Here is a 57,671-nt window from a genome sequence, read left to right as displayed (position 1 = left end):
ACCACATCCATTATTATAATGGCCCTCTTTATTGTTGCCGGCGTCCTGAATCCAAAGGAAGGTTTTTCGGGATTCAATCATCCGGCCACCATAACCCTGGGGTGCATGTTCGTGGTAAGTGCGGGGGTCTTCAATTCGGGCATCTTGGGAGGTCTTAGCGATAGGATCATAAAACTGGCCAAAATACATTACAGTATTGCCTTGATCACCTTTTGTCTTATTGCGGGCATGTTTTCCGCCTTTGTGAACGATTCCGCGGTGGTGGCGCTACTTTTGCCAATTGCACTGACGGTTTGTAGGGAGACGAAGATATCTCCGGGCATGTTGTTGATTCCCATATCCTTTTCGGCACTTTTTGGGGGCACCTGTACCTTGATAGGCACCTCCACCAATATTTTGGTGAGCAGTTATGCCGAAGAATATGGATTGGAGGGTTTTGGAATGTTCGAGTTTAGCCTGGCCGCCCTTTGCTTGGCGACAATTGGCTTTGCCTATATATTTTTTGTGGCACCGCTGCTCTTGCCAAAGGCGAAAAAAGAGTTGAACGTACTTACGAAAGAAGCAGAAAAGTATATTACCGAACTGTTGGTGGAAAAGGATTGCCCCGATAGCGACAAGCCTTTGCACCTGTCCAAACTGGTCAACGACCATAATGTGCAGATCTTAAGCATTTCCAGGGATAGGTTTAACAGGAAAAGCATTGGCCCCGAAACGTTTATTTTGGAAGGGGACGTAATGAAAGTCCTCGTTCCGCCGAAGACATTGAACGCCATCCGGGACTTAAAAGGCTACAGGGTGACCGGTGACAAACAGTTTAACGAATCAGAACTGGAGAAAAATGTTTATGAGGTTATCGTTCCTTTTGGCTCAAGGCTTACGGAGGGCTCCCTGCGCTCCCTTAATTTTAGGAGGCAATACAATGGATCGGTTTTGGCCATACGGCAGCGAGGGGAGATTTTGTACGAAAAACTGGCCGACGTAAAGTTGACAGAGGGCGATATGCTGTTGATTTTGGGCACTGAAGCCGATGTTGATGTGCTGGTCGAGCAGGGCTTGGTGGTGGCCCTGTCCGAGTATAAGCACCAAAAGGTCAATTATAGAAAAGCGGTTCCCGCTATTGTTATAGCTGTAGGTGTGGTACTGGCGGCCTCGCTCAATCTCACCTCCATTTTGATAAGCAGTATGGTCGGCGCTCTGTTGTTGGTGGCCACATCCACCTTAAAACCGAAAGAGGCATACGAGGCAGTGGAATGGAAGGTCATCTTTATGATGGCAGGCGTACTTTCCATGGGAACGGCCCTTGAAAAGACTGGTGGGGCCGAAAAAATCGCCCTTTTTATAGAGCAGACCTTGGGAAATTATCATGCCCAAGTGACCCTAAGTATATTGTATCTGGTTACTTTTTTGAGCACCAATGTGCTTTCAAGCAAGGCCACGGCCGCTTTGATGACACCGATAGTCATCAGTTTGGCCTCCGCGATGGGGATAAGCGAAAGGCCGTTTTTGGTGGCGGTGATGTTTGCCTGCTCCCTGACCTTTATGACCCCGGTAAGCTATCCGACGAACACCATGGTCTATGCGCCCGGGAATTATAAATTCAATGATTTTCTAAAGGTCGGGACCCCGCTCAATATCATTATCTGGATAGCGGCCACTTTTGTGATACCGTACTTTTTCCCTTTTAATCCGGGAAGCTAAACCGGTTAATCGTTCAGTTTTAGAACGGCCATAAAAGCTTGTTGAGGAATTTCTACGTTGCCCACTTGGCGCATACGTTTTTTACCCTTTTTCTGCTTCTCCAACAATTTACGCTTACGGGAAATATCACCGCCATAACATTTGGCGGTAACATCTTTTCGCAACGCCTTAATGGTTTCCCTGGAAATGATCTTGGAACCGATTGCCGCTTGAATGGGGATATCGAATTGTTGCCTAGGGATGAGCTCCTTTAATTTCTCGCACATTTTTTTACCGATGGTATGTGCATTGTCAAAATGGACCAATGCGGATAAAGCATCCACGGGTTGGGCGTTCAAAAGAATATCTACCCGAACCAGTTTGGACACTCGCATGCCTATGGGCGAATAATCAAAAGAAGCATAACCTTTTGAAACGGTCTTTAAGCGGTCATAAAAATCAAAAACGATCTCGGCCAAGGGCATGTCAAAAATAAGCTCTACCCTTTCCGTGGTCAAATAGGTCTGGTTAACGATCTGTCCCCGTTTCTCTATACATAGGGACATTACGTTCCCAACAAAATCCGACTTCGTGATAATGGTCGCCTTGATATACGGTTCCTCAACCCGATCAACGGTCGATGGGTCGGGAAGGTCGGACGGGTTGTTTACGATAACGGCTGTTTCCCTGTCCTTTGTGGTATAGGCGTGGTAGCTCACGTTGGGCACCGTTGTAATGACGGTCATGTCAAATTCGCGCTCCAAACGCTCTTGGATGATCTCCATGTGCAACATGCCCAAGAACCCGCAGCGGAAACCAAAGCCCAATGCGGCACTGCTTTCAGGGGTGAAGACAAGGGAAGCATCGTTAAGCTGAAGCTTCTCCATGGAGGAGCGCAGATCTTCAAAATCTTCGGTGTCAACTGGGTAGATTCCGGCGAAAACCATGGGTTTTACATCCTCGAAGCCACCGATCGGATTTTTCGTAGGGTTGGCCGAATCGGTAATGGTATCACCGACCTTTACCTCACGGGCATCTTTGATACCGGTGATCAAGTACCCCACATCCCCGGTTGAGATCTTCTGTTTGGGATGTTGCGTAAGTTTCAAGGTTCCGATTTCATCGGCCTCGTACGACCTACCGGTCGCTACAAATTTTATTTTCTGTCCTTTGGTGATTTCACCGTTGACCACCCTAAAATAGGTCTCAACGCCCCTAAATGGATTGTATACGGAATCAAAGACCAATGCCTGCAAAGACTCATCACGGTTGCCTTTTGGAGGGGGAATGCGATCGATGATCGCGGTCAAAATCTCTTGTATGCCTATCCCGGTCTTGGCACTGGCCGGAATTACCTCTTCCGGCTTGCAGCCCAAGAGGTCCACGATATCGTCGGTAACCTCTTCCGGGTTGGCACTTGGAAGGTCGACCTTGTTGAGCACGGGAATGATCTCCAAATCGTTTTCCAGCGCCAAATAAAGGTTGGATATGGTCTGCGCCTGGATACTTTGTGCCGCATCAACTACCAAAAGTGCACCTTCACAGGCAGCAATGGAACGGGAAACTTCATAAGAGAAGTCCACATGACCGGGAGTGTCGATCAAATTGAGCACATATTTTTCCCCATTGTGCATATAGTCCATCTGAATGGCATGGCTCTTTATGGTGATGCCGCGTTCGCGTTCCAAGTCCATATTGTCCAGCAACTGGTCCTGTTTTTCGCGTTCGGTCACCGATCCTGTAAAATCCAACAAACGGTCTGCCAAGGTACTTTTACCGTGGTCTATGTGCGCAATGATGCAAAAATTCCTGATCTTCTCCATATCAACAATAACATACCCTAAAAAAGGGATATAATCAACTGCAAATATAATTGTTTTAAATACCTGTAAACGGTTTTTTCCCAATAAGAAAATTCCTTCGTATTTCGCTCAGAAATAATTTCTTAGATTTGATGCTCAACCCTAACCCCTAATGAAGAACCTCACCTCTATTGTTTTATTGGTGTCCTTTACAATTTGTGGCGCGTACGGCCAAACCTTTACCATTACCGGAAAGGTTGTCGACGAACAAAATCAAGTGGTTCCTTATGCGAACATTCTTTTGCTCGAAGCTGCTGATTCGACGTTTGTTCAAGGGAGTTCTGCCGATGAGGAAGGGTTTTTTAAACTAACCGGGGTAGAGGCCAATCTCTATTTGTTGCAGGCGAGCTATGTGGGAAGTGGCTCTGAGCCAAGGGCGCTGGACATTACAAAAGACGTTTCGTTAGGGGCCTTGATCATACCCATGGAAAGCAACGAGTTGGACGAAGTGGTCGTAACTGCTCAACGCCCAAAGCTTCAAAGATTACCGGACAGACTGGTCTTTACGGTTGAAAATACGGTCGTTTCGCAAGGAACTTCGTGGGATATACTTAAAAATACGCCAGGGGTCATCGTCAATCAAGATAATTTAATGATCCGCGGTCAGAATGCCACGGTGTACCTGAACGATAGAAAAGTACAGCTCTCAGGTCAAGAGGTACAAGATCTGTTACAAGGGCTTTCGGGCACCAACATAAAATCAGTGGAGGTGATTGCCAATCCTCCTGCAAGATATGATGCTGAAGGAGGCCCTATTTTGAATATCGTTACCAGTAAGAACATTGTGCCCGGTTATAAGGGGAGCGTCAACGGAACCTTTACGCAGGCCGTTTTTCCAAAATACAGTATAGGAACAAGCCATTATTACAAAACGGACAAGCTGAACTTGTTTGCCAACTATACCATCAATCCAAAAAAGGAAATCAACAAGACCAAAAAGGGCATCAATTTTATTGATGGTTCCGATGAAGTTTTCTCGATTTGGGACACGGATTATAACCAGACAGATAGGTCACAGTCGCAAAATGCCAGCTTTATTTTGGATTATGATTTTGATGACCGGAACAGCCTGAATGTCACCTCCAACCTGCTTTTCAATCTAGACCAAGAACAGGAGACCTTGCTCAACAACGAAATGCGGAACGGCCAGGCACAATTGGATTCAACATTTACCACGGAGAACAATGCCAATATGGACAATACCAACTTGGCATTCGACCTAACCTATGTGCACAAGCTGAAAAAAGAAGGAGCACAGATCAGGGCCAATGGGCACTATACCTATTTTAAAGGTGAAATGTTCCAGCAACTGAACTCCAATTATTTTGATGCAGAGGGTACTTTTTTGAGGGATTTTGGGTTTGACACCGATTCGGATCAAGAAATCAAAATTTTTACGGGACAACTGGATTATTTTACCCCTGTGGGAAATGCATCCATCGAATCCGGGGCCAAGATGTCATCGATTACCTCAGAAAACACGATGAACTTTTTCAACTTTAATGGAAGTAGCAACACTGTCGATGCATCACAATCGGACCGATATATTTATGATGAAGACGTTTATGCTGCCTATTTGAGCTTTGTAAAAAACTGGGAGAAATGGTCCATGAAACTGGGTATTCGTGGAGAACTCACCAAGGCCGAAGGAAACTCCATTACCTTGGGAGAGACCAACACCCAAGATTTTTTCGAACCGTTTCCTTCCGTGTATGTGCTCTATTCACCATCGGATAAGCATAGCTTTTCTTTTGATTATGGACGAAATATTGACAGGCCCAAGTACAATGACCTGAACCCCTTCCGTTTTTTTTATAATGAAAATGATTTTGAAGAGGGAAATCCCGGATTGCGACCAAGCTTCAGCAACAATTTCAACGTCAACTATACGCTCAACAGCGAATACTTCTTTGATGTGTACTATCGGGACAACGGTAGGAACATTGCCTATTTGGTGTTTCAGGATAATGAGAATCAAACCTTGGTGGAGCTTAAGCAGAACGTATTGGAGAGTAAGTCGTATGGGTTGGACTTTACGGTGAGCAAATCCATTTTGCCCCCCTGGTTCCTGTATGCCTATACTTCCCTGTTCCACGAAGAGGAGACCTATTTGGCCGAGGAAAGTGGAAACGTCCCTTTCACCAACGAAGTAAATGGGGTTTACGCCTATTTTGGCAATTATCTGACGCTCTCCAAGGACGGGACCTTTACGGGCGAAGTGGCGGCGACCTATGTTTCACAATTCCTATATGGTTCGTATGTGTCGGACGAGCAGTTCAATTTGACTATTGGGCTCCGCAAGACCTTGTTTGATAATAAGATTACCTTATCGCTTGCCGCCGAGGATATTTTGGAGCAATACGTGCCCACGTATCGTTCGCAGTATCTCAACCAGGACAATTTTTACCGAAGACGCCCCGAAACGCAGTTTATCCGCTTTGGCTTTACCTATAATTTCGGCAATTTCAGGTTGGACGACAATCAACGCGGAATCGATAAAAACGAGCGCGATCGACTTCAATCGCAGAACTAGCTTTCTGGTTCTATGCTATTTTGTACTTTTGCAGTCCAAAAACCTGTAGGATTTGCCAAAAATTGGAAACATAGAACTCCCTGATTTCCCGCTTCTTCTAGCTCCGATGGAAGATGTAAGCGACCCTCCTTTTCGTAAACTGTGCAAGGAGCAGGGCGCCGATGTGGTGTATACCGAATTTATTTCTTCCGAAGGGTTGATCAGGGATGCCGCCAAAAGTGTCATCAAACTGGACATTTATGAAAAAGAACGCCCTGTGGGCATCCAGATTTTTGGTGCCGAACTGGACTCCATGCTTCAGGCGGTGGATATTGTTGAAAAATCCAACCCGGACATTATCGACATCAATTTTGGCTGTCCCGTAAAAAAGGTGGTCTGCAAAAATGCAGGTGCAGGTATTTTACGCGACATTCCTTTGATGGTGAAGCTGACCGAAGAAATCGTGAAGCGCACCAAATTACCAGTGACCGTAAAGACCCGTTTGGGCTGGGACAACAACTCCATCAAAATTGTTGAGGTAGCCGAGCGTCTTCAAGATGTTGGTATCGAGGCCATCTCCATCCATGGTCGTACCCGTGTGCAGATGTACAAGGGCGAGGCCGATTGGAAGCCCATTGCCGAGGTGAAGAACAACCAACGCATGCACATTCCTGTATTCGGCAACGGTGATGTGGACACCCCCGAAGCAGCGGTTAAAATGCGCGACGAATACGGGCTGGACGGAGCCATGATCGGTAGGGCAAGCATTGGTTACCCTTGGTTTTTTAAGGAAGTGAAGCACTACTTTAAAACAGGCGGGCACTTGGCACCTCCTACTATGCAAGAACGCGTGGATGCGGCCCGCAGGCACCTACAAATGGCCATTGATTGGAAGGGCGAGAAACTGGGCGTTTTTGAAACCAGAAGACACTATACCAACTATTTTAAGGGCATTCCTCACTTTAAGGAGTACCGAATGAAAATGGTGACCAGCGACGATGCTGCGGATGTTTTTGCCGCGTTTGATGAGGTTGAGGAAAAATTCGGGGATTTTCAGTTCGCTTAAGCTGAAATCAATTTTTCGGTGATACGGCTGCTCGCAATTTTGGAAGAGATAACCCCCAAAACCACAATGGTTCCGATTACAATCAACAAGTTGATGACATTGAACTCGACGGGATAGGCCAACGAAGGCGTAATCTTCAACCATCCGAAGGCTAATTGCGACCCGATCAATAAACTTCCTAGGGCAACGCCTATCAACCCGCCAAAAGAAGTGACCAACAACCCTTGTATAAAATAGATGCGGCGCAGTTCCTTAATGGTCGTGCCCAAACTGAACAAGGTTTTGGAATTTTGTTGTTTATCCAAAATCATCATAATAATGGCTCCCACAACATTAAAAAGGGCAATGATGAGCACTAAGGTAAAAATCAAATAGGTCGCTAAATTTTCGGTGTTCAGCATCCGGTAGAGCGATGTATTTTGCTCCCTGCGCGTTAGAACCGATGCTTTTTCGCCCAAAACGGCATTTATGGAATTTCGGACCTCATCCGGAGAGGCATTATCCATCAATTTAAAATTGATACCGGAGACTTCGGTGCTATCTTTCTGCAACAGCTCTTGCACCAAAGCAAGACGGGCAAAAACGTATTTTTTGTCCAAAGATTCCTCCACGGCATACACCCCGCTCACCACCAAGGAAAGGTCGTCATAGGGCTTGGAATTGAACCCTTGTTGGGAAAGGGAACCCTCGCCGGGTTTGGGAACCAAAACTTCCATCGCGGTCCTATTGTTCATGGGCACGCCCAATAGGTTGTAGATACCAATCCCAATAACACCATTGTTAACATCCGACCCCCAATTTCCGAATATAAGGGTGCTGTCCACTCCGGTAACGGCGCGATAGTTTTCATCTACACCTTTTATGTAGGCAATGGTGCTTTTTTCTTTATAGGTAAGGTAGGCCCGCTCTTCCAGCTCCTTGGAAAAATTGGCCAGACCCTCAATTTCTTCAAGGGCCGATTCGTCCTCCGCAGAAATGCTAAAATGCTTGCCCGTGGTGGGGGAAGCTTTCAGATCGGGATCAAAGGTATTGGAAAAGGAAAGGCTGAACGTCTTTAGACCGGCAAAAGCGGAAAGCACGATAAAAAGGGCCGCGGAACCAATCACAATCACCAAAAAAGTAATGAAATTGATGATATTTACCGCATTTTGGCTGCTTTTGGACCGTAGGTAGCGTTTTGCGATATACAGCGGAAAGTTCAAAACTAGGATTTCTTACGTTTGTCGAGCAAGTCCCTGTTCTCGATAGGGTTTTCCTCTCTTTTTAATGATTTTTCAATCCCTTCGATGTATTCAAGGGAATCGTCCAGATAAAAATTGAGTTCGGGCACACGCCTTAGTTGATGCTTGGTACGTTGGGCCAATTCGTAACGGATGGCCACTTGGCTTTCTTTGATGCCCTCCAACAGTTCTTTGGCACCCTTGTTCGGAAAAATGCTCACGTACACTTTGGCCAAGGATAGGTCAACGGTTACGGAAACCTTGGACACGGAGATCAAGGTTCCCTTGAGGCCACCATCGGTAGCGGCCCGTTGTAAAATATCGGCCAGGTCCTTTTGAATGATTCCTGCTATCTTTTTCTGTCTTTGTGTTTCCTCCATACTGCAAAAATAAGCGAATAAATGACTATCCTCACGCTATTAACCATTTACACTCCGTAATTTTGGAAAAAGGTGAAGATTTTAACGCTTATTACATCTTGTATGGATAAAATTGAACACATCGGAATTGCGGTTAAAGACTTGGAGGCATCCAATGCTTTGTTTGAAAAGTTGTTGGGCGTACCCCACTATAAAACGGAGGAAGTGGCCTCGGAAGGGGTAAGGACCTCCTTTTTTAAATCGGGCCCCAATAAGATTGAATTGCTGGAGGCGACCAAGCCCGATAGTCCCATTGCCAAATATTTGGATAAAAAAGGAGAGGGCATCCATCATATTGCTTTTTCCGTAGAGGATATTGTCACAGAAATAGAACGGTTGAAGGCAGAAGGCTTTGTGGTTTTGAATGAAACGCCCAAAAAAGGGGCGGACAACAAACTGGTGGCATTTTTGCATCCAAAGGGCACGAATGGCGTTCTGGTGGAGCTTTGCCAAGAAATAAAAGAAAGCTAGGGGCGTTAAAACCTTGCGCTAAAGAAAAATAAACACTAATATTGCATCCGCAAATTGCGGGTCCTATAGCTCAGTTGGTTAGAGCACCTGACTCATAATCAGGTGGTCCCTGGTTCGAGCCCAGGTGGGACCACGTCAACAAAGATAAACCTTTCAAGCAATTGGAAGGTTTTTCTTTTTTATACGGGTACAACATAGGTACAACATTTCAAAAAGGGGTATTTTAATCCTTGGAGCTTACCCCTGTTCATAGGATGGAGAACAATGATTTAAAGCGTTTTTGCAATAAAACGGTTAGATTAAAAAACCTTAATTATATAGCACTATCTCAATTATGTACTTTTAAGCTATCTAATACAAATTAATCTTTAAATGGCCAATATTACATATTTAGTCGGTGCAGGAGCAAGTCACGGAGCTTTACCTGTAGTTGGAGAAATGTCAGAAAAAATAATAGAAGCTAGAGAATTATTAAGAAATCATGTAAGTAATTCAAATGATCAGCCACTTGCACTTGCTGGGAAACAAACGCAATACACTGTTCATACTGCAAGTGCTAAATTGATGGATGATTTTGATTGGTTAAGTAAATGCGCTATGAATCATGCGAGCATTGATACATATGCTAAAAAGTTATATTTGGCCGGCCACCAACAAGATTTAAGAAGGTTAAAATTGGCTTTATGCGCCTACTTCACCCTTGCTCAGGCAGGAAAAAAAATAGATGTTAGGTATGACACTTTTTTCGCCTCAATAATTAAAATGTCTCAAATAATGCCTGAGAACATTAAAATAGTTACTTGGAATTATGATACTCAATTTGAAATGGCGTCCTGTGACTATAACCAAGAATTTAAAGATATAGCCACAAATGCAATAAAATTACAAGTTAGAGTAAAGGGATTACGAAAAACTAGTGCTAACGGATTTATCATTAGTAAATTAAATGGCGTAGCTGCTTTTCACCAATTAGGGGATAATCAAAACAATTATTTAGCAAACCCGCTTGAGAATCTAAATGATGAGTTTTATAGAGTTTTGCTGACAAATTATATTAACATAAGCTTCAATACTGAATATATTCCATCAATATCATTTGCATGGGAGAGAGATTCTTTTGATCGAGAACCAATTGTTGACTACACGACAAAAAGGATTGCAGACACTGAAATATTAGTGATTATAGGTTATTCATTTCCTTTTTTTAATAGAGAAGTTGATAGAACGCTTTTTGATTCAATGATCAACCTCAAAAAGATATATTATCAAGATATCAATGCTATTAAGCTTATTGATCGATTGCAAGCAGTACAACAACGAATTGACGCAAAACAGATAATTCCTATATCTGAAACGGGTCAATTCTTTTTACCATATGAATTATAAAAGAAAAATTCTATTTCAATCTCCTTAATCTAGGACTAACGGATATATGCTAGACATTTCCCCAAAATTGTATGGGGTATTGCAATTGTAGATTCCCTGCCCACCTTTAAAAGATGTGTTATAGAGGCTCATAAAGATGGACATTTCAAATACCTTCATTTTATCATTATCTTGAAGTATGGAAAAATTGGGCAACATCTTGGCCATCTGGATTCATAGACAAAGAATGCTGTCTATAAAAATGGAATCCAAGGCCAAATATCTTTCCCTGAATGGTCTTTCCATTTTAATCGTCCTTATAAGTTTTATACCCCTAACTCTTCTTTTTTTCATTAGCGGAAAGAATTATACTTGGTTACAGATATTGGCTTACTATATTTTTCAATTACTACTATTATTAATAGTTCTTGTATTTGTAATTGGCTGGTTTAAGGCCAAAGAAATGGCCAATTCTGATTTAGAGGGTTTCTCATTTGTAAGACTATCGTTTAAGAAGATAGACAAGGAATATTTTGGATTTGATGACTCTGATATGGAAAATCTAGAGCTTTTGACAAACCTTTTGCCTTCCAAAGAAAAGATAGTCATTAGGGAAGTCCCAAAGAACAAGCTATCGGGTAATCTTAGGTTTCTTTTTTCGTTTTTGGACCATATTATTGAAAATGGTATTCAAGGGCTCGGAAAGGAATCGAGAGACTCACTTTCTATTTTAGTTCAAAAAAGATTTTCCTTCGATGGTTCCGAAATCAACCTAAATACGTTCGCATCAAGTTACTCCAAATGGTCACAGAAGACCAAAGAAGGGAACTATGATGATACTCGAAAAACTATAGCCAAAGCACTGGGCCTTTCCAATTAATTATAGATTTTTTGCCCAAATCCCGAAAACAAAAGGCAATTAAAGCGCAATCTTCATTTCTCTATTTTTCACTTGCATCAGGTGATATATGTTTGTCCCGTACAAAAAAGTAAGCGGCCGTTTACATATTCTCTAATTCCAATTATCAATAATTATGGAAGAGCAACAGAATGTGTTGACATTACTCAAGGAAATCAAATTTATCCTTGGCCATCAAAAGAAGGTCATGAATGTGGAAGATCTCGCAGCTTATACGGGACTTTCAAAAAGCAAGATTTATAAGCTTACTTCGTTGAAGCTTATCCCTATGAGCAACAACAAACATATTCGTCAAATATTTTTTGACAAGGATACCATTGACAAATGGTTGATGGGCGATTCAAATCTATCCGATGAATTTCTAGAAAAGAAGTTCAATCAACAGCTTCAAAGAAACAAAAACCTCTGAATCTATTGAGGCTCTTTACTGCAATGAAAAGTATTTCGGTTTTCACGCTTGCGTGAAAAAAGGAATAGCAAGAGGGTGATGCGCAAATTGCGCCATCACGGTTGTTTTTGGGTATTCAACAAGTTGAAAACCAGTTGATTGATTGAATTTTGGAATTCTGTTCAAAATCAGGGGCTACAGTAGACTTTTCCCAAATCTACAGTAAACCCTTTGGGAAGCCCTGTAAACACTGGAAATTTTTGACGAAAAAATTGACGCAATTTCACTAAAAAACAAAATCGCACCTATGGAAAAGCAATCAACAAACGGCAGAACAAAGAAAGGAACAGGTGCTTATTCCAATATCACCGTGAAGAAAGAAACGGCCACACGCTTTCGCAGCTATTCCAAAAAGTTCGGCAAATCGCATAGTGAGGTTTTGGATGGAATGGTACAATACTTCAAGGAGAACAACCTTGACCCTTTTGGAGAGGGAACAAAGATCATCCTTGATGGTATCAAAAAATTGGAGCGTCAGATGATGAAAAAATTCGAGAGGCTCATCGCCATTATCAAGGACATGGAAAAGACCAGTATCCGGCCCACGTATGAAATGGTACTGATACTTTTTGAGGCATACGTAAAGGATGGGAAGAGGCCGAGACGAGAACCCGTCCAGATACAGGAAGAGCGAAAAGACTTCTTAAAGCCTAGAAACACCGTTCCAAAAGTGGAGCATGACAGAATATTGCTAGAATTCAAAGAATATAAAAAGCATTGCAATGAAATCCTCATCAATGTGGAAAATGTGGAGCCTATGATGGGAAAGCCATATCTGAAAATCAATATGGGCATTGGGGATTTTGAAGGCCTGAAACATCAATTAAAATAAAAGCCATGTACCTAACCATCTCAGCACAGAAAATAGGCAGTACCTACAACTCCAGTGTCGGGAACTATGTGGACTATCTGGAAAAGGAAAACGAGGACAGATTGCCCGAACTTAGGGAGGAATTCTTTGACCAAGAGAATGACAGCGTAAACCCTCAAACGGTCATCGATGAAATAGATGCCAATACGGCCAAACTGAGGCAGAAAGACCCGAAATTCTACTCCATAGTGGTCAGTCCCAACAAAAGGGAACTTAAGGCCATTGGCAGTGATCCTAACATGCTAAGGGAATATACTAGGAAACTTATGGAGGACTATGCCAAGAGTTTCCATCGCAACCAAGAGGTCAAGGCAGAGAACCTGAAATACTACGCTAAGATAGAGCACGAACGCACCTACAGGGGCTTTGATAGACAAGTGCAGGAGAATGCGCCCTACCGTGGTGAAATAGCAAGGCTCAGGAACGAGATACGGAAAGTGGAACGGGGCGAATCCATTGGGAATGTCAATGAGCTTGAGAAGAGTATTGTAGAACAAACAAGATTGGCACCCCATAAACAGAACGGGCAATTGGTGGCCGCAGGAATGAAAAAAGAGGGGCCACAGACCCATATCCATATCATCGTCAGCAGAAGGGACGTGACGAACACCTATACCCTTTCCCCCATGGCAAAACACAAGGCATCCGAAGTGGAATTGAATGGTAAGATGGTCAAGAGAGGGTTTGATCGCGACAGCTTTTACCAAGCGGCCGAAAAGACCTTTGACCGGACAACAGGGTTCAAAAGGAACTATGTGGAATCCTATGTTGGAAGAAAGGCCCATGCCAAAGAGCCGGGGAAGTTCTTTGCCAAGGTGATGGGACTGCCCACCAAGGAAAAGGACATGGCCTGTAAATTACTGAAAACAATGGGGGTAAAGGCTCCCAGTATACCGACCAATAAAGTACATATGGCGGCCAAGATCATCAAGGCACTTGGAAAGGGTATCAATCAGGCCAGGGGCACAGGTGAGGATATGGGCTATTGAAAACCAAAAAGTAGGTTGCGCCCTATCGGGTTTTTGTTTTACGCTTATCTACCGGAACACTACAAAAACCCGATAGGATCCATGCGCAAAAGTTGGGGTAAGTATTTGGGACGCTTGCAGCGCGAAACATGGTTTCGCTCGCTTTTTTGTTGATTTTTATAAGAAAATCTGATTCAAAGTATTAGGCTATTTCTTGTCCAATAGCTTTTCCAGGTAAGTCACCTTGTCTTTTTCAGCCTGAACAAGACGTTCGTATAGCTCAACTACCTTATCCAATGGATTAAAATTGGGCTGAACATTAATTGCATTGATGGTAGAACTATCATTACTAGTAAAAGTGTTTGATATAATGTTTAGGACGGTTTCCTCAGAAAAATTCTCAATGCCTTCTTTGGTCACGCCCAAAGCCCGTGCAATTTCTTCCAATTTGGCATCATCCACCTTTTCACTGTTCTCAATGTTGGAAACGGCCTGTTGACTAATACCCAGTTCCTCGGCAAGGGTCTCTTGTTTCATTCCACGTAGCTCCCTGATTCTACTGATCTTTCTGCCTATATGGTTGTTCTTGGTCTTTGTCTCCATAACTCAAATATAGGGTGTTTCCCACAATAATCCGATTGTAAAATACAAAACAGCTTCAATAAAGTACAAGTGTACATGGTGGGGTACATGGGAATGTGGTCTTAATATGGTCAGTGATTCTTGAACCTTATAAATCATGAACCCATGAAACACCATACAAACATACCTGAAACCTTTGAAAGAGCGGAGGAACTCTCCAAATTGATTGAAAACATCCTAAACGTGATTACCATTGATGCTGTCTTTTTGTCAAGAAAACAAATAGAGGGTAATTCCACTTATCATATTCTAACACTCTTTACAGATGTAGATAATGACCCCATTCCAACTGAGATATTGGCATTGGTTTCAAAACTAGGAAAAGAACATCCCAATTTCAGAATCAGGATTTATACCGAGGAACAATCTGAAATTGGTCTTTCGCGTGGTTCGCTTTACTTCTTGGAACACTGTTGTCTTGGGGATACGGTTTATGCCCGTATAGAGGGTGCAAACCTCTTGGACTATCCAGAAATGACCCTGACCAATATCATTAAAAGGACCATCCGCAATTATGATTCGGAAATGAAGAAGGTGACAACATTTGCCAATACTGCGGACATCTTGATAAAGGAAGGGGACTATGCCATTGCCACCTTCAACATGCACCAAGCCTTTGAGCTTGGTTTCCGTTTTATAGAACAGATGTGCATAGGAAGGAGCAAGGTTACCCATAGCATCATCAGCCATATCAACTATTGCAAGCATTACTTTCCAACGATTATTCCGTTTACAAAAACCTCTGATTTGGACAACAATGAACTGCTGCTGCTGTTGGAACATGCCTATAGTGTGGCACGCTACGGCAGTGAATTTGAGATTGATAAAATACAGACCCGGACCATTCAATCCGAACTAAAGGAATTTATTGAAAAGATGGAAGCCGTTTATAAGAGACACTATGACCATTGTATGCATAGAATTGAGGGCGAGGAAGATTCCACCGATGTAGTCCAAATTGAAGCCTATAATAATGGGGATGAACTTGAAGAATCCTTATGGGGAAAACTGAAAGATTGGTAGGAAGAACACTTTATTACTTTGATGTCCTTTAATGGACAAAAGACCATAGACATCGCCACAGAGGGCTATTTGGACTCTTCATTTATGATTTCCAATTTGATAAAGGTATGTATTACGGCAATGGAATCAGATATGTTATCCAATCGGGTGGTTCCAGAACCGGAGCATAATATACGTGAAGTGCTTGGATATGTATTGGATATGATACCCCATGATGAAATGAGATTTCTAGATAAGATTAGCAAACTGCTTTCGGAACCGAAATACAATCATGAATCCAAAATAGCATACTATGAAGAAGAATAAAAAGCTAAAGACTTTGGAAGAGATTCAACAGTTGAGGAACAATCTTTCAGGACTGTTGGGAAACAAAAAATGAATCCATGAACCCGAACGAAGAAAAGCTTATAAAAGATTTAAGATTCCACGGGAACGACCATACCCCGACATTGGTTCCCCATCCATGGTTTAAGGACAAGTTCCAACCAACGTTCTTTTATGTTGATGGCCATTCCGATTTATTGTTGACCGTTCGCGCATTGATATACCTTTCCATGCGGGCAATAAACCCCGAATTGGGTTCCGACGATGTAATGGACAGGAATGAAGAGGAATTCATCCATCAAGCGATGACCATTGCCAACCGTTTGATGCCGGTTGGGGAAGAGGCATTGATGGACCATTTGAACCTATTTTATAGGGAAGAAAGGAAAGCCAAAGAAGAGGATTGATTTAAGAAAACAACAAGTAAAGAGATAGCTATGAAAAAGAGCAAAAAGGAATTGAGGAAATTAATGAAATCAGCAAGATATAAGCTGGAGGTACTGGAGCCTACCAATCTACAAAAGGGCAAGTTCAGACCGTCCTTTGTTTTGTTGGATGGATACTTGGACCTTTTTGATACCATTGAGGCATTGATCAATGTGTGTATTTTGGCAACCCAAGGAGAACCATATTCTCCACCGCACGTAAAACAGCCTGGGGAGGATATACGTAAGACCCTAGAACTGGTCACACAACTTTTGCCTTTTGAAGAAGGGGAGTTCTTGGATGAAGTATACCGACTATTGAATAAAGAGAAATCTTGAATCTCTGAGTAGGTTGAGTTTTCAATTAAAGTCGATTGCTAAAAACTAAAAATCACTGTATTTCAGAGGGTTCTGTCTTTAGTACAAATAAAAGATTATTGGCAATGATTACTAACAATCCTTTTTTACAACAAAACAGTAGTTCAATTCTTTGTTGGTTATCCAAACAACTTTCTATTTGACCATTTGTAATCTTTATAGCCTAAATTAATTACAAATATTTTAAAATAGATTACATTTTTCCATGGCAATCCAAGACTATAGATTTACCTAAACCATCATTGCTTGAATTTCAGGAAGCTTAATTTAGAGAGGTCTTCTACACCCTTAAGTTTACTGGTTTACAATTTTTAACAGCCTTCGAAAAGCATATGTGGTAGGTCTTCTCCCCGCCCCTTTCTGAGCAATTGCAATAATTCCGTTATCCACCAAAGTGCTCAATAACCTGGCAACACTCGACCTTGGGATGTTTGAATTTTTTTCAAAATTTCGGGATGAAAAAATTGGTTGTATAAATAAGGAATCCAAACATTGTATTGCAAATTGTGAATGTGTACTATCAACTATTTCACGCTTTACAGTTTCATATAAATTGATGATTTCCCTTGTTTTTTTTATATTCTTTTCTGCTTGGACAACAATTGCATTTAAAAAAAATCGAATCCAATTAGTCCAATGACCGCTATCGGTTATTTCTTTTAGGGCATCATAATAATCGGAACGGTGGCTTTCCAAATAGTCACTTAAATAGAATACAGGCTCTTGAATTATCTCTTTATGGTACAAGAACAATGGTATCAATATCCTTCCCATCCTTCCATTTCCGTCCAGAAACGGGTGTATAATTTCAAATTGGGCATGAACAATTGCCAATTGGACTAGTACGTCCTTATCCTCAATGTGAATGTATTTTTCCCAATTATCCAAAGCCTCTAGCATCACAGGAACGGAAGGAGGCACAAAACGGGCATTTTCAATTGTAGAGCCGGGCGATCCGATAAAGTTCTGTATTCTACGAAAATTCCCTGGGTCTTTACTGTCTCCACGCACTCCCCACATCAGGACAGCGTGCATTTTCTTAATGGTATTAAGTGTCAATGGGCGTTCCTTCATACTATCGCGCCCTTGTTTCAAAGCAATTCGATAATTGAGAACCTCAAAAATATCTCCTTTAATATAATCATCTGCGTGCTCATCTGCCTCATACTCCAAAACTTCTTCCAAAGTGGCCTGTGTCCCTTCAATTTTTGAGGACAACACTGCTTCTTGCGTACGAAGGGGAGACAGAAGTACATCAGGATTTATAACAGATTGCAGCAAACCATCATAGCGGGCAATATATCGATTGGCTTTGCCCATTAAATCGATGAGTTGGTCCCAGTCAATGTTTTTTAAGGGTAGTGATTTTGGTTGATATGGATTCATTTTTGTGTCTTATGTATGGGCTACAAATCATTTTGTGTCTCAAATGTACAAAAATATGAGCCACAAACTTTTTTATATATAACTTATGAGACACAAAATCTGTAGTCATTGGTTGATGCTTTTGATGTCGTTGTTTCTAAGACAGACTATGGGAACACAGTTTTGTTAAACTTAGAGTTGTATATTTATTCTCACAAAACTAACCATTTCTATCAACCAAATGATTTCCAGTTTTAGCTTCCTTCAAGACCGGTACAACAACTTATTTGCCATAAGTGAGCTTATTGAAAAGTTAATCTACTTAGACCCTAGCTCGTCATTAGCCAAATCCAGGCTGTTTGCTGAAAAGCTAAGTCAACTTGTTTGGGAGTTTGAAGAAATGGGAGACTTTTTGGGTTCTCAAAATGATAGGATTTATCAACTTTCAGGCTCCAATATAGTTCCAGACATTATTATCAATATCCTGCATACGGTCAGAAAGTCGGGAAATAAGGCAAGCCATGATGGTACAGGGTCATTTCAAGAAGCGCATTTCATATTAAAAAAATGCTTTCAGCTCGCCAAATGGTTTTATGAAACCTACGAACAGGATTATCTTGGCGGTTTAAATTACATCCTTCCAGGAAAAGAAAACACGGTTCCCGATGAACTGACAGAAAAACTTGAAAAACTTTCCCAAGAACTAACCGATTATAAAAGTAAAATTGCAGAACTCAACAAAAGTAAGCAAGAGGTTACTGCCCGTAAACAACGAAGCTACGTTCGTGCCAAAAATCTAGATTTAAGTGAAGAAGATACCCGGCTTACTTTAATTGACCCGAAACTTGTTGAAGCCGGTTGGGAATGTGACACCCTAAATTTAAATTTTAGAACCAATAAAACCCTGCCACAAAAAGGCAGAAATATGGCAATTGCCGAATGGCCTTGCGATGGTAAATGGGCAGATTATGCCCTTTTTGTTGGAACAACGCTTTATGGTATCGTTGAGGCCAAAAAATATGCCAGTGATATCTCCACCGATTTAAGACAATCTGATATATATGCAAAACGTGTTGTTGAAAACGATGATTTTGAAATACTCGGTGCCTGGAATGGCTATAAAGTTCCTTTTTTATTCTCAACAAACGGACGTGATTTTCTAGAACAGATCAAGACCAAAAGTGGAATTTGGTTTCTCGATGTTCGCAAGGAATGGAACCATGCCTACCCCCTTAGAGGATGGTTTTCACCTAAAGGACTGGTTGAAATGTTTGAAAGTGATGTAGAAGCGGAAAATCGAAAACTGGAGCTGAGTGATTATGATTACTTACAAGACCCGAATGGGTTGAGCCTACGTGATTATCAAATAGAGGCAATAAAAAGTGTGGAGAAAAATATTCGAAACAACTACGATGAAAACCGCTCTTTATTGGTAATGGCAACTGGAACAGGGAAGACCAGAACAGTAATTGGCCTTTCTTATCGATTAATCAAGGCCAATCGCTTCAAGCGCATTTTGTTCTTGACCGACCGCAAGCTCTTGGCAAAACAGGCTTTTGGTAATTATCAGGACAACAAAGTGGAAGGCATCAACACATTTTCTGAGGTATACCAAATCGATTATGTGAAAACCATCATTCCCGATTCTGAAACTCGTCTCCATTTCGCAACAGTCCAGAGCATGGTCAAAAGATTATTCTATGGGGAAAATGAAGGACTATCGATTGATACCTATGACTGCATAATTATAGATGAAGCACATCGTGGATACAATCTGGATAAAGAGCTGGATGAAGATGAACTGGAATTCAAAAACCAGGATGATTATGTAAGTCAATACAAAAGGGTAATCGAGTATTTCAATGCTTATATCATCGGACTAACAGCTACCCCGGCTCTTCATACTTCGGAAATTTTCGGCAAACCTGTGTTTTCATATTCTTATCGTCAGGCCGTAATTGATGGTTTTCTGTCTGATCATGAACCTCCATACCGAATCAAAACTAGATTGAGCGAAGAAGGGATTCTCTGGAAAAAGGGCGAACGTCCCAAGGTGTTCAATCCCGAAACCAATAAAATTGAAGAACTTGCAGAACTCGAGGATGACCTATTGGTGGAAATCGAACAGTTCAACAAATTGGTGATTACTCCGGAATTCAATAGAGTGGTCATTAAGGAATTGGTAAAACACCTAGACCCGGATAGCGAGGAGAAAACATTGATTTTTGCTGTTCGAGATTCTCATGCCGATATGATTGTGGAAATGTTGTTCGAAGAATTTGAACACATTGGGCTCGATGTCCCGCAGCATGCCATTCAAAAAATAACCGGGGCCGCTTATGACCCTGAACAACTTACCAAAGAATATAAAAACGAGAAATTTCCCAACATTGCAGTTACAGTGGATTTATTGACCACAGGAATAGATGTCCCACAGATTTGTAACTTGGTGTTTATGCGCCGTGTAGGTTCCCGAATTTTGTACGAACAAATGATTGGTCGCGCCACCCGTTTGTGTCCTGAAATCGGTAAAGAGGACTTTAGAATATTTGATGCCGTTCGCGTACATGAAGCCTTGCAGGATTACACCCAAATGAAACCCGTGTCCAATCCATCCACCAGTTTTTCACAATTGGTAAACGAACTGGATGCCATTGACTTCGAAGAACGCGTGAAAATACAAGGAGAGCAAATTATAGCCAAACTCCAACGCAAGAGGCGAAAAATTGAGGAAAACAATCTGGAAGAATTCATTTATATGGCCGGCGGTAAGGATCCTCAAGAAGTGATTAAGGCCATTCAAGGGGCAAAATCGCATGAAATCGCATCCATCATCAAGGAATTTAAAGGGCTTTGGAATTATTTGGATAAAAAGGTATATCGTCCAAAGCATCAATTGGTTTCTGAGCACCGGGACGAGTATTTAAGTACGGAGCGTGATTACGGCAATACCAAAAAACCCGAAGATTATATTGATAACTTTAAAAAGTTCCTGGAAGAAAATCAAAACAAGATTGCGGCCTTAAAAGTCATCGTTACCAAACCCAGTAGTTTGGACCGTAAATCGCTAAAGGAATTGCGGCTGATGTTGGACCAAGAAGGTTTTAATGCCAAAACCTTGAACACCGCTTGGCATGATGCGAAAAACCAGGATATTGCAGCGGATATTATCGCCTACATCCGAACCCTGACATTGAATGTGGACTTGATAGGCCATGAGGATCGGGTGAACACAGCTTTTGAGAAGGTATTTGCCATGAAGGACTGGAACAAAATCCAGCAAAAATGGTTAACTCGGTTTCAAAAACAACTCTTGGCCGAAACCATTTTGAAAAAGGAGGACTTGGATCAGGAACCATTTAAAAGTGAAGGTGGTTATGCAAGGATCAATAAACAATTTGAAAACCAATTGGACGATGTGTTGGAAACCATCAATGAAAATATGTATGTTGCCTAAACGATTAAGAATATATGAGTGCAGATGAAATAGCGAATAAATTGTGGAACCTATGTAATGTGTTGCGCGATGACGGTGTTACTTATCACCAGTACCTGAATGAACTCACGTACATTTTGTTTTTAAAATTAAGTGAGGTCAAGGGTTTTGAAGAGCATATTCCTGAGCAGTATCGCTGGAGTTATTTTGTAAATGAACCGGACAATGCAGAAGCTTTTCAGCGGTACCGGAACTTTTTGGCAGAAATCAGTAATGAAACTACGAGTGCCAGCATCACCGAAATTTATGCCAATGCCTCCACCAGTTTGCGAAAGCCCGTAAACTTTAACACCTTGGTACAGGCTATTGACGATTTGGATTGGTACGAAGAAAGCGACCGGGACATGATGGGCGATATTTACGAAAGCCTGTTGGAAAAAAATGCAGGGGAAAAGAAAAGTGGAGCTGGACAGTATTTTACCCCACGTCCCTTAATCAATGTGATGGTTGAGCTCTCATCCCCAAAAATGGGTGAAAAATGGAACGACCCTGCAGCGGGCACCTTTGGGTTTATGATTGCAGCGGACGAATACTTACGAAAAAAAAGCGATAATTATTTTGACCTTGGTGAAAAAGAGCGCACTTTTCAAATAGAAAAGGCTTTTAGTGGAGTGGAATTGGTTGGTGATGCCCATAGATTAGCGCTGATGAACGCCCGATTGCACGGCATGGAAAGCAGCATTATTTTGGGCGATACCTTGACCGAAATGGGCAAGGAACTCAAAAACTTTGATGGCGTATTGGCCAACCCGCCCTTTGGTACCAAAAAAGGTGGTGAACGACCTACTAGGGACGACTTTACTTACCCAACCAGCAATAAACAACTCAACTTTTTGCAGCATATATATCGAAGCCTAAAAAAGAATGGTAAGGCTCGGGCCGCTGTGGTATTGCCTGACAATGTGTTGTTTGAGGAGGGGGACGGCCAGAAAATACGCCGAGATCTAATGGATAAATGTAACCTACATACCATTTTGCGTTTACCCACCGGTATTTTTTATGCTGCAGGGGTAAAGACCAACGTACTCTTTTTCACCCGTGGCACCACAGAAATGGGAAACACTAAAGGAATATGGTATTTTGACATGAGGACCAATGTTCCCAGCTATGGCAAGCGCACCCCCTTTACGCGCGAGGCCTTTAGCGAATTCATTGAAGCGTATACTGGTGGAATAACCCCAGAAAACTTGGCTACAGATTTTGATGGGATTATTGATTATGTGGCACGTAAAAACATAACTAATGAGCGTTGGAATTATATTGACCGAGAAACCATAGCCAAAAAGAACGATTCCTTGGACTTGGGTTTGATTGCTGATGAAAGCGTAGGCAATGGGAGACATTTGGGGGAGCCTATTGAGATTGCTAAAGAGGCTTTATCGGAATTACAAACCATCACTGAGCAATTGCAGGCGATGATAAAGCAGTTGGGATAATGGATAGTAAACAACTACCTGATAACTGGGCAATTACTAAACTTGGTGTTTTATCAAATTTAATAAGAGGAGTTTCATATAAAAAGACTGATGCAAGTCAAATCAAAACGGCCATTTTCAATATTCATATTCTTAGGGGAGGAAACATACAAGATGGTTCAATTGTAGCAGGTAAAGACGAAGTGTATGTAAACCGTGAACTAATAAAAAAAACACAGTTCATTAAAAAATCTGATGTTGTTATCGTTGGTTCTACGGGTAGTAAAAAATTGATTGGTAAAGCTGGGATTGCATTACAAGATTATAATGATACTGCATTTGGTGCTTTTTTAATGCTTGCAAGAGCAAATAAAAAAATAAACTCTAATTACTTTGCTTACTTCTTCTTGTCCAAGTTTTATAGAGATAAAATAAGAGAATTAGCCGGTGGAGTAAACATCAATAATATTCGTAAGGAATATATAAACGATATGCGATTCCCTCTCCCACCCCGCATTGAACAAGACCGTATCGTTTTCAAAGTGGATACCTTAATGGCCCAAGTGCAAGCCATGCAAAAAAGCTTGGAGCGTATTCCTCAATTGCTTAAAGATTTTAGGCAACAGGTATTGACCCAAGCGGTAACCGGGAAGTTAACAGAGGAGTGGAGAGTTGGAAAAGATTTGGAGGATTGGAGATTTTCCAAAATCGAAGATATTGCGGATTCTTTAAGTGGGTTTGCTTTTAAATCGAAAGACTTTGTTGATTCGGGGATACAGCTAATAAGAATGGGTAATTTGTATAATAACAAGCTTGATTTAACCAGGAACCCCGTCTTTCTTCCTAGAGAATTGGATATTAAGCTAAGGAACAAGTACACCTTAATTAAAGGGGATATTCTTTTATCATTGACAGGAACCAAATATAAGCGAGATTATGGGTTTGCAATAAAGGTGGATGTGGAGGAAGAGCTATTATTAAACCAAAGAATATTAGCGCTGAGGCCAAGAATAAATGTTGATTATTTTCTGTATATCCTAAAGGACAACATTTTTAGGGATCAATTTTTTTCATTTGAAACAGGTGGTGTTAATCAAGGTAATGTAGGTAGCAAGGCGGTGCAGTCTATCAAAGTTAAAATTCCACCTGCTATCGAGCAAAATGAAATCGTGAGTCGTGTTGAAGGACTTTTTAGGACATTGCGGCAAATTGAAGAGAAGTATGAAACTCTCAAGTTGAAAATAAACGGCCTCCCCCAAGCCATATTACAAAAAGCTTTTAAAGGAGAGCTGGTGGAGCAATTGCCTACTGAGGGAGATGCAAAGGAGTTGTTGAAGGAGATTGAAAAGTTGAAAAAATCTTAAAATTTGAAATGATGAAGGTTAAAAAGCTTTGGATTTCACAATACAAAAACTTAGAAGATTCCACATTTACTTTCAATTCTGATTTAACGAGTCTTTTAGTTGGTAAAAATGGATTAGGAAAATCTAACCTTATTGAAGTCCTGGCCATAATTTTTAGGGATTTGGATTTGCTGAATACAAAAAGTGATTTTGAAAACTGGCCCTACGATGAGGATAAATTTGAATATATCATTAACTATGAATGTTACGATAATGATATTGAAATAACTCTCAAAAAGGGACAGTTCCAAATAAAATCTAGAGCAAAGGAAGGGGAATCTGAATATCACATTGTATCCTTCAAAAGTTTTATTGAGGATAGAAAAGAACAGTATTTGCCTAAATATACAATAGGGTATTATTCTGGAGAAAACAAAAGAATAGGAAAAATCATTGAGCAACATGAATTAATTGAAAAAGAAAAGCTCAAAAATTTTCAAAAGAAGAAAAGTGAAGAAGAGGAATCTCTAAACCTAAGAAAGCTATTTTTCACCGAAAACCATCACAGTCAAATTCTTCTTTTGACTTTGGCACTTTATAAAGAGGATGAAGAGTTCAAGGAAAAAATTAATCAACTGTTCAATGAATATTTAGGTATAGAAGAGATTGTTAATTTTGAAATTAGGTTTAATAACCCAAACTGGGATTACTCAAAAATTGCAGGTGTCAATAAAGGAATGGACTTTCTAATTGCGAACATCTCTGATAAAGTTAATTATCCATTTTGGAATATTAAAGGTAAGGTTGATTTACTACTTACTAGGTTTTACAATCATCAAATAGAAAATAGCTCTGAACCATATTCTTATGAAAATGAAGGTGAGGATAGCAGAAAGTTTATAAAAGAATTTTTAGTTTTTGATGATATTAAAATCTCAAGTTTTATTAAAGAATTAAAAGATGTTTTTAAGCATCCAATTGATTTTTTTGATGCACTTGAAGCTTGTACAGTTATAGATATTCTAAATACAATCAGTTTTAAAGTTGTAAAAAATAACGTAGATGAACCTATAGATTTTGAACAGCTTAGTGAAGGCGAACAACAATTATTAACCGTCCTTGGGTTAATTCTGGTTACTGGAAATGATGACTGTCTTTTTCTGTTAGATGAGCCAGACACTCATCTCAACCCTGACTGGCAAAGAGACTATCCAAGATTAATAGAGCATTTCAATTTGAATGATTTTAATAGTCACATCATCATTGCAACTCATAGCCCATTAATTGTTCAATCATCGGAGAATACCGATGTATTTTTATTTAAGGAGGTTAAAGGTGAAATCATAATTGATTCCGAGAAACACCAAATTCATAATTGGAGGATAGATCAAGTATTACAAAGTGAATATTTTGGTTTTACAAATACTAGACCAGTTAAGCTTGATGACTTTATGAAAAAGAGAGACGAAATTCTATCAAAAGAAAAAGTCACTTCAGAAGACATTAAATATCTTGAAAAGTTAGATCAAGAAATTGGAAGTTTACCATCAGGAGAGACCCTAAATGATTTTGAAGCTATGCGTTTACTAAACGAAATTTTAAGAGAAAGCCAAGGTGATAAAAATTAATAGAGACAATTTTCCACCATCGGACAGATACAAAGTTGGAGCCAATAAAGGAAGTGAAAAGTGGAGAGTTGCTGAAAATAAAGTTTTATTAGATTATAAAGCGGATAGCGACCCTTTTGAGGATGGAAGCTACAAGTTCCCATCCCATCCTTCTTCTGCAAAATGGAAAGAAGAACTTATAAAAGTTCAAGGTGCTAAATGCTGTTACTGTGAAAAACCTTTAAATACTGGAGCTTTAGAACATTTTCGGCCCAAAAAAGCTTGGCAAGATTTCAAAGGAGGTAATATGAATCGACCTGGATATTATTGGTTGACCTACAGATGGAAGAATTTATTTTTATCATGCAGTGATTGCAATGAATCATCAACTAAAGGAAATTTGTTTCCTATATCTGGTACAAGAGCTTTTACCCCAAAATGTAATCTAGCACTTGAAAATAATAATCTAATTAACCCCTACGAAGAAGATCCTTCAGTTTCAATTTCTTTCTATAAAAGCCTGCCCTATTCGAAAGATACTAAGGGAAAGCTGATGATTGATATGTTAAACCTTAGATCTAGAGGAGATTTAGCTTCAATTCGTGAAGATAAATTTGTAGCCTTTCAATCACTAAAAGAAATTTTAGATTATTACTATACAGGTCATATACCCCTTAATATCTCCAAGGTGCGAAGACTAGAAGCAATAATAGCTCGCTCAAAAAAAAGCAAACAACCATTTTCAGGAATGATAATAGAAAATATAAAAAATGGTATTGTTTAAATGAAAGAAATTCAACAGCTTCTGGATATCACCCAATCACTGAAAAGACAATTTGAAGGTAGGCTAGATTTCTCTTTAGATGGTAGATTGGTGGGTGATATAGGAGAAGCTTTGGTAAGTGAAAGATTTGATATTGAACTCTATGGTAAAAATAAACATAGATATGACGGATACCACCACCTACCGGAAAAAAGGTTCAAATAAAAGCCAGTATGGCTTATTATTTCAGTTATCCCTATAATTTAGACTTGGATCATTTTATCGCAGTTCACATTGAACCAAATGGGGAACTTGAGGTTTTATACAATGGTCCAGGAAAGTATATCAACCAATTCTTAAAAGACAAAAAACGAAAGTCATATAAAGGAATTTGGACAACTATTTCAGCAAATCATTTAAGAGAGCTAAACCGTAATCTGGATAAAACAGAGAGGTTACCGGAAAGCAGTATTTAAGTTGAATGGGCCGGATAGCTGAGACCACCAAAATCACAAAATTTGAGCCACCAACTATTTGATTTTAGTCATATGAAAGTCTGTTTTTTGTGTTGGTATGGAGGGTGCTCAATTTTATCCGGCGAGTGTGGTATACTTTGTTCGGCTTTTCCACTTTAGTTTTTTTTAGAGTTTATCACCATTTTTTGGTGATAAACTCGAATTTTGACTAAGAAATTTTTATTGAATGCAAGAATTAACTTTTACAAGAGTAGAATTATATGGTTTGGTATGGGAGAAATCTTTGAATGATTTGTCTGAGCAGCTTGAGGTAACGCAACAGCAATTGAAAGATGTTTGTCAAGAATACAATATCCCATTACCCGACCGAGGTCATTGGACAAAGGTTAGGTTCAATAAAGAAATAACCAAAACACCTCTGGCTAAAGTGGAAAACAGAAATATCAAAATAAACTTGGCTACAGATTCCAAGAAATTTAAAACGGATTACCATAAAAGAGCATATGAACTGGAACAGCAAAGCAACTTAAACTTTAAAGTACCCAAGAGGATTGTGCAATATCATCCAACAATAAGGAAGAGCAAAAAATTATTGGAGCAATTAGATGAGGGCAAAGATGTCGGATTTTGGGAGTTATCTCAAGAGCATGAAATATTACCCATCCATACGGATATCAAAATGAGATCTAGGGCATTTAGATTTATGAATACACTGATTTTGGCAATAGAGGCTATGAATGGAAAAATCATCTTTGAGTATAGCCGCTGCCATATACAGATGTTTGGTCAAAAAACAGAAATAAATCTTCGCCAGAAGTACCATAGAATACGGGAGAAAGATAAGTCTGGCTGGAGTAGGGAATCATGGGAAAAAAGAGATAAGCTAGAATTTCAGGCCGGCCCTTCCTTTAATCAAAAAAATTGGATAGATAGAAAAACTATCCGTTTGGAAGAATATCTTCCGCAAATTGTAGCCTGGGTTGAAAAAGATTGCAAGTATTGGCATGACCTACGAGCACAACAAGCAGAACAAAAAAGGAGGAGAGAACAAGAACTGATAAAAGAGAAAGAAAATCTGAAGAAAATAGCAGAGGAAAAATCCAAAATGTGCCAGCTTATCTCTGATTCAGAGAACTGGTATAAGGCAAAACAAATAAGAGACTATCTGAGTGCCTACGAGAAAAAAGTAAAACTGGATAGATCTAATTTTAATAAAGAAAACCAAGTTTATCTGAATTGGGCGAACCAAAAGGCGGATTGGTTAGACCCTTTAACTGAATTTGAAGACCCAATTCTTGGAAAATCAGATTTAGAGTAATACTTCTATGGCTTTATCAACCACTGATGTATCCAGTTCTTTCAAATAGGCTTGAGTTATAGCCATATTCTGATGCCCCAATGATTCGCTGATTACATCTGTAGCAACCCCTTTTTGTTTAAGACAATTTGCAAAACTGTGCCTGGCCACATAACTTGTCACCGATTTTTCGATTTTGGCCAATTTGGCGATGGCCCTCAAGTCTATGTTATAATTTTTTAACACTTTGGTCTTGCGGTTTTCTATTTGGTTAGGGGTAAGCTTATTATGGAGCAAAATGGGAAAGACATATTTCGTGCCCAATGAATTTTTACGATAATAATCCAAAATTTTCTGAACCGGAGGCAGGATTTTAATGGTAAAGTTTCCCTTGGTTTTAGAGCGCGTATAATAAATGTTCTCTCCTTTGATGTCCCTCCATTTCAATTTCATCATATCGGCAAAGTTCATTCCTCGAGTGTAGAAGCTGAAAACAAAATAGTTCTTGCTGTTCAAAAGCTCAGGATTTTCAGAAAGGTCAACATTAATAATTTGCTTTACCTCTTCAAAGGTAAGTGCCTTTTTGGCCCCTTTTCCTTTCAATCTAGATAATTTGTATGTCCGAAAGGGGTAAAGTGATTCTTTTACGATGTTCCTTCTGATGGCTTGGTTGTAGAGAGCCCTTATGGATCGCATCCTTACACCAATACCTCCATCTGTCCCACCACGCGAACGCAGATAGGCCTCATACTTTTCTAGAAAGGCTGGTGTAATGTCCGTAAAGGAAAGGTCTTTGTCAAATTTTAAATATCTCTGGACCGATTTACTGGTATCGTTGTGAAAACGGGCATTGCCCATTCTGCCAGCCAGCTTCAATTCCTCCACTATTTCATCCCAAAAGTCAAAAACGTTTCTTCTGACCGGATTGAATGCCAGCCTAAAATTATGTTCAAATTCCCTCAAAGAGAAATTATCTTTTTCCATTTCCAACTCTGCAATCACTTTTAAAGCCCTGTCTCTAAACTTTAATAACAACCGGTTGTCCTGAATAAAATTGCTATGATTCTTATTGAAGGAGCCAGTACGTTCATCCCATTCTTTTGGAAATGCATTGTAAATGGTCTTGAAGTATTTAGATCGCCTATCTTTGGTCACACGAAGGCATACCGGATAACTTCCATCGGAAAGCTGTTTTTTTCTTAAAACCGTTCGCACATTAATCATTTTCAGCGGTGTTTTTGGGTACAACATAGGTACAACAAATGGTCATTTAAAGGTAGTATTGATGTTTCTAAATGAAAAATAAAATTTCATAAAACATTGATAATCAACACAAAAGAAACCAAATGAAAATTTATGACAACTAAAAAAAGCTGCTCATAATCAGGTGGTCCCTGGTTCGAGCCCAGGTGGGACCACTTTTACTAAGTAAAAACCCTTGTAAATCAATAGTTTGCGAGGGTTTTTTATTTTTAGGGGACGACTGAGGGGATAAAAAAAAGGAATTTTTAAACCTAAAAAAGTTATTCATCCTTATAAATTGATTTGATAGCTTCCATATTAGCTCTAACTATGAGTGTTATTAGCTTACTAATTTCAGAGTCTAATATTTTATAGCCATACACTTTTGTGACTTTATTCCCCAAATAAACCACCTCATATGTTTTATTTAAAAAATTAATTTGGACCTCACTATTAACATTTTTTTCTTTCCTTTCAAATCTTAGTTTAATTGATATAAGTAAGATACGCTGCTTGCTTGGAGAAAGTTCCCAAAAAAGTGATTCCAAGGGAAACAGTTCAAGATTTCTCTGTCTCTTTTAAAAAGGTCAGGGAAAAGTTTCAGGAACCCTGCGAAACATTGTTACAACTTCCCGAGCGAAAAAATAGCAAGAAAAAAGTTCAAGGCCTTTCACTGACTGTCAAGAACTTGTATCATGTGGAAAATAAAGTGTATGTCCAATTTGAAATAGAGAACTATTCCGGTGTCCGGTTTGATTTTGGAAAATTGGAACTGTTCAAGGTCAGCGGAAAAAAAGGGAGGAACGCCTCCCATCAGGAACAGGAACTCCTGCCGCTGTACAGGCACAAAGTCCCCAAAAAGGTCATTCATGGACAAACCATCCGATTTGTGTATGTGTTTCCTAAATTCCATCTGGACAAAGGGGAAAGAATTAAGATAAACCTTTCTGAAGGTAATACTTCGAGGATAGTCGTATTAACGTTTAAATAATGGTATAGGAGTTGTAAAGCTAGGTTTTTAAACCCTTGCCGATTTTGGTAGGTGCTGTAAACGTCGGGCATAGTAGATTACCCTTACTGGATAAAATTGAGTATCCTCCAACATGATATGAAAATTTGACTGTCAAATTACTATAGCCAAATATGGCATGGTTCAATTTTCCGATTTTAGTGGTTTCAACCCTGCGGCCCATCCAGTCTTGAGGTCGTTTGGTCTTACTAAGTAATGACCTTGGTGCTCTTCGATGAGAAACTGAACATTGAACAATGGAGATGGTTCCCAATATCTCCAGATTCAATTTAGTGCTTCATGGATTTGTAAAGTCCGAAACATGCGATTATTCCCCAAGCCAAGTTTATAAATAGCACGGCCCAAGCACCATAAAATGTTGCATTTGCTACAAATAGGGCGCTCCCTGCAATATTGTACCAATGATATACAGGTTGCTTGGCATTCCATTTGCCTTTGATCAGGTTGTAATAAGAAAAAAGAAAACAAAAGGATCCAATCCAGCCCAGTAATTCAAAGAAATGGCTCATGAATCTTCATACTTAAAAAGGCTCAAACAATGATTTACATAGATTTCCTGTTGTTTCCGATGGTTATCATCCCCCGTTGGGAACATGCCCATATAATAGTAGGAACCATCAACCAGGGCGAATATGATCTCCGTTAATTCATCAATGTTGGTATTTTGTATAATACCATTGGTGCAGGCTTGGTCCAATTCGCCCCGCAATACCTCGTGCAACTGTAAAAGATATTGCTTGAAACTATCATTGAACGCCTCGTTCCTATATATTAGGGCGTAACAGCTATAGAATACCCCGTCGTCAAAATACTGGTTCCATTTTCGGGAGAATAGGTTTTGAATCAGATTTTCAAGATCTTCTCGGGTCTTGAGTTCGGATAGGTTTTCTTCCACGAGTACATTCATATGCTGCTGCAGGATATACTCCACCAATCCCAATAACAACTCTTGTTTGGTATTAAAATAATGCATTACCAATCCATTGCTTATCCCCATGGATTCGGCCACTTTGGCAATGGAGGCGTTCTCAAGGCCTATGTCTTTTGCTACCTCATAAAAGGCTTGGATAATTTCCAGTTTTCTTGTAGTTCCCAAGCTTTTTCTTCCCATGTTCTATGAATTGGTAATTGTCTTTGTTGTTTCAAATCAATGCAACAATAATACTCTTTTTTTTGAAAATAGATTAACTGAACAGTCATTCAATCTATTTTACGATTCCATAACAATGACTTAAATATTCTTTAATTGAACAGTCGTTCAATTTATATTCCTTTGGGCTTTGTAAACACAAACAAATGTATTTAAGAAAGCTTACTGTAATACTTGCAATACTGGCCATTGGCATATCCAGAGCGCAAAATGTGCAATCTGATTTGCTGGATAAGAAAGTGGTCTTCATCATTGTTGATGGAATCTCAGCGGATCAACTAAAGACAGCTAACACTCCCTATTTAGATCAAATTGGCAGGGTGGGTGCCTACACGGATGCATATGTCGGTGGGGGAAAGGGGACTTATTCTGAAACCCCGACCATTTCTGCTGTGGGATACAATAGTTTGATCACGGGGACATGGGCCAATAAACACAATGTTTGGGGCAATGGCATCAAGGACCCAAATTATAACTACCCAACCATTTTTAGATTGTATAAAGATCATAATCCAAATGGTACTATTGGTGTATTCTCCTCTTGGCTTGATAATAGAACAAAATTGGTGGGTGAGGGTCTGGACGCTACCGGGCAAATACAGGTGAATCATCATTTTGACGGTTTGGAACATGATACCATCAATTTCCCACATGATATACGGCGCAACTTCATGAAACTCATCGATTATACCGTGGCGGATCATGCTGCACATACCATTCTGCGGGAAGGCCCTGACCTTTCCTGGGCTTATTTGGAATTCTCCGATGATATGGGACATGGTTATGGAGATGGTGAACGTTTTACCGCTGCCGTTGAGTTTGAAGATTACTTGGTAGGGAAAATATGGAAGGCTGTCGAAGAAAGGCAGTCCTTAAAAAATGAGGACTGGTTGTTCATTGTTACGACAGATCATGGAAGAACTGAAGAGAACGGCAAACATCACGGCGGACAATCGGACCGTGAGCGAAGTACTTGGATAGTAACCAATTCGAAGGATACCAATGGTTACTTCAATTCGAAAACTCCCGGAGTGGTGGATATACTTCCAACCATTGTGGACTTTCTAAACATCGAAGTACCACAATCGGTACGCCGTGAGTGGGATGGAGTTTCCCTTATTCAACCCGTGGATGCTTTCGATTTGAGGGCAACCAAAAAGGGTAGCCACCTTGAGGTATCCTGGGAAGCTCTATCGGAGGGCAGTGGAAATCTCTATATGAGTTCCACCAATGCTTTTAAAAATGGAGGGCAGGATGATTATAAGCTCATCGAAACAGTACAGCTCGAAAAGGGAAAATTGAAAATTCCATTGCGCAAACTATCCAAAGGGTTTTGCAAGCTCATATTGGAAACCAAAAACACCACATTGAATACGTGGTATGTAGAAGAATAAAAACCTTTTTAAAACCAATCAAAATTCATAAATGAAATGAAAAACACATTACTATTCGTATTCTTATTGACCGTTTTTACCTCAGGGTTCGCCCAGAAGGAGGTGTCCGGTACGGTCGGAGATGCTTCAGGTGTCCCGTTACCAGGGGTAACCGTTATGGTGCAGGGAACGGCCAACGGTACCACTACCGATTTTGACGGTAACTATTCCATACGTGTGGCCGAAGGTCAAGTACTGGTATTTTCCTATATCGGTTTTACCAAAAAGGAGCTTACGGTTGGAACATCAAACATTATGGATGTAACCTTGGAAGAAGACGTCCAAAGTTTAAATGAGGTTGTTGTCGTAGGTTTTGGCACACAAAAAAAGGTCAACCTTTCCGGAGCTGTCAACAATGTCTCGGTAGCGCAATTATCTACGAGGCCGATAAACAACGTGACCCAAGGGCTACAAGGTATTTCCCCTGGTCTTAATATCGATTTTTCCAGTGGGGCGCCCGGTGCAAACCCAAAGATCAATATTAGGGGATTCACCTCCATCAATGGTGGTGACCCTTTGGTACTCATAGATAATATACCTTCCGATGTTTCATACCTCAATCAACTTGCTCCAGAGGATATCGAAAGTATTTCCGTGCTAAAAGATGCATCCTCTGCTGCCATTTATGGTGCAAGGGCAGCTTTTGGGGTTGTTTTGGTAACCACCAAGAGTGGTTCGGATGGCAAGATGCGAATCAACTATAATACGAATGTTACGGTGGGCACCCCTACCGTGTTGCCCGAGAAAATTTCCGATCCCTACATTTATATGAGGCTTCAGGAAACAGCATCAAAAAATACACCATGGCACAACCAATATTTCACGACAGAACAATTGCAATGGGCCAGGGAACGTAGCGATGATCCTTTCGGTACTGTTGGTGTACGTGAAAGCACTACAAACCCCGGTCTATGGGAGTATATGGGGAATCGTGACTGGACCGATTACTTTTTGTCGAGTTCCACCTATTCCCAAAACCATAGTTTGAGTGCTACGGGGGGAACGGAAAAAATAAATTATTTCATGTCCGGTTCCTACAATAAGGACAATGGTTCCTTGATCTTGGCGGAAGACTATTTCACCAGAACGGGAATGCGTTCCAAATTAAATGCCCAATTGACCGATTGGTTGTCCGTCGGTAACAACACCTCTTACATTACCGGTAAGCGAAAGAATCCATCTTATTTTGATATCGGCACCCTTTTCAATTTTAATAGCTATTCCTTCGCGGAGAATCCGGATGGGAGTTGGGCCAATACACCTGTAGGTCGAATGGCGGCCCAATTACAGGATGGTGGCGATGAAGAATATATAACCCATACCTTCCGTACCAATTTTACGGCCCAAGCATGGTTGGTCAAGGATATTCTTAAGGTGAACGCAGAGTATACTTACGAGCAGGAAAACCAAAATTATGATGCTTTCTACTCCAAGTACCAGATAGGATTTGGTCCTGATGATATCAGGGAAGAAGGCAACAATCAAGTTTGGAAGGATTTTGGTTCGGAGCAGTACAACGTATTGAATATTTATGCCACTTTCAACAACAGTTTTGGAGATGACCACCAATTGACATTGCTTGCAGGTTATAATCAGGAAGAATTCAGGGACGAATACATTTCTTTGAGCCGAACAGGTGTGATCTCATCTTCACTTCCAACATTGAACTTGGCCACAGGCCCCATACTTCTTGATGAATCGGATTCCGCCATTTATAGCTGGGCACTCCGTGGTGCATTTTATAGGGCCAATTACATTTTCAAGGATCGTTACATATTAGAACTTAATGGAAGGTATGATGGGTCCTCCCGTTTTCCAAAGGATAAACGCTTTGGCTTTTTCCCTTCCGTTTCCGGGGCCTGGAATGTATCCCGTGAACCTTTTATGGAAGCTTTGGAACCAACAGTGAGCCTATTGAAGTTCAGGGCTTCCTATGGATCGTTGGGCAATCAGGACGTAGGTGCTTTCGGCTATATTCCTTCGATGAGTGCAGGGCAGGGAAACTATATAGTTGGTGGGGAACTGCCCACACAAGTCGGTGCTCCGGGACTGGTATCGTCCAATTACTCCTGGGAAACAGTGACTACTAAAAACTTTGGTGTGGATATCGGTCTTTTCAACAACAAATTCAATGCAACATTGGACGTTTATCGGAGGGATACCAAGGACATGTTGACTGTTGGAACTGATTTGCCCGGTGTATTGGGAGCCTCGGAACCCAATGAAAATGCAGCGGACCTAAAAACAGAAGGTTGGGAACTTTCCCTTTCCTATAAGGACAGTTTTGGAAACCCCAATAATCCCTTTAATCTGAATGCGAGGCTTGTTCTAAGTGATAGCCGATCTTACATCACCAGTTTTGAAAACCCTAACAACAGCCTTACCCAATACCGTGAAGGGATGGAGCTCGGTGAGATATGGGGGTTAACTTCAGATGGACTATTTCAATCACAGGCAGAAATCGATGCTTTGGACGAGTCGGCCATTATTCCGTGGGGAGCCTTGGAAATTGTTGAGGGTTGGCCTAAATACGTAGACCAGGACGGAAACCAAAAAATTGAGAAGGGTATGACTGCGGATGACCCTAAGGACTTAAGTGTTATAGGCAATATGTTGCCAAGGTATCGTTTCGGTATCAACCTGAACATGGATTGGAATAATTTTGACCTTGGTGTTTTTCTACAAGGTGTAGGAAAGAGAGATTTTTATCCAAAGGATTATATCTATTGGGGTTTTTATCAACAACCGTATGCAGGGGGCTATGCCCATTTGAAGGATTTTTACAGAGGCTCCGATGATCCCGCCGATTTAATGGCGCAACATTCACAGGCCTATATCGATGCAGGGTACGCCAGTGCCAATACCGATGCACGTTTTCCCGTGTTTCAATCATGGTTGGCCGACCGGAATCTGGGGGAGCGGATTGACCAAGCGCAAGGATTGGCCATACCACAGACCGGGTATATGTTGAGTGCTGCCTATCTAAGGCTCAAGAATATTACTTTGGGGTACACCATACCTTCTTCCTATACCAAAAAAATGGGAATTACTTCACTGAGGATATACTTTTCCGGTGATAATCTTTTTGAGTGGTCCGAAGTCTCGGATTACTTTGACCCTGAATCCATCTCCGATGTGGAGAACAGGATTAATCCAGCCCATAGTGCCGGACGTAACGAGACCAGTGGTTATCAATATCCCTATCAACGAAAGTATGCTTTCGGTATTAATGTTACATTTTAAAAATCATTCAAATGAAACTTACAAGAAAATATATGAAAAGGGTTTTAATGGGCGGTTTTGCCGGTTCACTGGTAATTTTGATGTCTGCCTGTAACGATGACTTTCTGGATCGCTTGCCAGAAACCGAAATCGGGGTCGACAACTTCTTCAATACGGAAGAGGACTTATCCATCTATGTAAATGGATTGTATAATTTTCCCGGCCTAGGGATATACTACGATGATGCCACGGATAATGCAGGTACAACAGGTAATCGCGAAATAAAGACCATTATGACCACAGATGCCAACTCCCAGACGATTACTTCGGGTTGGCACTGGGGCGCCTTAAGGAGCATCAACCTATTTTTGGAAAATGCAGAAAAGGCCGATATCGGCGCGGATGTAAAGAATCACTACATAGGTGTCGCCCGTTTTTTCAGGGCACAGTTCTATATGGAAAAAGTAAAGCGATATTCCAACGTGCCATGGTATGACCAAGTACTTGAAACAGACTCTGAAGATTTGTTCAAAACAAGCGACCCTAGAGAGACCGTTGTTGATCATATTTTTGAGGATTATCAATTTGCCATGGAACACGTTAGGGAAAGTGTGCCGACAGGAGCCGTTGATAAATGGACCGTAATGGCATATTATAGCCGTAATGCATTGTACGAAGGGACCTTCAGAAAATATCACAGCGAATTGGGACTGGAGGGAACAGCGAACGATTTCTTGGAACTGGCAGCAAAAGTATCCCAGGATATCGCAGACCAAGGCCCCTTCTCAATCTATAATACAGGAAATCCTGCCCAAGATTACATGACCCTTTTTGGGAGTCAAGATCTAACCGCGAACCCAGAGGTGATTTTCACGAATATTTATGAAGCTGATGTTAAAAACACTGACGACCCCCAGTACTTGTTCGGTAGCTATGAAATGTCAATGAGCAGGGACCTATTGGAGACATATCTTATGGATGACGGCACGTATTTCAGCCAACAGATGGGAATTGAGACCATGGAATTTGTGGAAGAGTTTCAAGATAGAGACCCAAGACTCTCCCAAACTTTTGCTTATCCGGGCTGGGAACTATACTATACAGCTACCTATAGTCCCGGAACCACCAATTATGTGCAGGAACTCAAGAAAAACTTCACAGGCTATCATCAAATCAAAGGTTTTGCCAACGACCCCTCCATAGACGTTCGGCGAGGTATCGATATCCCCGTCTTGCGCTATGCAGAAGTGTTATTGAATTTGGCAGAAGCTAGGGCAGAACTTGGCACTTTGAACCAAGGCGTGCTTGATGCTACGGTAAACCAGATCAGAAGCCGTGCAGGAATGCCCCCATTGAACATGGCCGTTTCATCGGACCCGGTGCAGGCCCAACGTTACCCACAAGTCACAGATCCCGTTTTGTTGGAAATACGAAGAGAGCGCAGGGTGGAATTTGCCATGGAAGGACGAAGACTGGACGATTTGAATCGTTGGAATGCGGGCAAGTTGATGGAAAAGGAGCCCGTGGGCATGTATTTTCCAGGATTGGGCAAGTATGACCTTACGGGGGATGGTGTAGCGGATATTCAGCTTTTAGGAATCGAAGATGCTATTCCCGAACCAAAAGAGCTCAATGAAAATGGTGTTGCACTAATTTATTATAGAACTGGCAGTGTGGGCAGTAATGCGGATGTTTACCTCACAGAGGGAACCAGTGGCAATGTTGTGGGAACACCAGAACGAGGAAAATTCCAAGAACCCAAACATTATTACAGACCTATCCCAGCACCTGAAATGGCACTTAACCCAAATTTGGAGCAAGTGTTCGGTTGGGAATAATTCAGATGTTTAATTTTATATTTAAAAAGGAGGGGTAAAAGCCTCCTTTTGACTTTTAACGATGGAAAAGAAAAAAAATCATAACAAACGGAGGACATTTGTTAAAGGAGCGGTTTTGGCTGGTTGTGGCAGTATGCTTCCGGGTTTGGTAAAGGCGCAAGCAAGTGATGGTGGTCGGCGTCCAAAAAAATTACTCAGAATTGCACACATTACGGATGTTCACCTTAGTTCGGACAACAATGCTCCCGCTCGATTTAATGCATGTATTGACAAAATCAAAGAAAGAAAAATCGATTTTTTCTTGAATGGAGGGGATAGTATTATGGCTGCCGATGGTAAGGACATTGGCCGAGAGCAAGTCAGTGAAATGTGGGATTTATGGAAAACGTCCAGAAATCGCTTTTCCGAATATGAGATGTACAGTTGTTTGGGCAATCACGATATGTGGTGGGCGGCACCTGATAAAGTTGACCCCATGTATGGTAAAGGGTATGCCATGCAACAATTGGGTATGCCATCGACATTTTACAGCTTCGATAAAAAAGATTGGCATTTTATCGTTTTGGATAGTAATGTGGATGGGGGTGGTGCATTGGGCAATAAACAAATGCAGTGGCTTTCGGATGATTTAGCAAAGCTCCCAAAGGGAACACCTGTTTTGATCATGTCACATTATCCCATTTTATCGGCCTCTACCCATACTGTGGGTGGGAACCATAAAGATTCTTTGCAAGTCACAAAGATTCTTTACAAACATCCCGATAAAAGGATACATTGCATCGGGGGGCATGTGCATTTATTCGATACCGTTGTCTATAACAATGTGCATTATTATTGTAATGGTGCAATGAGCGGGTATTGGTGGGGAAATGGAGATGAGGATTCAGCCCAAAAGTATTGGTACCACGAGACTCCACCAGGTTATACCATCATTGAGCTTTTTGAAGATGGCGCCATGGAGAACCACTATCATCCACATCAATTTTAAAAACTTTGATTTTAAAGAGAAAACAGATTCTCCCAGTTGTATGCCTTGTTTTTATTGGTATGCTAGGTTCATGTTTTGCACAAAATGGGAAAATGCAGATAAAGGTTATGGCATGGAACATTCTTCATGGAGGCAATGATATTGAGAATGGATTACAGCATGTCATTGACATTATAAGGGAGGTTGATCCGGATATTGTTTTAATGGTAGAGACCTATGGTTCCGGAAAACAAATCGCGGAGAACCTCGGATACAATTTTCACTTATGTGCTCCTGAGAGTACACCATTGGATGACAAATCAACCAATCTATCCATTTTTTCTAAATATCCCTTGGGAGAGACGTTAACAACACCATATTCGTTCTATTTAGGGGGTGTTGAGGTTTTTATCCGTAATCAAAAAGTAAATGTTTTTGCCAATTGGTTCCATTATGAGCCTTGGGCAGATAGGCCAGAACAGTTGGGTAAGTCTGTTCAGGAATTGCTCAAGTGGGAGAAAACCGGCAAAAAGTATGAGATGGTACAAAATGTATTGCCTTATATCAAAAAGTATGTAGCAGAAACCGACAAAGTTCCTATGATTATTGGAGGTGATTTCAATACACCTTCACATTTGGATTGGGATGAAAACACCAAGGAATTTCACAACGGGTTGGTAGTGCCATGGTATGCTACTAAAATATTGGAAGAATTGGGGTTAAAGGATTCTTATAGGGAAATTCATCCAAATCCGCGGATAAATCCGGGCATAACTTGGGATACCAAGGAGAAAATGGACTCACACAGAATCGACTATATTTTTTATAAAGGCAATATCAGATCTGTGAAATCGGAGACCTATATGTCTTTTATGGGCGAGCCATTGGCTATCAAGGGCAAGCAATTTACATATCCTTCAGACCATGGGTTCATAGTGACCACATTTGTGTTGGAGTAAGTCCGGGATTATGTCTTTTGGCTTTTAGACTGTTAATAAACAGAACATGAAGGTGGCTTATGTATCCTGCTTTTTTATCCAACACCTTCAGAACTACTGTCAAAATTGGAATCAAGGGTTTTATGTTCTATTTCATTCATCCTTTATACCAATATGATTTGATAAGGTATGTCGGGTATTCATTAAAAGCTGTTTGAACCCTGAATTTTAAAGAACATGTAACACCCTTATTACTCATATATTACTAATTTTATGCATATATGAAGAGTACATCAAAAATAGATAGGGATTCTTTTATCAGAGATTGCAACCTGAGTTTAAGAACGCAAAATGTGCTCTATAACAATTCAAAAGCGTTTGGGGTATAAAAGACATTTCCCATAACGAAGAATAACCTTAAAGTTTCAGATATTGGTAAACTGTCGTTACGGGTTATAAGTGGTTTTAGGAATTGTGGAGAAAAAACGCTTTTAGAAATTAAAGAATTGTGCGCCAAAGCAGGAGTTGAATTAAAACAGGAACATACCAATCGGAAATATTTCTGTTGGCAAGACTTTAAATGCACATGACGTTCTTCAACCAATGGCATGAACCATTCACTTTTAAAGATTCTTTAGCGCAAGTGGTTCAAAACCATAAATTCATGGTTCCCAGAGTGTTCCATGGACGAGAATAAGAGATGCTAAAAAAGTGGATGCAAAGCTTGTATCGGAAGATATGCTCAAAGAGGTTTCCATTCAAAAGCTCCGGTTGCGTTTTATGATGGAAATGAAAAAAGCTCAGTACTTTCCATTGATACAGAAACCGCAGCTCGGCCATGGAATCGCTACGCTTACCCATCTATCGAACGAAATGGAAAAGGTCAAAGATAAGGCCCCAAATATAGCCCACTCCCGGCAACTGACCCTGGTTAAATGAATTCGTTTTTCTGGTTACTGGACGATAGGCTGCTATGTTTTGGAAAAGCTTGGGAATCTTGGTAAGAGGAGGAACCCGTCCATCGGAATGGATATCTAATACTGAAACTAAAGGATGGTGATGCTCTTGTAAATGAATAGCCTTTAGTTTGAAAAGGTACCATAGAATCAAGCAGAGGAATGTGTTCTTAGATCTAAGATGCCCTATTAAGTTCCCATTTAAAGGCTTTAATGGCAACTTAGCCCCTGAAAAGACTTGCCATACCAAAAAAGAAACAACCCTACCACCATCCTCACATCTAAAAGAAAAAGATGTATGAGACACACAGGATTGCCATACTTGCTCCTTTTCATCTTGTTGTTCATTATTGGGTGTGATTCCGATGATGGTTCCGAAATGGCATTGACAGCAAACTCTTTTGTGGCCCAAAAGGACGACAATCTATGGGAAGGCATTGTAGCCTTACCCTTTTTAGGTATCTACATTCAAGGATTTTTCAAAATCAAAGATCGAAGTCGTTCTTCGTTTTCATCACCCCATTGACCCAAAACAGAAATAACAGGAATAAGTGTTTTTCCAAAATCGGTCAGCGAATATTCCACTTTTGGAGGAACGACGGGATAGATTTTTTTTGTGACCAATTCGTGGCCTTCCAATTCTTTCAATTGAATATTCAAAACCCTTCGGGAGGCATCGGGGATTTTACGTTGTAGTTGGCTTGGGCGTTGATGGCCTTGATTGATGAACCACAACAAACGGATTTTCCATTTTCCATAAAGTACTTCCCCAATGAGATCGAGACCACAATTCAGGTTCAATGGAATTTTTCTTTCATACATATTTCAAAAATAATTCAATGTCCCAAAATGCACAATAGGGGATAAAATTATCCCTATGCAATTCTATTTTCCGTACTTGTTTATACTGTTTATATACTGGAATTTTGACCTAAAAATAGATATACATGGAACAATTTAATTTCAACAACGAGTTATCAGGAAAAACAGCCTTGGTAACGGGCGGTACAAAAGGAGCCGGGAAAGCCATCGCTGAACGTTTATTATCCGCAGGTGCAAAGGTGATCGTGACCGCACGTAACGCTCCCGAAACTGCAAATAACAACCTTCACTTTATTTCGGCCGACTTAAGCAAACCTGAAGGAACCCAAAAAGTCATAAGTGACGTATTACAGCAATTTGGGAAGTTGGATATTTTGGTCAATAACATGGGTGGTTCCGAAACCAAAGGTGGTGGTTATTCCGTTTTGAGCGATATAGACTGGGAGGAAACTCTTCAAACCAATTTGTTGGCACCCGTACGTTTGGACAGGGGCTTCTTACCTCAAATGATCGAACAAAAAAGTGGTGTCATTATCCATATTGCGTCTATTCAAGCCAAGTTGCCATTGTATGATTCTACTTTGCCCTATGCAGCCGCAAAAGCCGCTTTAGTCAATTACAGCAAAAGTTTGTCAAACGAAGTTTCGCCAAAAGGAGTAAGGGTCTTAACGGTCTCACCAGGTTGGATCATGACTTCTTCTTCTGAAAAAATGATGGAACGCATTGCAGAAAGTTCAAACATTACAATAGAAGAAGCTAAACAGAGCGTAATGGATGCATTGGGCGGAATACCCATTGGCAGACCTGCACAACCTAAAGAAATTGCTGAATTGGTCGGATTTTTAGTTTCGCCCAGGGCCAACTATTTGACAGGAACAGAATTTATTATCGATGGCGGAACCATTCCGACCATTTAAATTCAAGAATCATTAAAATAAACAAAATGAACTTACCAAAAGTAATATCAGATTTAGTTAAAGCGCAAGATAACTTTGACAGCACAAGGTATGCCAATTGTTTTACCGAAACAGCTGTAGTCTTTGACGAAGGGAGGACATACAACGGGAAAAGGGAAATAAAGAATTGGATTGAAAAAGCCAACAAAGAATATCAAGTGAGAATGAATCCGCTTGGATATTCGGAAGGCGAAAAAACTTTGAAGGCCGAAATTTCAGGTAGCTTTCCTGGTAGTCCGGTTATATTGACCTATCAATATGAATTCAAAAACGACTTAATCCAATCCCTTAAGATTGTCTAATAAAATAAAATTCATTACCTATTAATTATTTTGAAAGTAAATTAGGACTAACACATATAATTGGGTTCTAACAAAAGTTGAAAGATGCTAAAAGAATTTTCATTTAAACAATTTGGCAATTTAGAATTTAGCAAGTCGGCTTTACAAGAAAGGTCTCTTACTTCAATAGAGGACCATATCAAAATTTTATTCATTCCCAAGAGAGCAATCATCCAAGTGGATTTTCAGGAATTTAAGTTGGATACGGATACGCTATTATTTATCAATCCAAAAGTGGTATTAAAGCCATGCGAAACTGTGGCCGGACAATTAATACATTTTAATAGGGATTTTTACTGTATTCAAATTCACGACCAGGAAGTGGCCTGTGATGGCATTCTGTACAACAATGTTTTTGAAATACCTTTCATAGCGCTTAATGAAGATCAATCCCAAGATGTTCAAAAAATAATCCACGACATCCAATCGGAAATGGAAGATGAGGATGGCAGTACAGAAGAAATGCTTCGTACGCTATTAAAATTTCTGATATTAAAGTCGATACGAATTTGGAAGCAGCAGCATCAGTTGGCAGATATCAGTCAAGATGCTAATGTTCAATTTTTGAGAAACTTCAGCAAGTTGGTTGAGCAACATTATAAAACGCATCACCGAGTTGCCGATTATGCCGAATTGCTATTTGTGACGCCCAAAAACCTAAGTAAGAAAATAGGACTAATAAGTAAAAGTTCACCAAACGAGATCATTAAGAATCGAATTATTCTTGAAAGCAAACGACTTTTAGTTCATACCACAATGACGGTCAAAGAAATAGCTTACAGCCTCAATTATGAAGACGATGCCTATTTTAATCGCTTCTTCACAAAACACACTGGTTTATCCCCAGTTTCCTTTAGAAGTCAATTCTAATAGTGATCACATGGGAAATGGCAAAAAGCACGGGTTTGTTCTTGTGCCTTTTTTATCGAAAAACACCTCCTGAACAAATTTTATTGGTTGAAATACACCCATTATTTAAAGAAAGGGGAAAAAGTGCAATTCAAGAAGGAATAAGTCCAATGTTTACTTTTTTCATTAGCCGCAACTTTGCTGTATCAAAATAATAGTAATCAATAAATCTAAAAATCATGAGCAAGTTTACAGTTAAAGACGGAACAGAAATTTATTTCAAAGATTTGGGAACAGGACAGCCTATTTTCTTTCACCATGGATGGCCATTATCATCCGATGATTGGGATGCCCAAATGATGTTTTTTCTAGAAAAAGGCTATAGGGTAATAGCACATGACAGACGTGGTCACGGGCGTTCAACCCAGACATTCACGGGAAATGACATGAATACGTATGCCGCCGATGTAGCGGAACTAGTAGAGTTCCTAGACCTAAAGAACGCCATTCATATAGGTCATTCAACAGGTGGTGGTGAAGCCATTAGATATGCCGCACAACATGGTAAGGGCCGAGTTGCAAAAGTTGTCCTGATCAGTGCCATTACCCCTTATATGATTGCTGATGAAAACAATCCAAACGGTGTGCCATTGGCTGTTTTTGATGACATTCGTTACAACACACAACACAACAGGGCCCAATTTTACCAAGACATCACCATCCCTTTCTTTGGATATAACCGTGAAGGTGTGGAAATTAAAAAAGGAGTTCAGGATAATTGGTTTAGACAGGGAATGATGGGTGGTATCAAAGCCCAGTACGATTGTATCGAAGTATTTTCTGAAACGGATTTTACGGAAGATTTAAAAAGTGTCAGGGTTCCTGTCCTAGTATTGCATGGCGATGATGACCAAATTGTGCCATACGAAACAACTGCGGTAAAGGCTGCTGAATTGCTGCAAAATGGAAAATTGATCATCTACCCAGGTTTCTCCCACGGTATGCCAACCACGGAAGCGGCCACGATCAACAAAGACATTCTTGAATTCATAAATGCTTAAAAAGAACAGGCATCCAAAGCGAAAAGTGCCGACTGAATGCTTGGCCTTTTCGCTTCAAATTGTGCCATCACTCAAATAATAACATTCAAAATAACACTAAAATGAAAAAATCAATTATAGCATTCGTAATGGTAGTCTCTCTTTTCACCAACAGCCTTATGGCACAAAGCAAAAGAACAGCAGCTTCCGCAGGTAGGGCGGAATACATCGAGGTAGAAAAAGGAGTGAGACTTCACGTAACCGATCTAGGGGAAGGACAACCTATCGTTTTGATCCATGGATGGCCACTAAGTGATGCCATGTACGAGTACCAATACCAATATTTAAGCCGTAAAGGGTTCCGGGTAATCGGTATTACTTTGAGAGGTTTTGGAAAATCGGACAAGCCTTATGGGCGATACGACTTTGATGTATTCTCGGATGACATTAAAGTGGTGCTTGACAAACTAAAAATTGAAAATGCAACATTGGGCGGATTTTCAATGGGAGGAGCAGTGGTGCTGCATTACGTAACTAAATATGATGCTGCGCACGTGGGTAAACTTGCCCTTTTTGGTGCTGCCGCACCTTCATGGAAGCAAAGAGAGGGATCACCATACGGTATTTCAGAGGAGGATGCGAACGGATTGATAACACAAACCATGACAGCAAGGGAGGATTTGATTGCTGGACTTGGCAGTGCGTTTGTGGCCAAAGAGGGCAATATATCCAAAAATGTGGAAAAATGGTTGGAGAACATCAACTTGGAAGCTTCCCCATATGCGGTCACGGAATCGATCAGTGCTTTAAAAGACCTTGATTTGAGACCTGAGCTTTCAAAGATCAACATTCCCACAGCCATATTCCAAGGCACCCAGGACAAACTATGCCCATTTGAGTTTGCCGTGGAACTCAATAAAGGCATCAAAGACTCTTATTTGGTTGAGTTCGAGAACAGCGGTCATGCCCTGTTCGTGGAAGAGGCGGAGAAGTTCAACCAAGAGCTGGAAAAATTCGCTCTTAAATAAAAAATAACCTCAACAAATATAAAAATGGACAATAGAAATAATATCGGACTAGATAAAAACAAGGCAAAGTACTTAGCTGAAAAATTGAATGAACTTTTGGCAAACTATTCAATTTTCTATCAAAATGCTCGTGGCCATCATTGGAACATAAAAGGTGAGAAATTCTTTGAACTACATTTAAAATTCGAAGAATTATACAATGGCCTACTTTTGAAAATGGATGAAGTTGCAGAACGAATTTTAACTTTAGGACACTCGCCAAAGCATAATTATGCAGATTATCGGGTAACTTCTAAAATCAAGGAAAGTGTACAAGTTAGTGATGGAATGACAGCAGTCGAAGACATTTTAGCTTCTTTACAAACAATAATTGTACTTCAGCGAGAATTACTTAAATTATCCTCGGATGCTGATGATGAAGGAACAAATGCACTAATGAGTGATTATATTAGGGAACAAGAAAAATTAGTTTGGATGTATTCTTCATTTCTGAACAAATAAACCGGAAAGATTCCTAAAAACAGATATAATTATTATTTTTAAAATTAGATAAGCACATAAAAAATGTGTTCAAAAGTTGTTTTTTGCTTTCCGTGTTCTTATCGGGAATACCCTTAAGATTAAGGTGTTAAATCATTGATTTATAAATATATAAAAATTGGATGTGGTTTCTGCCACCCCAAAGGGGCGACGCTAGATTCGAAGAGATTCGATGTCAGGATTCGTTCTTTAAGGGTGATGTCCATTTTTTCCTATGCTTTCACAATATTTAGTGTTATATATAAGATCTTTTTAAAAATCTTACCTGAAATGTTAAAAAGGGAATTGTGTATCAATAAGGCAGGCCGCAATTCAAAAGGCTCCTTCTGCTATCCAGCAGTTTCCCCTTCTTTTGGTAGAAGTTTGGAGATATCCCTTTTGGTATGGTTTTTTATTGCTTCACGGACCGCAACCTTCACTACTGTCTCATATTCAGTACTTGTAATATCAGCGGTATTTAGTATATCTTCCAATGTTAACTTCCTAGGATCGTGATATCGATTAATCATTGTTTCATAGCTTATGCCCAACGCAAAAGGCATTCCGGTAGCATAAGCACCGGAAACCTCTTTCATCGATTGCACATCCCCGGTCGCAAAGCGAGACTTAAGATTTCTAAGAGATTCTAGCAGAGTATATGGATTTACTCTTTTCTCGAACTTGGCTGAGTTTTTTTCTTCTGATTTATCTGTTTTTTTAGCCATAATAGCATGATTGATTTCTTAAAATTCAATCTAAGATCACTCTATGCTGTTGACAATCAATCAAATATCACATATAATGTGATATAAATCAGAATATCTATAATATTTATAAGAAAAAATAAAATATTATTACTAATATTGTATGTGAAAATCTATTTATAATTGATATATAACAAACTATATCTTGAATAGATTCGAAAATCAGGTATTAACAAAAGAGTCTCGACTGCGAATTCCGACAATTTGTAAATCAGAGCGAGACGGTAGGTTAATGCCCAAGGTGATATTTTGTGTACATTCGTACCGCTATAGCACCGAGGGCCCTATCGTAATTCCGTTTCTGATAGGCGTCGGAACCTTGCGGTGCGGTTGATAGGGCCCTGCTATAGTTTTAGGGCTCTATATACTAAAAGAGACTCGTTTTCAATTAATCGATATGAAAACGAGTTTTTTATTTTGCACAACCATCATCCATGGCATTGGCTTCTTTTCTGATGGGCCTTCGGTTGCTGAACGGTTATACCCAATCAAACCAAAGAGTCCCATTTAATCCTTAAGGCTATATATGGGATGCACGCTACACTTTTTTCCGGTTCAAACTATCTTTTTGTCCCATATTGAACAGATACACTTTTTGGGCAACGGGCCCTATCACGAAACCATACTTTTTTAGTTAAGGAACCCTAGTTCCGGGTACGATTACTGCTTGGACAGGGTGGCCTATGCCAGAACCTTGATGCCTTTTTGGGAGTTACGTCTTTGCCGTGACTTTTGGGGCTGTGTACATGATGACCTATGGATAGTCCATTGTCCTTTGGTATTGTAATGACAACTGACATTTTAATCAAACGAACTCAACAAAATGAAACAATTAGCAATATGTATGCGAAGGGTCTCCCTACTCATGCTCCTTTATATCTTTTTAATGCCCTTTTGTGCCTTATATATGCAGGCGGGCACAGTCTTGGAACCGCCACAGGCCACCGTTTTCGGTACCGTCACCGATACTTCGGGGATTCCCCTGGCCGGGGTGAACCTTGTGGTGGAATCCAAGAATATTGGGGCCATTTCCAATTTGGACGGGTCCTTTACCATTAATGCAGGCCCTGATGATGTGCTGATTTTTTCCATAGTCGGTTTCGAGACCCTTACCGTTCCCATATCGGGTAGGGAAGAAATTCTTGTTGCCTTGGAGGAGGAAGTGACCCAGTTGGGTGAAGTAGTCCTCAATGCGGGCTATTACACGGTCTCCGAACGGGAACGAACCGGGAGCATCATCAAGGTGCAATCCGTCGAGCTTGAAAAACAGCCCATTTCCAACCCATTGGCAGGACTTCAAGGAAGGGCTGCCGGAGTTGAAATTGTCCAGACCTCTGGGGTCACGGGATCGAAATTCGATATTCGGATAAGAGGAAGGAACAGTATCCGTTCCGATGGCAATGAACCCCTTTATATCGTTGATGGGGTTCCCTTTTCCTCATCAAGCTTAGGGGAACAACAGTCTTCCTCCAGCGTTATTACCGGAGGGGCCATCAGTCCATTGAACAACCTGAACCCTTCCGATATTGAAAGCATCGAGATATTAAAGGATGCCGATGCCACTGCTATATATGGTTCCCGGGGCGCCAATGGTGTGGTGCTGATAACCACTAAAAAGGGAAAGGCAGGCAAAACCGTCTTTGAACTCAATATATTGACAGGAATGGGAAGGGTTTCCAATACCTTGGACCTGTTGCACACACCAGACTATCTGGCCATGCGTAGGGAGGCCTATGCCAATGATGGTATCGAACCGCTGCCCTCCAACGTCTATGATATCAATGGCACTTGGGATGAAAACAGGTATACCGATTGGCAAAAAGTATTGTTCGGTCAAACCTCTTATCTGACCAATGTACAAGGTTCTGTGTCGGGGGGAAGTGAGCGGACACGGTTTTTGGTCAGTGGAAACTATCATAGACAAAGCAATGTCTACTATGGGGGCTATGCCAACGACAAGGTTTCCGTTTTGGCCAATCTCAACCATACCTCAAAAAATGATAGGCTCTCCCTTCAACTCTCCACGGGATATACCTCCAACACGAACAATCTCCCGGCAACAGGGCTGGTCTTAACGGCAACCGGCCTTGCCCCCAATGCCCCTGAACTGGTCAATGAGGACGGGTCGCTCAATTGGGCGGATTCAACTTGGAGCAATCCCCTACGTCATTTGGAAGGATTCTATGAGTCCAATTCGACCAACCTTATCAGTAATATGAACCTTAAGTATAGCCTTTTTGATGATTTGATCTTGACCACCAATCTGGGCTATACGGAAAGCCATGTCAAGGAGTTGAAGACGATTCCTTCCACCATATATGATCCGGCATATGGGGTAGGTCCGGAATATTCCAGTGCCATTCACAATGTATCCCAACGCACTTCCTGGATCGTGGAGCCCCAATTGCATTTTAGCCATGACTTTGGAAATACCCGATTGGAAGTATTGGCAGGGCTGACCTTTCAAGAGCAAACGGATAATCGCTTGTCGCAGAATGGACAAGGCTTTACCAGTAACAGCCTGATAGAAAACCTGGCCGCCGCCTCAACTATCATCCCGTTACAGGATGTGGAAGAGGTCTACAGATACAACGCATTGTTCGGCAGGGTAAACATCAACCATCAGGGAAAGTATATCTTGAACGCTACGGGCAGAAGGGACGGCTCCAGTCGATTTGGGTCGAACAAAAGATTTGCAAATTTTGGTGCACTGGGAGCGGCATGGGTATTCTCCGAGGAAGGGTTTATATCCGAAACATTGCCCCAGTTGAGCCTTGGAAAGATAAGGGCAAGTTATGGGACTTCAGGGAACGACCAAATCGGGAACTATCAATATTTGGACACCTACTCCTATGGTAGTACACAGTATCAGAATATGGTGGGACTGTATCCGAAACGACTGTTCAATCCCGATTTTGGGTGGGAGTCCAACAGGAAGTTTGAAATTGGTTTAGATCTTGGTTTCTACAATGACCGCATTGTTTTCGGCGGCAACTATTATAAGAACCGTTCTTCCAATCAATTGGTGGGAATCCCCTTGCCCGGAACCACTGGTTTTGGGTCCATACAAGGGAACTTGGATGCCACCGTGGAAAATACGGGCTGGGAATTGCTGCTCAACACAGTGAACCTTGATAGCAAAAATCTACGCTGGTCCACTTCACTGAACATTACAATTCCCAAGAACAAGTTGGTGTCCTTTCCCGATTTGGAAGGTTCGACCTATGCGAATCAATTGGTGATCGGTGAACCGTTGAACATTGTAAAGTTGTATCAGTTCAATGGTGTCGACCCTGAGACAGGACTCTATCAGTTTGAGGACTTCAATGGGGATGGTATAATTTCATCCCCTGATGACAGGCAAGTGGTCAAGGACCTTGGACCAAAATTTTTTGGTGGATTTGCCAATCAAGTTTCCTATAAAAAATTCCATTTGGACATACTGCTGCAGTTTACCCAAAAGGAGGGATACAATTACCGGTATTCAACCGGTATACCCGGAGGAATGACCAATCAACCCACTGAGGTATTGGAACGTTGGCAAACGGTCGGAGATCAATCTTTTATACAACGATTTTCCTCCGGACGGGATTCGGAGGCCAGGACGGCACATTCGCTGTATTCCAATAGTGATGCCTCGGTATCGGATGCCTCCTATATACGTTTGAAGACCCTATCCATTTCTTATGAATTGGCCAATAGGGATAAGCATGGGTTTGGCTGTGAACTTTTTCTAAGGGGACAGAACCTTTGGACATGGACTAAGTATAAGGGGTTGGATCCTGAGACACAGTCCATGTCAAGCCCTCCCGTCTTACGAATGATCAGTCTAGGAACCCAATTAAAATTTTAAAAATAACACCATGAAATCAGTTATAGGAACAATTCAATTTATGAGAAAAATACCTTTGTGGTCTTTTTGCATTTTGATTATGATAATCACTTCCTGCGAGGATTTTACCGAAGTCGATCCTCCCAACAATCAATTGACGGGCTTAGTGGTTTTTGAAGATGCTTCCACTGTGAATGCTGCCTTTGCACATATATACAGTGAATTGCGAAATTCTGCCTTTACCAGTGGAACGACCTCAGGGTTGACCTATTTATTAGGGCACTATACGGACGAGCTTAATCTATACAACCCCAGTTTCCAATCCATCGAAGTCTATGAAGAAAATAATGTGCTTCCCACGGATGGCTATGTACAGGGCTTTTGGAATTCAGGATACACCCTGATCCATGCATCAAATAGTATTTTGGAAGGAGTCAGTGCCTCTACGGCCCTTTCATTGGAGGATAAGCAACGCTTTTTGGGCGAGGCTCATTTTCTAAGGGCCTTCATCCACTTTTACTTGACCAATCTGTTCGGGGACATCCCCTATGTGGAAAGTACGGACTATAGGGTGAACAGTACCATGGGCCGTATGGAAGCTGCTATGGTTTATCAAAAGATCATTGATGATTTGATACAGGCCAAATCGAACATGCCCATGGATTCCGGGACCAAATTCCGTCCGAACCATTGGGTTGCATCAGCACTTTTGGCCAGGGTCTACCTTTATCAAGGCAATTGGGCTGGGGCGTTGGAGGAAGCACAAAGGGTTGTCGAAAATGGAGGGTATCAATTGAGTGCGGATGTAGCACAAGTGTTTTTAATCGATAGTGAGGAAACGTTGTGGCAATTGGATTCAGGGATTGATGGGGTCAATACAGAGGAGGCCTTTACCTTTATTTTTACCGATGGACCACCACCCTATTCCGCCCTGAGCAATCAGTTGGTGGACAGTTTTGAGGCGGGGGATGCACGCTCGACAAATTGGGTCGGTTCTGTTTCGGATGGTACCGAGATATGGTACTACCCCTATAAGTACAAAGTAAATACCAATACGGCCACCACGGAGGAGTGCTCCATTCTTTTTCGTTTGGCAGAACTCCATTTGATTGCAGCCGAGGCCGCCGTACAATCAGGGGATATGGAATTGGCCATGGAATATATCAATATGCTACGGGAAAGGGCAGGTCTCTCCATGATCTCATCGACGGATCGAGCCAGCTTATTGGATGCCATTCAGAGGGAACGACAGGTGGAGCTCTTTACGGAACAGGGCCATCGTTTTTTCGACTTAAAGCGAACAGGAAGAATAGATGGGACACTTGCCCCAATAAAGCCCAATTGGCAGCATACGGATGCACTATTGCCCATACCGGAATCAGAATTATTGCTCAACCCCAACCTAGAGCCCCAGAATGAAGGATATTGATAGAAATACAAACGGATTGTTGTTTAACAAGGTAAAACAGGTACTTGTAATATATAACAGGAATGTTTTGTTTTCTGTGATTGTTTGGCTAGTGGTCTGTCCCATCATGGGGCAGACCGATTCCAAACTAAGGGGACATTTAGAAGGAGAGCGACTTATAATGACCTTGGACGAAAACACACTGGGAAAACCGATGCTATTAGTCAAGCATGGGGCATCGGACCAATACCAGGTCAGATGGTCCAAGAAAGCTGACTACCTAGTATTGGAGGCTCCTCCAGTATATTCCCTTGCCGGGGTGCTGATTCCACAAGGAGCGAATGGAACAACCCCAATTTTGGGACGGTTTCCGATAGAATCCAGTATACGCCAAAAGGGCTACGTACAAGTGGATTTGACCGATTTTGTCCTTCTGGCCTCGATTTCGTGGCAGGGCAACGGTCAAGAATCAGTGGATAGACAACAATCCTATGTTGATGGAGTGTATAATTTGGACAAGGAAGTGGTCATCAGTACAAAAAGAACAATACTAAAAAATGGTAAGCGCATCAGCACAGTGGCGGATTTCAGTTTTTATTTGTTGCCCGAGCCCATGAAGCCCAGATTGTTTGACCATCGTATGGGCTTTTATGGTGAATACATAACGGATGTCCTGAACCATAATCCAAAGCCTGCAGTAGCGAGTATCATGCGTTGGCGTTTGGAAAAGAAAGACAAAACCCAAAAGTTGAGTGAGCCTGAAAGACCCATTGTCTTCTATTTGGATAGGGCCATCCCCGAAAAATGGAAACCCTATATACGTGCTGGGATATTGGAATGGGAGCCGGCCTTTGAAGCCGCTGGTTTCAAGAATGCTTTGGTTATTAAGGAGCTAGGTTCAAAGGATACCCTCATTCCTGATAATGCTATGGCTCGATCGATGATACGATGGAATATGGATGAAGGCGTACGAAAGGAGCGGCGATCCAGCTCCACCGTACACCAAATCACGGATTTTCGGACAGGAGAGATTCTCAAAGCCGACATTATTCTGGCAGGCACTTTAGCCTATTTGGTAGATCAGTATTTCATCCGTTGTGCGCCTTTGGACCCCAGGGCCCGACAATACCTGGTACCAGATAGCCTTAAGGGGGAACTATTACAATATATCACCGCTCATGAAGCCGGTCATGCCTTTGGTATCAAGGATGCCAATTTTGGAGAGTACGCCTATCCTATTGAAAAAACAAGGGATAGGGATTGGCTCAAGACCATGGGACATACCCCGAGTATTATGGGTTATGCACGCCACAATTATGTGGTCCAGCCCGAGGATGGAATCCCCCCTTCATTGCTTATCCAAAAAGTAGGTCCCATGGATCAATACCACATTCAATGGGGATACCGGGAAATTCAAAATGTTCGGCGGTCGAGCGATGAACTTCCCATACTGGAACACTTGGTACGGCAACAGGACAGTGTACCCTGGTACCGATACAATCTCAATCAATATGAAAGGGTCGGACCAGGAACCCTAAATAATGTGATGGACAATGACAATCCTATTGAAAGTACGCGTTTGGGCCTTAAGAATATGGAACGAGTGATGAAAATACTGGATGAAATGTACCACAGTGGAAAAACGGATAGGTCAGTTCTGGAAAGAAGGTATACAGCGACATTGGAACTATGGTATGGGGAGATGCAACATGTTTTGAGCTTGGTTGGCGGTTATTCGATTCAGTACAGGTCCCTTGGACAACAAGGGAGAGTGTACAACCCCATTGATAGGGAGGACCAAGAGCAAGCATTGTCTTTTTTTATAGAACATGTGATTAACCCACCACATTGGTTGACACATCCCAATTTCCTTATTGGTAATCGGTTTTCCACTCATCCAGATGAATTGATGGATTACCAACAAAAGCTTGTACTGAAACTGTTCGGACCGCACCGAATGAAACGATTGGAGTGGATGGAGGAAGCCCTGGGTTTTAGGGATTTGACCGAACAGGTTTTAATGGGTTTTCAAACAACGCTTTTCCAAACAAAAGGTATCAACGACCGTCGACGTCAAGCGCTACAAAAAGGATTTATTGCCCTATTGGTCAAGGTAATTGGGGAAGGGATGGGCCACTCGGACAAACTGGGCAACTTTGGATATTCTGAACGGGTCAAGGGACTTTTTATGAAAGCCTATACCACATTGAAAACTGATTTGGAACTTTCCCTGGAGCGTAATTCATTTTCCCGCAATGCAGGTCATTTAAGACATTGTCTCCTGATTATGGAGCAAGCGTTCCCCTAGATTTTTGAATTAGTCAAAGAAAAGGAGCCATTATCGGCTCCTTTTCCCATTCTAATTATGAAAACCAACTATTGCCTGTACAGTGGTGTGTCACAAACAGTACCATTTTTGGCGAATATATATTCACCGGTTTCATAGGTACATTCCTGTGTGCCTTGTAGGGTACAGCTTTCTTCAACTTCCTGGCACGGGGCCGGGCTATTGATGTAATTTTGGACAAAAGATTCATCTACTGTATCGTTTGTCGTAAAGGCGCTGGCTGCGACAGCAAGTACTACAGCCAACCCTGGAATCAGAAATTTTGTTTTACTAAACTTCATAATGATAACATTTAAATTAATACTATGATCTACTCTCTTTTACGGGTTTTCGATCGCATTCCCGTTACTGGCCAGTAATATTTTCTTGTTCCCCATAGGGAGTGTGGTCCACAAACCCTTCCCTAAAATTGTAGACAGAGAGTGCATTGTCAATCAAGGCCACTAGACGGCCATCATTTACACTGAACCCATGGACCTTTTCCTTTCCCATATGATAGAGGTAGAAGCTATATCTATAGGTAGCATCACTCCAGTTATAAACATCGATGATGGAAGCGACCTTTAGAATTTCCCGATTCTCATTTTTACCGAGTCTATCCGATGCTATGAACATAAAGTTTTTGTACATGGTCGCCTTGGTATTGACCACGAGGGGTGGCGATTTCATTTTGGACGTTTTGGATCGATCGAGTTGGGCAATCTCAATTCGGGCTTTTTTGACGGTGTCAATCGTCTGTTGTCGTTTCAAGGTTTTTAACCGGGAATCCATGGTCATGAACTGGTTACGATAGAAGTAAACATATCCCAATCTGGTTTTATCAGGGGTCGTTAGCATGATGCCATCGACATCGAAAACTCCATCAATCTGTCTTTGTAGAATCTCAGGATGCAGCTCAACAGAGAAATGATCCCTTTTTTCAAGGAGGCCCAATGTGACCGTTCTTGTATCGTTTTGCATGGTTTTTATGTAAATCCTGTTACTGTCGAGAACCAAGGATTTCGTAAAATATGCTTCGTTACGCATCCAGGGCCCAGCCACCCAGTTGTTGGTCGAACCGCGGAATATATAAGGAATCGAACCGTCCAACACAAAGAAAAAAGGCGGTTGTACTTGAACATGGACGTTTTTAAAAGGAAGGTCCGTATTCGACAATTTTAATTTAACATGTGCCGTATCCCTTGTGGCCAGATTGATTTTCAAGAGGTGGAGAGGGGCTGTGGAATTACCAAGGTATACCATATCTTTCCCAAGACCTGCGACATAATAGGAATTGAACCCTAGGTCTATGTCATATTCCTTGATGACAGGATGTGGAGGGAATCTTCGAATGAAAGCATTGTTGCGGTGCACCTGTTCTTCTGAAGAAAGGAACAGGATTACCATAAGGCCGATGCTCATTACAATGGTTCCCAGTAGTTTTATGTAAACATTGTTCAACATCATATTGAGATTGGTTTACGGGTTGAATAGTTTGTCAATTGTAGGATGGCAATAATGGAAAGCACCCAAAAGAACAGATTAAATACAATGTGCTCCGTCCATCCTAAATCTTCCAGAACTCCCCCACAGGAGCAAGGGATGTAGTCACTGAAGTTCAGCACCAATATGATATAGGTTGTGAACATGGTCATCAGGCCCAATGTCATAAAAAGAGCCTTATATCGGGCGGATTTCATTGATAATAGTATGGCCAGCATATATTCAGCAAGTGGAACAAGCCATGCCACCCAATTTGCGTATGCTGTCAATATTGGAGATTGCCCCAATTGTACCCTGAACTGTTCAAAGTCCATCAGTTTGCTTGTGGCCGCATAGACAAAAAGCAAAACATATAGGAAGCATATCAGCTCTACGATGACCCCCTTAGCTTTTATGTTTTTTACACTGTACATTGTAACTATCTGATTTACAATGTAAAATTAAGGAGTGTGATGGATCCCTAAGGGATTATTTTGGCTCTGAGAAGGATTATTTTGACGATTTTCTCAATGCTGTGGGACTATATCCATACTTTTTTTTGAACTCTCGGGCTAAATGGTTACCCTTTTTAAATCCTACCATTTTTGCGATGGAACCGATGGTCTTATTGGAGTGTTCTATCAAAACATGGGCTCTTCTGAGTCGCTCATTTTTTTGATATTGAAAGGGAGTCATAGCATATAATTCCTTGAACCCCCTCTTGAATTTGTATTCGTTGGTCCAGCATAATTGGGCAAGGGTTTTTATTGATGGCAAGGGTTCGTCCAAATTGTCCAGAATATAATCCTTTACCCTTCTTAGGTTATCAAAGTCGACCATATTGAGGAGAGGCTCTTCTTTGTCCATCTTTTTAGATAGAAGTTTATGATCCTGCAGTTGTAGCTCTACCTTCTTTTTTATCTTTCTTTCCTTAATTCCTTTATTTTGGACCATATCAAAACTGGTTATGATGGTTCTTTCTTTATTATTTGTATTATTCAGAAAACGAATGATATGGCAATGAGCAGGTAGCTCCAACCCCGATTGTTCCATAAAGGTCAGGTTTACGGTCATTTCCGAAATAGAGGAACGGTTCAATTCCTTCAATAATTTTTTCCATCCTTTTCGGGAATCATTGGTCAATAGATTAATGAATGGAGTATCAAGCAAGGCCGT

The 57,671-nt window shown here is 41.0% G+C and carries 51 protein-coding genes and 1 tRNA gene (2 of these 52 running past the window's edge); 38 read left to right on the top strand and 14 right to left on the bottom strand.

Translation table 11 applies throughout. From position 1 onward, the window contains the following. Positions 1 to 1,698: the 3' portion of an SLC13 family permease gene (locus K1F36_RS03700; RefSeq protein ID WP_220112597.1), read on the top strand. It extends 81 nt beyond the left edge of the window; 1,698 of the gene's 1,779 nt are visible here — the last part of the coding sequence; its start codon lies beyond the left edge, outside the window; it ends in the stop codon at positions 1,696 to 1,698. A gap of 5 nt (positions 1,699 to 1,703) precedes the next feature. Here the strand turns inward: K1F36_RS03700 and lepA are convergent, their stop codons facing one another. Then, positions 1,704 to 3,500: a translation elongation factor 4 gene (gene lepA, locus K1F36_RS03695; protein WP_220112596.1), complete on the bottom strand. Its 1,797-nt coding sequence runs from the start codon at positions 3,498 to 3,500 to the stop codon at positions 1,704 to 1,706. 151 nt (positions 3,501 to 3,651) lie between these two features. Here lepA and K1F36_RS03690 point away from each other — a divergent pair, with 151 nt between their 5' ends. After that, complete coding sequence (locus tag K1F36_RS03690) at positions 3,652 to 6,072, top strand: TonB-dependent receptor (RefSeq protein WP_220112595.1); 2,421 nt, start codon at positions 3,652 to 3,654, stop codon at positions 6,070 to 6,072. A gap of 52 nt (positions 6,073 to 6,124) precedes the next feature. Then, positions 6,125 to 7,117, top strand: coding sequence for a tRNA dihydrouridine synthase DusB (gene dusB, locus K1F36_RS03685; protein ID WP_220112594.1), 993 nt, complete (start codon positions 6,125 to 6,127; stop codon positions 7,115 to 7,117). Here dusB and K1F36_RS03680 read toward each other — a convergent pair. Beyond that, positions 7,114 to 8,319: an ABC transporter permease gene (locus tag K1F36_RS03680; protein WP_220112593.1), complete on the bottom strand. Its 1,206-nt coding sequence runs from the start codon at positions 8,317 to 8,319 to the stop codon at positions 7,114 to 7,116. The two genes, dusB and K1F36_RS03680, sit on opposite strands and share 4 nt — an antisense overlap. A gap of 2 nt (positions 8,320 to 8,321) precedes the next feature. Next, on the bottom strand, positions 8,322 to 8,717 hold the full coding sequence (rbfA, locus tag K1F36_RS03675) for a 30S ribosome-binding factor RbfA (protein ID WP_207031130.1): 396 nt from the start codon (positions 8,715 to 8,717) through the stop codon (positions 8,322 to 8,324). 102 nt (positions 8,718 to 8,819) lie between these two features. On the opposite strand from rbfA, the gene mce reads away from it, so the two are divergent. The 7 genes from mce (at position 8,820) to mobB (ending at position 13,819) form a co-directional block, all read left to right on the top strand. Continuing rightward, positions 8,820 to 9,227 (top strand): methylmalonyl-CoA epimerase, encoded by a 408-nt coding sequence (gene mce / locus K1F36_RS03670; RefSeq protein ID WP_220112592.1) that lies wholly within the window; start codon positions 8,820 to 8,822, stop codon positions 9,225 to 9,227. Positions 9,228 to 9,286: 59 nt separating this feature from the next. Continuing rightward, positions 9,287 to 9,360: transfer RNA gene (locus K1F36_RS03665), tRNA-Ile, on the top strand. Positions 9,361 to 9,599: 239 nt separating this feature from the next. Further along, on the top strand, positions 9,600 to 10,613 hold the full coding sequence (locus tag K1F36_RS03660) for a hypothetical protein (protein ID WP_220112591.1): 1,014 nt from the start codon (positions 9,600 to 9,602) through the stop codon (positions 10,611 to 10,613). A 178-nt stretch (positions 10,614 to 10,791) separates the two neighbouring features. Continuing rightward, positions 10,792 to 11,472, top strand: coding sequence for a hypothetical protein (locus K1F36_RS03655; protein WP_220112590.1), 681 nt, complete (start codon positions 10,792 to 10,794; stop codon positions 11,470 to 11,472). A gap of 154 nt (positions 11,473 to 11,626) precedes the next feature. Continuing rightward, positions 11,627 to 11,920 carry a helix-turn-helix transcriptional regulator gene (locus K1F36_RS03650; RefSeq protein ID WP_220112589.1) on the top strand — a complete coding sequence of 98 codons (294 nt, stop codon included), beginning with the start codon at positions 11,627 to 11,629 and terminating at the stop codon, positions 11,918 to 11,920. A 286-nt stretch (positions 11,921 to 12,206) separates the two neighbouring features. Further along, entirely contained in the window at positions 12,207 to 12,791 is a 585-nt protein-coding gene (locus K1F36_RS03645; RefSeq protein ID WP_220112588.1) for a BfmA/BtgA family mobilization protein, read from the top strand. A gap of 5 nt (positions 12,792 to 12,796) precedes the next feature. Continuing rightward, a complete protein-coding gene (gene mobB / locus K1F36_RS03640; RefSeq protein ID WP_220112587.1) occupies positions 12,797 to 13,819 on the top strand; it encodes a MobB family relaxase in 1,023 nt (340 codons plus the stop codon). A 186-nt stretch (positions 13,820 to 14,005) separates the two neighbouring features. On the opposite strand, the gene K1F36_RS03635 is transcribed toward mobB, so the two are convergent. Next, positions 14,006 to 14,401 (bottom strand): helix-turn-helix domain-containing protein, encoded by a 396-nt coding sequence (locus K1F36_RS03635; protein WP_220112586.1) that lies wholly within the window; start codon positions 14,399 to 14,401, stop codon positions 14,006 to 14,008. Between the two features lie 144 nt (positions 14,402 to 14,545). On the opposite strand from K1F36_RS03635, the gene K1F36_RS03630 reads away from it, so the two are divergent. The 4 genes from K1F36_RS03630 (at position 14,546) to K1F36_RS03615 (ending at position 16,551) form a co-directional block, all read left to right on the top strand. Beyond that, the gene (locus K1F36_RS03630; RefSeq protein WP_220112585.1) at positions 14,546 to 15,463 is read left to right on the top strand and encodes a HEPN domain-containing protein; all 918 of its coding nucleotides are present in this window, start codon (positions 14,546 to 14,548) and stop codon (positions 15,461 to 15,463) included. A gap of 21 nt (positions 15,464 to 15,484) precedes the next feature. Further along, a complete protein-coding gene (locus tag K1F36_RS03625; RefSeq protein ID WP_220112584.1) occupies positions 15,485 to 15,769 on the top strand; it encodes a hypothetical protein in 285 nt (94 codons plus the stop codon). Positions 15,770 to 15,846: 77 nt separating this feature from the next. Continuing rightward, positions 15,847 to 16,194, top strand: a complete 348-nt coding sequence (locus K1F36_RS03620) for a hypothetical protein (protein ID WP_220112583.1) — start codon at positions 15,847 to 15,849, stop codon at positions 16,192 to 16,194. Between the two features lie 30 nt (positions 16,195 to 16,224). Further along, positions 16,225 to 16,551, top strand: coding sequence for a hypothetical protein (locus tag K1F36_RS03615; protein ID WP_258538925.1), 327 nt, complete (start codon positions 16,225 to 16,227; stop codon positions 16,549 to 16,551). A 333-nt stretch (positions 16,552 to 16,884) separates the two neighbouring features. Here the strand turns inward: K1F36_RS03615 and K1F36_RS03610 are convergent, their stop codons facing one another. Then, on the bottom strand, positions 16,885 to 17,976 hold the full coding sequence (locus K1F36_RS03610; protein WP_220112582.1) for a Fic family protein: 1,092 nt from the start codon (positions 17,974 to 17,976) through the stop codon (positions 16,885 to 16,887). A gap of 220 nt (positions 17,977 to 18,196) precedes the next feature. Between K1F36_RS03610 and hsdR the strand changes: the two genes are divergently transcribed. From hsdR to K1F36_RS03570, 8 genes are all read left to right on the top strand, one after another. After that, the gene (gene hsdR, locus K1F36_RS03605; RefSeq protein ID WP_220112581.1) at positions 18,197 to 21,412 is read left to right on the top strand and encodes a type I restriction-modification system endonuclease; all 3,216 of its coding nucleotides are present in this window, start codon (positions 18,197 to 18,199) and stop codon (positions 21,410 to 21,412) included. A 14-nt stretch (positions 21,413 to 21,426) separates the two neighbouring features. Beyond that, positions 21,427 to 22,887: a type I restriction-modification system subunit M gene (locus tag K1F36_RS03600; protein ID WP_220112580.1), complete on the top strand. Its 1,461-nt coding sequence runs from the start codon at positions 21,427 to 21,429 to the stop codon at positions 22,885 to 22,887. After that, positions 22,887 to 24,230 carry a restriction endonuclease subunit S gene (locus tag K1F36_RS03595; RefSeq protein ID WP_220112579.1) on the top strand — a complete coding sequence of 448 codons (1,344 nt, stop codon included), beginning with the start codon at positions 22,887 to 22,889 and terminating at the stop codon, positions 24,228 to 24,230. The genes K1F36_RS03600 and K1F36_RS03595 overlap by 1 nt, the downstream gene beginning before the upstream one ends. Before the next feature lie 8 nt (positions 24,231 to 24,238). Continuing rightward, positions 24,239 to 25,837: an AAA family ATPase gene (locus tag K1F36_RS03590; RefSeq protein WP_220112578.1), complete on the top strand. Its 1,599-nt coding sequence runs from the start codon at positions 24,239 to 24,241 to the stop codon at positions 25,835 to 25,837. After that, on the top strand, positions 25,824 to 26,600 hold the full coding sequence (locus K1F36_RS03585; protein WP_220112577.1) for an HNH endonuclease family protein: 777 nt from the start codon (positions 25,824 to 25,826) through the stop codon (positions 26,598 to 26,600). Before K1F36_RS03590 ends, K1F36_RS03585 begins: the two co-directional genes overlap by 14 nt. Then, positions 26,601 to 26,804, top strand: coding sequence for a DUF6998 domain-containing protein (locus K1F36_RS03580; protein ID WP_220112576.1), 204 nt, complete (start codon positions 26,601 to 26,603; stop codon positions 26,802 to 26,804). 8 nt (positions 26,805 to 26,812) lie between these two features. Further along, positions 26,813 to 27,055: a DUF6998 domain-containing protein gene (locus K1F36_RS03575; protein WP_220112575.1), complete on the top strand. Its 243-nt coding sequence runs from the start codon at positions 26,813 to 26,815 to the stop codon at positions 27,053 to 27,055. A 226-nt stretch (positions 27,056 to 27,281) separates the two neighbouring features. After that, the gene (locus K1F36_RS03570; RefSeq protein ID WP_220112574.1) at positions 27,282 to 28,373 is read left to right on the top strand and encodes a hypothetical protein; all 1,092 of its coding nucleotides are present in this window, start codon (positions 27,282 to 27,284) and stop codon (positions 28,371 to 28,373) included. Here K1F36_RS03570 and K1F36_RS03565 read toward each other — a convergent pair. Then, the gene (locus tag K1F36_RS03565; RefSeq protein WP_220112573.1) at positions 28,365 to 29,576 is read right to left on the bottom strand and encodes a site-specific integrase; all 1,212 of its coding nucleotides are present in this window, start codon (positions 29,574 to 29,576) and stop codon (positions 28,365 to 28,367) included. The two genes, K1F36_RS03570 and K1F36_RS03565, sit on opposite strands and share 9 nt — an antisense overlap. A gap of 535 nt (positions 29,577 to 30,111) precedes the next feature. Between K1F36_RS03565 and K1F36_RS03560 the strand changes: the two genes are divergently transcribed. After that, complete coding sequence (locus tag K1F36_RS03560) at positions 30,112 to 30,585, top strand: DUF4138 domain-containing protein (RefSeq protein WP_220112572.1); 474 nt, start codon at positions 30,112 to 30,114, stop codon at positions 30,583 to 30,585. Positions 30,586 to 30,893: 308 nt separating this feature from the next. Here the strand turns inward: K1F36_RS03560 and K1F36_RS03555 are convergent, their stop codons facing one another. Both K1F36_RS03555 and K1F36_RS03550 read right to left on the bottom strand, forming a co-directional pair. Further along, positions 30,894 to 31,133 carry a CBU_0592 family membrane protein gene (locus K1F36_RS03555; RefSeq protein ID WP_207031075.1) on the bottom strand — a complete coding sequence of 80 codons (240 nt, stop codon included), beginning with the start codon at positions 31,131 to 31,133 and terminating at the stop codon, positions 30,894 to 30,896. Beyond that, entirely contained in the window at positions 31,130 to 31,735 is a 606-nt protein-coding gene (locus K1F36_RS03550) for a TetR family transcriptional regulator (RefSeq protein ID WP_207031074.1), read from the bottom strand. Before K1F36_RS03550 ends, K1F36_RS03555 begins: the two co-directional genes overlap by 4 nt. A 185-nt stretch (positions 31,736 to 31,920) precedes the next feature. Here K1F36_RS03550 and K1F36_RS03545 point away from each other — a divergent pair, with 185 nt between their 5' ends. The 6 genes from K1F36_RS03545 (at position 31,921) to K1F36_RS03520 (ending at position 41,111) form a co-directional block, all read left to right on the top strand. Next, the gene (locus K1F36_RS03545) at positions 31,921 to 33,168 is read left to right on the top strand and encodes an alkaline phosphatase family protein (protein ID WP_220112571.1); all 1,248 of its coding nucleotides are present in this window, start codon (positions 31,921 to 31,923) and stop codon (positions 33,166 to 33,168) included. 36 nt (positions 33,169 to 33,204) lie between these two features. Next, positions 33,205 to 36,450: a SusC/RagA family TonB-linked outer membrane protein gene (locus tag K1F36_RS03540; protein WP_207031072.1), complete on the top strand. Its 3,246-nt coding sequence runs from the start codon at positions 33,205 to 33,207 to the stop codon at positions 36,448 to 36,450. Between the two features lie 11 nt (positions 36,451 to 36,461). Then, positions 36,462 to 38,267 (top strand): RagB/SusD family nutrient uptake outer membrane protein, encoded by a 1,806-nt coding sequence (locus K1F36_RS03535; protein ID WP_258538924.1) that lies wholly within the window; start codon positions 36,462 to 36,464, stop codon positions 38,265 to 38,267. A gap of 61 nt (positions 38,268 to 38,328) precedes the next feature. Continuing rightward, positions 38,329 to 39,255, top strand: a complete 927-nt coding sequence (locus K1F36_RS03530) for a metallophosphoesterase family protein (protein ID WP_220112570.1) — start codon at positions 38,329 to 38,331, stop codon at positions 39,253 to 39,255. 92 nt (positions 39,256 to 39,347) lie between these two features. After that, entirely contained in the window at positions 39,348 to 40,193 is an 846-nt protein-coding gene (locus tag K1F36_RS03525) for an endonuclease/exonuclease/phosphatase family protein (RefSeq protein ID WP_220112569.1), read from the top strand. 690 nt (positions 40,194 to 40,883) lie between these two features. Next, a complete protein-coding gene (locus K1F36_RS03520) occupies positions 40,884 to 41,111 on the top strand; it encodes a hypothetical protein (RefSeq protein WP_207031069.1) in 228 nt (75 codons plus the stop codon). 485 nt (positions 41,112 to 41,596) lie between these two features. Here K1F36_RS03520 and K1F36_RS03515 read toward each other — a convergent pair whose 3' ends face one another. Continuing rightward, positions 41,597 to 41,950, bottom strand: coding sequence for a winged helix-turn-helix transcriptional regulator (locus K1F36_RS03515; RefSeq protein ID WP_207031068.1), 354 nt, complete (start codon positions 41,948 to 41,950; stop codon positions 41,597 to 41,599). 125 nt (positions 41,951 to 42,075) lie between these two features. Between K1F36_RS03515 and K1F36_RS03510 the strand changes: the two genes are divergently transcribed. The 6 genes from K1F36_RS03510 (at position 42,076) to K1F36_RS03485 (ending at position 46,665) form a co-directional block, all read left to right on the top strand. Further along, positions 42,076 to 42,867: an SDR family oxidoreductase gene (locus K1F36_RS03510; protein WP_220112568.1), complete on the top strand. Its 792-nt coding sequence runs from the start codon at positions 42,076 to 42,078 to the stop codon at positions 42,865 to 42,867. Positions 42,868 to 42,893: 26 nt separating this feature from the next. Continuing rightward, complete coding sequence (locus K1F36_RS03505; RefSeq protein ID WP_220112567.1) at positions 42,894 to 43,208, top strand: nuclear transport factor 2 family protein; 315 nt, start codon at positions 42,894 to 42,896, stop codon at positions 43,206 to 43,208. An 84-nt stretch (positions 43,209 to 43,292) separates the two neighbouring features. After that, positions 43,293 to 44,117 (top strand): helix-turn-helix domain-containing protein, encoded by an 825-nt coding sequence (locus K1F36_RS03500; protein ID WP_220112566.1) that lies wholly within the window; start codon positions 43,293 to 43,295, stop codon positions 44,115 to 44,117. A gap of 218 nt (positions 44,118 to 44,335) precedes the next feature. Continuing rightward, a complete protein-coding gene (locus K1F36_RS03495) occupies positions 44,336 to 45,157 on the top strand; it encodes an alpha/beta fold hydrolase (protein WP_220112565.1) in 822 nt (273 codons plus the stop codon). Between the two features lie 101 nt (positions 45,158 to 45,258). After that, positions 45,259 to 46,164, top strand: coding sequence for an alpha/beta fold hydrolase (locus tag K1F36_RS03490; protein ID WP_220112564.1), 906 nt, complete (start codon positions 45,259 to 45,261; stop codon positions 46,162 to 46,164). A 24-nt stretch (positions 46,165 to 46,188) separates the two neighbouring features. Then, positions 46,189 to 46,665, top strand: a complete 477-nt coding sequence (locus K1F36_RS03485) for a Dps family protein (protein ID WP_207031057.1) — start codon at positions 46,189 to 46,191, stop codon at positions 46,663 to 46,665. A 368-nt stretch (positions 46,666 to 47,033) separates the two neighbouring features. On the opposite strand, the gene K1F36_RS03480 is transcribed toward K1F36_RS03485, so the two are convergent. Then, complete coding sequence (locus tag K1F36_RS03480; RefSeq protein ID WP_207031055.1) at positions 47,034 to 47,408, bottom strand: hypothetical protein; 375 nt, start codon at positions 47,406 to 47,408, stop codon at positions 47,034 to 47,036. A gap of 862 nt (positions 47,409 to 48,270) precedes the next feature. On the opposite strand from K1F36_RS03480, the gene K1F36_RS03475 reads away from it, so the two are divergent. From K1F36_RS03475 to K1F36_RS03465, 3 genes are read left to right on the top strand one after another with little or no spacing between them, the layout of a single operon-like run. Then, positions 48,271 to 51,300: a SusC/RagA family TonB-linked outer membrane protein gene (locus tag K1F36_RS03475; protein ID WP_220112563.1), complete on the top strand. Its 3,030-nt coding sequence runs from the start codon at positions 48,271 to 48,273 to the stop codon at positions 51,298 to 51,300. 10 nt (positions 51,301 to 51,310) lie between these two features. Then, a complete protein-coding gene (locus tag K1F36_RS03470; RefSeq protein WP_220112562.1) occupies positions 51,311 to 52,708 on the top strand; it encodes a RagB/SusD family nutrient uptake outer membrane protein in 1,398 nt (465 codons plus the stop codon). Continuing rightward, complete coding sequence (locus K1F36_RS03465) at positions 52,695 to 54,995, top strand: zinc-dependent metalloprotease (RefSeq protein WP_220112561.1); 2,301 nt, start codon at positions 52,695 to 52,697, stop codon at positions 54,993 to 54,995. The genes K1F36_RS03470 and K1F36_RS03465 overlap by 14 nt, the downstream gene beginning before the upstream one ends. A gap of 68 nt (positions 54,996 to 55,063) precedes the next feature. On the opposite strand, the gene K1F36_RS03460 is transcribed toward K1F36_RS03465, so the two are convergent. From K1F36_RS03460 to K1F36_RS03445, 4 genes are all read right to left on the bottom strand, one after another. Beyond that, positions 55,064 to 55,315: a DUF6520 family protein gene (locus K1F36_RS03460; RefSeq protein ID WP_258538923.1), complete on the bottom strand. Its 252-nt coding sequence runs from the start codon at positions 55,313 to 55,315 to the stop codon at positions 55,064 to 55,066. A 64-nt stretch (positions 55,316 to 55,379) separates the two neighbouring features. Then, entirely contained in the window at positions 55,380 to 56,480 is a 1,101-nt protein-coding gene (locus K1F36_RS03455; RefSeq protein ID WP_207031045.1) for a hypothetical protein, read from the bottom strand. Next, a complete protein-coding gene (locus tag K1F36_RS03450; protein WP_220112559.1) occupies positions 56,477 to 56,929 on the bottom strand; it encodes a MauE/DoxX family redox-associated membrane protein in 453 nt (150 codons plus the stop codon). The genes K1F36_RS03455 and K1F36_RS03450 overlap by 4 nt, the downstream gene beginning before the upstream one ends. 76 nt (positions 56,930 to 57,005) lie before the next feature. Further along, positions 57,006 to 57,671, bottom strand: the 3' portion of a protein-coding gene (locus K1F36_RS03445) for a helix-turn-helix domain-containing protein (protein WP_207031041.1). 297 nt of this gene lie beyond the right edge of the window; 666 of the gene's 963 nt are visible here — the last part of the coding sequence; its start codon lies off the right edge, out of view — the gene reads right to left on this strand; the stop codon is at positions 57,006 to 57,008.

Source organism: Flagellimonas abyssi, assembly GCF_019457905.1.
GTDB lineage: Bacteria > Bacteroidota > Bacteroidia > Flavobacteriales > Flavobacteriaceae > Flagellimonas > Flagellimonas abyssi.
Note: the sequence above shows the minus strand (reverse complement) of the source record. Positions and strands in the feature narration are given on the sequence as shown.

What these genes read in the sequence shown, in the direction of transcription:
- lepA (WP_220112596.1), bottom strand. Translation starts at nt 3,500, where the DNA reads ATGGAGAAGATCAGGAATTTTTGCATCATTGCGCACATAGACCACGGT.
- K1F36_RS03690 (WP_220112595.1), top strand. Translation starts at nt 3,652, where the DNA reads ATGAAGAACCTCACCTCTATTGTTTTATTGGTGTCCTTTACAATTTGT.
- rbfA (WP_207031130.1), bottom strand. Translation starts at nt 8,717, where the DNA reads ATGGAGGAAACACAAAGACAGAAAAAGATAGCAGGAATCATTCAAAAG.
- mce (WP_220112592.1), top strand. Translation starts at nt 8,820, where the DNA reads ATGGATAAAATTGAACACATCGGAATTGCGGTTAAAGACTTGGAGGCA.
- K1F36_RS03660 (WP_220112591.1), top strand. Translation starts at nt 9,600, where the DNA reads ATGGCCAATATTACATATTTAGTCGGTGCAGGAGCAAGTCACGGAGCT.
- K1F36_RS03655 (WP_220112590.1), top strand. Translation starts at nt 10,792, where the DNA reads ATGGAAAAATTGGGCAACATCTTGGCCATCTGGATTCATAGACAAAGA.
- K1F36_RS03650 (WP_220112589.1), top strand. Translation starts at nt 11,627, where the DNA reads ATGGAAGAGCAACAGAATGTGTTGACATTACTCAAGGAAATCAAATTT.
- K1F36_RS03645 (WP_220112588.1), top strand. Translation starts at nt 12,207, where the DNA reads ATGGAAAAGCAATCAACAAACGGCAGAACAAAGAAAGGAACAGGTGCT.
- mobB (WP_220112587.1), top strand. Translation starts at nt 12,797, where the DNA reads ATGTACCTAACCATCTCAGCACAGAAAATAGGCAGTACCTACAACTCC.
- K1F36_RS03635 (WP_220112586.1), bottom strand. Translation starts at nt 14,401, where the DNA reads ATGGAGACAAAGACCAAGAACAACCATATAGGCAGAAAGATCAGTAGA.
- K1F36_RS03630 (WP_220112585.1), top strand. Translation starts at nt 14,546, where the DNA reads ATGAAACACCATACAAACATACCTGAAACCTTTGAAAGAGCGGAGGAA.
- K1F36_RS03625 (WP_220112584.1), top strand. Translation starts at nt 15,485, where the DNA reads ATGTCCTTTAATGGACAAAAGACCATAGACATCGCCACAGAGGGCTAT.
- K1F36_RS03620 (WP_220112583.1), top strand. Translation starts at nt 15,847, where the DNA reads ATGAACCCGAACGAAGAAAAGCTTATAAAAGATTTAAGATTCCACGGG.
- K1F36_RS03615 (WP_258538925.1), top strand. Translation starts at nt 16,225, where the DNA reads ATGAAAAAGAGCAAAAAGGAATTGAGGAAATTAATGAAATCAGCAAGA.
- K1F36_RS03610 (WP_220112582.1), bottom strand. Translation starts at nt 17,976, where the DNA reads ATGAATCCATATCAACCAAAATCACTACCCTTAAAAAACATTGACTGG.
- hsdR (WP_220112581.1), top strand. Translation starts at nt 18,197, where the DNA reads ATGATTTCCAGTTTTAGCTTCCTTCAAGACCGGTACAACAACTTATTT.
- K1F36_RS03600 (WP_220112580.1), top strand. Translation starts at nt 21,427, where the DNA reads ATGAGTGCAGATGAAATAGCGAATAAATTGTGGAACCTATGTAATGTG.
- K1F36_RS03595 (WP_220112579.1), top strand. Translation starts at nt 22,887, where the DNA reads ATGGATAGTAAACAACTACCTGATAACTGGGCAATTACTAAACTTGGT.
- K1F36_RS03590 (WP_220112578.1), top strand. Translation starts at nt 24,239, where the DNA reads ATGATGAAGGTTAAAAAGCTTTGGATTTCACAATACAAAAACTTAGAA.
- K1F36_RS03580 (WP_220112576.1), top strand. Translation starts at nt 26,601, where the DNA reads ATGAAAGAAATTCAACAGCTTCTGGATATCACCCAATCACTGAAAAGA.
- K1F36_RS03575 (WP_220112575.1), top strand. Translation starts at nt 26,813, where the DNA reads ATGGCTTATTATTTCAGTTATCCCTATAATTTAGACTTGGATCATTTT.
- K1F36_RS03570 (WP_220112574.1), top strand. Translation starts at nt 27,282, where the DNA reads ATGCAAGAATTAACTTTTACAAGAGTAGAATTATATGGTTTGGTATGG.
- K1F36_RS03565 (WP_220112573.1), bottom strand. Translation starts at nt 29,576, where the DNA reads ATGATTAATGTGCGAACGGTTTTAAGAAAAAAACAGCTTTCCGATGGA.
- K1F36_RS03555 (WP_207031075.1), bottom strand. Translation starts at nt 31,133, where the DNA reads ATGAGCCATTTCTTTGAATTACTGGGCTGGATTGGATCCTTTTGTTTT.
- K1F36_RS03550 (WP_207031074.1), bottom strand. Translation starts at nt 31,735, where the DNA reads ATGGGAAGAAAAAGCTTGGGAACTACAAGAAAACTGGAAATTATCCAA.
- K1F36_RS03545 (WP_220112571.1), top strand. Translation starts at nt 31,921, where the DNA reads ATGTATTTAAGAAAGCTTACTGTAATACTTGCAATACTGGCCATTGGC.
- K1F36_RS03540 (WP_207031072.1), top strand. Translation starts at nt 33,205, where the DNA reads ATGAAAAACACATTACTATTCGTATTCTTATTGACCGTTTTTACCTCA.
- K1F36_RS03535 (WP_258538924.1), top strand. Translation starts at nt 36,462, where the DNA reads ATGAAACTTACAAGAAAATATATGAAAAGGGTTTTAATGGGCGGTTTT.
- K1F36_RS03530 (WP_220112570.1), top strand. Translation starts at nt 38,329, where the DNA reads ATGGAAAAGAAAAAAAATCATAACAAACGGAGGACATTTGTTAAAGGA.
- K1F36_RS03525 (WP_220112569.1), top strand. Translation starts at nt 39,348, where the DNA reads ATGCAGATAAAGGTTATGGCATGGAACATTCTTCATGGAGGCAATGAT.
- K1F36_RS03515 (WP_207031068.1), bottom strand. Translation starts at nt 41,950, where the DNA reads ATGTATGAAAGAAAAATTCCATTGAACCTGAATTGTGGTCTCGATCTC.
- K1F36_RS03510 (WP_220112568.1), top strand. Translation starts at nt 42,076, where the DNA reads ATGGAACAATTTAATTTCAACAACGAGTTATCAGGAAAAACAGCCTTG.
- K1F36_RS03505 (WP_220112567.1), top strand. Translation starts at nt 42,894, where the DNA reads ATGAACTTACCAAAAGTAATATCAGATTTAGTTAAAGCGCAAGATAAC.
- K1F36_RS03500 (WP_220112566.1), top strand. Translation starts at nt 43,293, where the DNA reads ATGCTAAAAGAATTTTCATTTAAACAATTTGGCAATTTAGAATTTAGC.
- K1F36_RS03495 (WP_220112565.1), top strand. Translation starts at nt 44,336, where the DNA reads ATGAGCAAGTTTACAGTTAAAGACGGAACAGAAATTTATTTCAAAGAT.
- K1F36_RS03490 (WP_220112564.1), top strand. Translation starts at nt 45,259, where the DNA reads ATGAAAAAATCAATTATAGCATTCGTAATGGTAGTCTCTCTTTTCACC.
- K1F36_RS03485 (WP_207031057.1), top strand. Translation starts at nt 46,189, where the DNA reads ATGGACAATAGAAATAATATCGGACTAGATAAAAACAAGGCAAAGTAC.
- K1F36_RS03480 (WP_207031055.1), bottom strand. Translation starts at nt 47,408, where the DNA reads ATGGCTAAAAAAACAGATAAATCAGAAGAAAAAAACTCAGCCAAGTTC.
- K1F36_RS03475 (WP_220112563.1), top strand. Translation starts at nt 48,271, where the DNA reads ATGAAACAATTAGCAATATGTATGCGAAGGGTCTCCCTACTCATGCTC.
- K1F36_RS03470 (WP_220112562.1), top strand. Translation starts at nt 51,311, where the DNA reads ATGAAATCAGTTATAGGAACAATTCAATTTATGAGAAAAATACCTTTG.
- K1F36_RS03465 (WP_220112561.1), top strand. Translation starts at nt 52,695, where the DNA reads ATGAAGGATATTGATAGAAATACAAACGGATTGTTGTTTAACAAGGTA.
- K1F36_RS03460 (WP_258538923.1), bottom strand. Translation starts at nt 55,315, where the DNA reads ATGAAGTTTAGTAAAACAAAATTTCTGATTCCAGGGTTGGCTGTAGTA.
- K1F36_RS03455 (WP_207031045.1), bottom strand. Translation starts at nt 56,480, where the DNA reads ATGATGTTGAACAATGTTTACATAAAACTACTGGGAACCATTGTAATG.
- K1F36_RS03450 (WP_220112559.1), bottom strand. Translation starts at nt 56,929, where the DNA reads ATGTACAGTGTAAAAAACATAAAAGCTAAGGGGGTCATCGTAGAGCTG.